39 protein-coding genes, 2 tRNA genes and 1 pseudogene are annotated in these 41,516 nt (G+C 42.2%); 29 read left to right on the top strand and 13 right to left on the bottom strand.

Annotated elements, in window-relative coordinates:
- Positions 1 to 152: 152 nt before the first annotated feature.
- From TH606_RS05950 to brxL, 5 genes are read left to right on the top strand one after another with little or no spacing between them, the layout of a single operon-like run.
- Entirely contained in the window at positions 153 to 2,456 is a 2,304-nt protein-coding gene (locus TH606_RS05950) for a phosphoadenosine phosphosulfate reductase domain-containing protein (RefSeq protein WP_068542006.1), read from the top strand.
- A complete protein-coding gene (locus TH606_RS05945) occupies positions 2,434 to 3,129 on the top strand; it encodes a hypothetical protein (RefSeq protein ID WP_068542005.1) in 696 nt (231 codons plus the stop codon). Before TH606_RS05950 ends, TH606_RS05945 begins: the two co-directional genes overlap by 23 nt.
- 1 nt (position 3,130) lies before the next feature.
- Positions 3,131 to 7,318 (top strand): hypothetical protein, encoded by a 4,188-nt coding sequence (locus tag TH606_RS05940; protein ID WP_068542004.1) that lies wholly within the window; start codon positions 3,131 to 3,133, stop codon positions 7,316 to 7,318.
- Positions 7,319 to 9,559 (top strand): BREX-4 system phosphatase PglZ, encoded by a 2,241-nt coding sequence (gene pglZ, locus TH606_RS05935; RefSeq protein WP_068542003.1) that lies wholly within the window; start codon positions 7,319 to 7,321, stop codon positions 9,557 to 9,559.
- Positions 9,559 to 11,010: a BREX system Lon protease-like protein BrxL gene (brxL, locus tag TH606_RS05930; RefSeq protein ID WP_082863544.1), complete on the top strand. Its 1,452-nt coding sequence runs from the start codon at positions 9,559 to 9,561 to the stop codon at positions 11,008 to 11,010. Before pglZ ends, brxL begins: the two co-directional genes overlap by 1 nt.
- Before the next feature lie 329 nt (positions 11,011 to 11,339).
- Here brxL and TH606_RS05925 read toward each other — a convergent pair.
- Positions 11,340 to 11,412, bottom strand: a tRNA-Thr gene (locus tag TH606_RS05925).
- A gap of 252 nt (positions 11,413 to 11,664) precedes the next feature.
- Between TH606_RS05925 and amrS the strand changes: the two genes are divergently transcribed.
- From amrS to TH606_RS05895, 6 genes are all read left to right on the top strand, one after another.
- Positions 11,665 to 12,681 (top strand): AmmeMemoRadiSam system radical SAM enzyme, encoded by a 1,017-nt coding sequence (amrS, locus tag TH606_RS05920; protein WP_068542001.1) that lies wholly within the window; start codon positions 11,665 to 11,667, stop codon positions 12,679 to 12,681.
- A complete protein-coding gene (gene hypE, locus TH606_RS05915) occupies positions 12,672 to 13,673 on the top strand; it encodes a hydrogenase expression/formation protein HypE (RefSeq protein WP_068542000.1) in 1,002 nt (333 codons plus the stop codon). Before amrS ends, hypE begins: the two co-directional genes overlap by 10 nt.
- Positions 13,674 to 13,744: 71 nt before the next feature.
- A complete protein-coding gene (gene tyrS, locus TH606_RS05910; RefSeq protein ID WP_068541999.1) occupies positions 13,745 to 14,953 on the top strand; it encodes a tyrosine--tRNA ligase in 1,209 nt (402 codons plus the stop codon).
- A gap of 285 nt (positions 14,954 to 15,238) precedes the next feature.
- Entirely contained in the window at positions 15,239 to 15,634 is a 396-nt protein-coding gene (locus tag TH606_RS05905; RefSeq protein WP_068541998.1) for a secondary thiamine-phosphate synthase enzyme YjbQ, read from the top strand.
- Positions 15,635 to 15,649: 15 nt separating this feature from the next.
- Entirely contained in the window at positions 15,650 to 16,066 is a 417-nt protein-coding gene (locus TH606_RS05900; protein ID WP_068541997.1) for a single-stranded DNA-binding protein, read from the top strand.
- Between the two features lie 561 nt (positions 16,067 to 16,627).
- On the top strand, positions 16,628 to 20,020 hold the full coding sequence (locus TH606_RS05895; RefSeq protein ID WP_068541996.1) for an AAA family ATPase: 3,393 nt from the start codon (positions 16,628 to 16,630) through the stop codon (positions 20,018 to 20,020).
- A 41-nt stretch (positions 20,021 to 20,061) separates the two neighbouring features.
- On the opposite strand, the gene rplI is transcribed toward TH606_RS05895, so the two are convergent.
- The 10 genes from rplI to TH606_RS11685 all read right to left on the bottom strand — a co-directional run bounded on the left by rplI (position 20,062) and on the right by TH606_RS11685 (position 23,986).
- The gene (rplI, locus tag TH606_RS05890; protein ID WP_068541995.1) at positions 20,062 to 20,508 is read right to left on the bottom strand and encodes a 50S ribosomal protein L9; all 447 of its coding nucleotides are present in this window, start codon (positions 20,506 to 20,508) and stop codon (positions 20,062 to 20,064) included.
- 9 nt (positions 20,509 to 20,517) lie between these two features.
- Positions 20,518 to 20,793: a 30S ribosomal protein S18 gene (gene rpsR, locus TH606_RS05885; protein ID WP_068541994.1), complete on the bottom strand. Its 276-nt coding sequence runs from the start codon at positions 20,791 to 20,793 to the stop codon at positions 20,518 to 20,520.
- 11 nt (positions 20,794 to 20,804) lie between these two features.
- Complete coding sequence (gene rpsF / locus TH606_RS05880) at positions 20,805 to 21,128, bottom strand: 30S ribosomal protein S6 (RefSeq protein ID WP_068541993.1); 324 nt, start codon at positions 21,126 to 21,128, stop codon at positions 20,805 to 20,807.
- Positions 21,129 to 21,216: 88 nt separating this feature from the next.
- A tRNA-Val gene (locus tag TH606_RS05875) sits at positions 21,217 to 21,291 on the bottom strand.
- Positions 21,292 to 21,351: 60 nt separating this feature from the next.
- Positions 21,352 to 21,963 (bottom strand): XTP/dITP diphosphatase, encoded by a 612-nt coding sequence (locus TH606_RS05870; protein ID WP_068541992.1) that lies wholly within the window; start codon positions 21,961 to 21,963, stop codon positions 21,352 to 21,354.
- Positions 21,956 to 22,672, bottom strand: a complete 717-nt coding sequence (gene rph, locus TH606_RS05865; RefSeq protein ID WP_068541991.1) for a ribonuclease PH — start codon at positions 22,670 to 22,672, stop codon at positions 21,956 to 21,958. Before rph ends, TH606_RS05870 begins: the two co-directional genes overlap by 8 nt.
- Positions 22,639 to 23,562 (bottom strand): 4Fe-4S binding protein, encoded by a 924-nt coding sequence (locus TH606_RS05860; RefSeq protein WP_068541990.1) that lies wholly within the window; start codon positions 23,560 to 23,562, stop codon positions 22,639 to 22,641. The genes rph and TH606_RS05860 overlap by 34 nt, the downstream gene beginning before the upstream one ends.
- Positions 23,559 to 23,690, bottom strand: coding sequence for a thioredoxin (locus tag TH606_RS11995; protein WP_157627877.1), 132 nt, complete (start codon positions 23,688 to 23,690; stop codon positions 23,559 to 23,561). The genes TH606_RS05860 and TH606_RS11995 overlap by 4 nt, the downstream gene beginning before the upstream one ends.
- The gene (locus TH606_RS11690; protein ID WP_197460516.1) at positions 23,674 to 23,865 is read right to left on the bottom strand and encodes an MTH1187 family thiamine-binding protein; all 192 of its coding nucleotides are present in this window, start codon (positions 23,863 to 23,865) and stop codon (positions 23,674 to 23,676) included. Before TH606_RS11690 ends, TH606_RS11995 begins: the two co-directional genes overlap by 17 nt.
- Positions 23,849 to 23,986, bottom strand: coding sequence for a thiamine-binding protein (locus TH606_RS11685; RefSeq protein ID WP_197460515.1), 138 nt, complete (start codon positions 23,984 to 23,986; stop codon positions 23,849 to 23,851). The genes TH606_RS11690 and TH606_RS11685 overlap by 17 nt, the downstream gene beginning before the upstream one ends.
- Before the next feature lie 211 nt (positions 23,987 to 24,197).
- On the opposite strand from TH606_RS11685, the gene TH606_RS05850 reads away from it, so the two are divergent.
- The 14 genes from TH606_RS05850 (at position 24,198) to TH606_RS05780 (ending at position 37,307) form a co-directional block, all read left to right on the top strand.
- Entirely contained in the window at positions 24,198 to 25,628 is a 1,431-nt protein-coding gene (locus tag TH606_RS05850; protein WP_068541989.1) for an RtcB family protein, read from the top strand.
- A 112-nt stretch (positions 25,629 to 25,740) separates the two neighbouring features.
- Positions 25,741 to 26,070 (top strand): histidine triad nucleotide-binding protein, encoded by a 330-nt coding sequence (locus TH606_RS05845; RefSeq protein ID WP_068541988.1) that lies wholly within the window; start codon positions 25,741 to 25,743, stop codon positions 26,068 to 26,070.
- Between the two features lie 10 nt (positions 26,071 to 26,080).
- Positions 26,081 to 26,452, top strand: coding sequence for a hypothetical protein (locus TH606_RS05840; protein ID WP_068541987.1), 372 nt, complete (start codon positions 26,081 to 26,083; stop codon positions 26,450 to 26,452).
- Positions 26,433 to 26,639 (top strand): nucleotidyltransferase family protein, encoded by a 207-nt coding sequence (locus TH606_RS11680; RefSeq protein ID WP_068541986.1) that lies wholly within the window; start codon positions 26,433 to 26,435, stop codon positions 26,637 to 26,639. Before TH606_RS05840 ends, TH606_RS11680 begins: the two co-directional genes overlap by 20 nt.
- A gap of 120 nt (positions 26,640 to 26,759) precedes the next feature.
- Positions 26,760 to 27,173 carry a HEPN domain-containing protein gene (locus TH606_RS05830; protein ID WP_068541985.1) on the top strand — a complete coding sequence of 138 codons (414 nt, stop codon included), beginning with the start codon at positions 26,760 to 26,762 and terminating at the stop codon, positions 27,171 to 27,173.
- Between the two features lie 22 nt (positions 27,174 to 27,195).
- Entirely contained in the window at positions 27,196 to 29,343 is a 2,148-nt protein-coding gene (rnr, locus tag TH606_RS05825) for a ribonuclease R (protein ID WP_082863543.1), read from the top strand.
- A 56-nt stretch (positions 29,344 to 29,399) separates the two neighbouring features.
- A complete protein-coding gene (locus TH606_RS05820) occupies positions 29,400 to 30,200 on the top strand; it encodes a DUF4388 domain-containing protein (protein ID WP_068541984.1) in 801 nt (266 codons plus the stop codon).
- Complete coding sequence (locus tag TH606_RS05815) at positions 30,197 to 30,796, top strand: hypothetical protein (RefSeq protein WP_068541983.1); 600 nt, start codon at positions 30,197 to 30,199, stop codon at positions 30,794 to 30,796. Before TH606_RS05820 ends, TH606_RS05815 begins: the two co-directional genes overlap by 4 nt.
- Positions 30,793 to 31,623 carry a HAMP domain-containing protein gene (locus TH606_RS05810; RefSeq protein ID WP_068541982.1) on the top strand — a complete coding sequence of 277 codons (831 nt, stop codon included), beginning with the start codon at positions 30,793 to 30,795 and terminating at the stop codon, positions 31,621 to 31,623. Before TH606_RS05815 ends, TH606_RS05810 begins: the two co-directional genes overlap by 4 nt.
- Before the next feature lie 113 nt (positions 31,624 to 31,736).
- A complete protein-coding gene (extKL, locus tag TH606_RS05805; RefSeq protein WP_248595806.1) occupies positions 31,737 to 33,074 on the top strand; it encodes a multiheme c-type cytochrome (seleno)protein ExtKL in 1,338 nt (445 codons plus the stop codon).
- Between the two features lie 314 nt (positions 33,075 to 33,388).
- Positions 33,389 to 33,691 (top strand): DnaJ domain-containing protein, encoded by a 303-nt coding sequence (locus TH606_RS05795; protein ID WP_068541981.1) that lies wholly within the window; start codon positions 33,389 to 33,391, stop codon positions 33,689 to 33,691.
- Positions 33,692 to 33,694: 3 nt separating this feature from the next.
- Positions 33,695 to 34,927 (top strand): aspartate kinase, encoded by a 1,233-nt coding sequence (locus tag TH606_RS05790; RefSeq protein WP_068541980.1) that lies wholly within the window; start codon positions 33,695 to 33,697, stop codon positions 34,925 to 34,927.
- A 10-nt stretch (positions 34,928 to 34,937) separates the two neighbouring features.
- Positions 34,938 to 36,533 carry a citramalate synthase gene (gene cimA, locus TH606_RS05785; RefSeq protein WP_068541979.1) on the top strand — a complete coding sequence of 532 codons (1,596 nt, stop codon included), beginning with the start codon at positions 34,938 to 34,940 and terminating at the stop codon, positions 36,531 to 36,533.
- A 9-nt stretch (positions 36,534 to 36,542) separates the two neighbouring features.
- Positions 36,543 to 37,307 (top strand): ATP-binding protein, encoded by a 765-nt coding sequence (locus tag TH606_RS05780; RefSeq protein ID WP_068541978.1) that lies wholly within the window; start codon positions 36,543 to 36,545, stop codon positions 37,305 to 37,307.
- Between the two features lie 14 nt (positions 37,308 to 37,321).
- On the opposite strand, the gene extJ is transcribed toward TH606_RS05780, so the two are convergent.
- Positions 37,322 to 37,531, bottom strand: a complete 210-nt coding sequence (gene extJ, locus TH606_RS05775) for a selenite/tellurite reduction operon protein ExtJ (RefSeq protein WP_068541977.1) — start codon at positions 37,529 to 37,531, stop codon at positions 37,322 to 37,324.
- A gap of 94 nt (positions 37,532 to 37,625) precedes the next feature.
- Here extJ and TH606_RS05770 point away from each other — a divergent pair, with 94 nt between their 5' ends.
- From TH606_RS05770 to rimO, 4 genes are read left to right on the top strand one after another with little or no spacing between them, the layout of a single operon-like run.
- Positions 37,626 to 38,531, top strand: a complete 906-nt coding sequence (locus tag TH606_RS05770) for a L,D-transpeptidase family protein (protein ID WP_068541976.1) — start codon at positions 37,626 to 37,628, stop codon at positions 38,529 to 38,531.
- A 2-nt stretch (positions 38,532 to 38,533) separates the two neighbouring features.
- Positions 38,534 to 39,379, top strand: a complete 846-nt coding sequence (gene panC, locus TH606_RS05765; RefSeq protein ID WP_068542007.1) for a pantoate--beta-alanine ligase — start codon at positions 38,534 to 38,536, stop codon at positions 39,377 to 39,379.
- Between the two features lie 4 nt (positions 39,380 to 39,383).
- The gene (panD, locus tag TH606_RS05760) at positions 39,384 to 39,758 is read left to right on the top strand and encodes an aspartate 1-decarboxylase (protein WP_068541975.1); all 375 of its coding nucleotides are present in this window, start codon (positions 39,384 to 39,386) and stop codon (positions 39,756 to 39,758) included.
- Between the two features lie 5 nt (positions 39,759 to 39,763).
- Complete coding sequence (rimO, locus tag TH606_RS05755; protein ID WP_068541974.1) at positions 39,764 to 41,047, top strand: 30S ribosomal protein S12 methylthiotransferase RimO; 1,284 nt, start codon at positions 39,764 to 39,766, stop codon at positions 41,045 to 41,047.
- Positions 41,048 to 41,061: 14 nt separating this feature from the next.
- Here rimO and TH606_RS11865 read toward each other — a convergent pair.
- Positions 41,062 to 41,516 (bottom strand): annotated as a pseudogene (locus tag TH606_RS11865) (IS3 family transposase); the annotation flags it as partial.

Below are 41,516 nucleotides of genomic sequence, written 5' to 3'. Positions count from 1 at the left end.
GCGGACACAGTTGACGAAACACTATGTTTATTTGTGGTATAACAGAATACGAAGGAGATCTCCAAGAATACGGTGATTTCCATTTTTGTGAAAGCTGTAAAAGCTCACCGTAGCGGTTGTAAATAAAAGAATATTTTTTAAAAAAAGAACACATGTATAACCTTATCTGGGATGAAGAAACAGGAGGGATTCTTTTAACAGAAAAAGAAGGAGAAGGCCCTTCTCCTGAAATACGGCCGGTTTTTCGTGAAGAACTAGAATTATTGGGCCTTAACAAGGTATGGACTATCCCTGAGACAGAGGCCCCTCTTCTCTGGGCCTCTCCTGGCAAGGCCTACTTTTACCGTGGGCGTAAAGTGGCTGAAGTTCGTGGGGGTGGTTTTTATCAGAAACCACAAGTTACTGTCTTTGAAGAAGGCCTAGCTCTTTACCCTGTAGATGTGGCTAAAATGCTCAGACGAAATCGGGATTTTCTTCTTGACCTTACCCATAAAACCCTTGATTTTATTGCTGAAACTTATAGGAACTTTAGACCTCGCGTTCATATTACCTGTGTTTCTTTTAGCGGAGGTAAGGATTCCTGGGTTCTTCTTGATCTCGTCCAGCGTGTGCTGACTCCTAAAGATTATGTGGTTGTTTTTAACGACACAGACATGGAACTTTCCGCCACCTATGAATCTGTTAAAATGGCTCAGAAATATTATGAACACCTGAACTTTTTTACGGCGCGCTCCTCTCTTAAGGCCAGGGATTCCTGGAAGATTTTCGGGCCGCCGAGTCGCATTCAGCGCTGGTGCTGCGCAGTACACAAAAGTGTGCCCACCCTTATTTTACTACGCGAACTCTGTGGACAACCTGACTTTAAGGTCCTCCTTTTTGAAGGAGTGCGAGCTTTAGAAAGTGAGCGGCGTGCCAATTATCCACAGGTCTCGCCAGGAGCCAAGCATGAAAGGCAGATAAACGCAAGACCTGTTATTGCCTGGAGTGCGGTAGAAGTCTTCCTTTATCTCTTCTGGCGCAAGCTCCCTCTACACAAGGGCTATCGCTTTGGGCTTTCACGGGTAGGCTGTGTGGTCTGTCCCCTGGCTTCTACCTGGTCAACCTTTGTACAAGGGCAGGCTTTTCTCAAAGATTGTAAGCCTTTTCTGGATATTTTAAAAGATTACGCTTTAGCCTGTGGTAAAAAGGCCGAAAAAGAAATAAAAGAATTTATTAACTCACAGGCCTGGGGGGCACGAGCTGGAGGATGGTATTTAAAACAGGCCCATTTAATAAACATTAAAAATACTGCAGGTCTCGAAATTCTTTTCCCAGAAAAGGCTTATGGAAGGCTTAAAAGGTGGCTCAAGATTGCTGGCCACTTTGAAGAGCTAGGCCATGATAGATTCAGTCTAAAAACTAAAAAGGGTGAAGTTTACGGCACCTTAAAGAAAAAGGGACAAGATTTTTCACTTAAAATTGAAGAAGATAAAAATCTGGCTGGGCTAAAAGGGCTTTTAAAGGCGGCGGTTCAAAAAGCTGTTTTCTGTACAGGATGTCAGGCCTGTGAGGTGGAGTGCCCTTTCGGGGCTTTATTTTTTGATAATGGCCAGCTTTTTTGGAATAAGGATAGTTGCCGCCATTGTCTTAAGTGCTTCAGCTTTGCGGAAGGAGGCTGTTTTGTGGCTAAATCTTTAAATACTGCCTTAGAAAAACCAAAGCGTACACATGGCCTGGATAAATATTGGACTTTTGGTTTTCGTAAAGAATGGCTAAAAGAGTATCAAGAAAAAAGAGAAAAATTTTGGGATAACCATTCTCTGGGGCCAAGGCAAATTAAAGCTTTTCGCGCCTGGCTGCGAGATGCCGGCCTTATTGAGCGCCGAGCCCTGAAGCTTACCCCTCTAGGTGAACGCCTTATAGCTTTAGGGGCCGATGAGCCCCTTACCTGGGAGGTTATCTGGGTAAAGCTCTCCTATGGTTCGCCGCTTATACGCTGGTTTTTGGAAAAGGTTTCCTGGGGAGAAACCATTTCCAAGAAAGAGCTTGAAGAGCGCCTGGGAGAAGACATAGCCAAACGTACGCGTGAAAACGCCATTTCAGCCCTTTTGGGCCTCTTTGAAAATACTCCTTTGACAAAAATTTCCCAGGTAGAGAAGATCAAGAGAAAGCGCATTCTTTACAAACAGGGATTAAAAGAACTTACCCTTCCAGGGCTACTTTTTGCCCTTTTTAGCCTGGCGGAATTTCGTGGCCGCTACGAGTTTAGCTTTTCTGAGCTAATGGCCTTCAGCCCAGAGACTCCTTACGGGCTTTTTGGTCTTTCGCGTGAGAAGCTTTCAGCCCTTTTGCGGGCGGCTGCCACCAACTTTCCAGACTGGCTCAAGGTGGATCTGGTCTATGACCTTGAGGCCATTTATCTAGCTGAAGAGAAAAGCGCTGAGGCAGTACTGGATGACTTGGCAGGGATTTTATAAGCATCAAACTTTTGGCTTACGGAAGGAATGGTTAGCTCTCTGGCTTACACATCCTAAAGACTGGGAAGAAGTAGGGGGTCTTGGTCCACGGCAGGTAGATTCTCTGCGAGTTTGGCTTAAAACCACAGGTCTGTTGGATAAAGAGGGAAAGCCCACTCCCCTGGCGCAGGCGTTTAAAGAACAGGGCCTTGAAGAGCTAGCCCTTTGGGAAAAGCTCTGGGTAAATGTGGTTTTTAATTTTGCTACGGCGCGCTGGTATGTGTTGCGTTTAGGTAAAGGCTCGTGGAGTATAAGTGAGCTTTTAGAGAAACTCGCGGCAGACTTTCCACATTATAAGCGTCGCACCTTGAAAAACGGCCTTCAGGAACTGGTAGGTCTTTTAGAAAGAACACCAGTGGGGAAAGAGCTTCAGCAAGGTAAAGTAGAAAGAAAAGGCAGACAGAGGGAAATTTCTCGAGAAGGCTACCCTTACCTTTCAGAAGAAGCTGTAAAGCTTGCTCTCCAACGCTTAAATAAGGAAACAGGAAGAGACAGATTCCGTTTGGACGAAGAGCTTCCTTTCCCCTGGATTATATTTGGCGGAAAGCCCAAAGACCTTTTCCGTCAGCTAATGGCCAACGGCAGGCCGCTTTTTTCTTTGGATGGAGAAACTTTTTCGTTGAAGGAGCTTTAACATGTGGCGTTATCGTGATTTTCTACGAATAAGAAAAGACTTTACAGATGTTTATACCCAAGAAGAAGACACCAAGAGCCCCAAGGCCTGGCAGGCCTTTATCCCACATAAGACCTTTAGAGATCTCTTTCAAGCCGTGTTGGCGGCCGGACGCCGAGAAAAGAATGCTAAACCAGTCTGGATATACGGCCCGTACGGCACGGGAAAGACTTACGCCTGTTTCGTGATCAAGCATCTTTTAGAAGACAGCCTTGAAGAATCTTTGGATTATCTCAGAAGACATCCTATTCTGCGAGATCTGGCTGAAGATTTCCAGGCCCTTCGCCAGCAAGGACACTGGCTGGTAGCTTATAAATCTTCTGCTTCGTTTGTTACCTCCTCGGGTATATTTTTGCAAACTATTCAGGAAGGAGTGAAACAAGCTCTTATAGATAGAGGATTTAAAGTTCCCAGAACACATAGGGAGCAGATATATTCGTATTTTGAAGAACGCCCTGCCTATTTTTCAGACTTTTTTGAGCGCTACCAGGACGAAATGTTCGCAAGCTTTGAATCTAAAGAGTCTTTGTTAAATTACCTTAAGTCTTATTCAGGTGAAGACAGCTTTGTCTTGCTGGAAAAAATTCAAGAACTCCTTGAAAATGACCATATTTTGCTCCACGCCTCACCTGAAGATATTAAATCCTGGCTTAAGGAATGTATTGAGGAAAATAGTCTGGCGGGTATCTGGTTTATCTGGGACGAATTTACTGACTTTTTCCGTCCTAATGCACCCTTTGGAGACTTTCAAGAACTGGCTCACGCGGCCAAAGAAATTCCTTTTTACCTACTGCCCGTCACTCATGTTACCCCGCAAACAATAAGACAACGGGCGGCCCTTGACGAAAAAACAGCCGAAAAACTTTTTGATCGTTTTAAGAGAATCCATTTCACTCTTGAGCCTGTTACTGCCTACGAACTGGCTGGACCAAGCATTGAAGTTCTTCCTGGAAAAGAAGAAGAGGCAACTAGCAAGTGCGAGTCATTTTGGACCACCTTAACGGAAACAGTAGCCAGGCTGGTGGCTGAAGAAGAAGGGGTAAGAGAAGAACATCTTAAAAGACTATGGCCTCTTCATCCTTATACAGCTTATCTTCTGGCTTCTATTGCCAGACAACACAGTTCAAGTCAAAGGAGTCTTTTTAAGTTTTTAAAAGACGAAGAACACGGTCTTGCCTGGTTTATTGAACATTGTCCTGAGACAGAAGAAGGTCCTTTTTGGCTCCTTGCAGACAAACTCTGGGATTATTTCTTTGCTGAAGGAGCCCTTGAGGAATTGCCAGAAGACATAAGAAGCCTTGTTTCCTTTGTAGAGTCTTCTTTGCCCAAAATTGATAATATAGAAGCCCAAAACACCTTTAAAATTGTTATGCTTCAAAACGTTCTCCATCGTCTAAACCCTGTTGATCTTCTGCGCCCAGATAAAACAAATTTAAGGTTGGCCTTGCTCTCGGATTTATACGAAAAGGCTCTAGAGCATTTAAGAAAACTCCAGGAGCAGAGGCTGGTAAATATTTCACAACGCAGTGGTGGCCAGGAAGAATATCTGGTGCCTCTTTTTGGTTATGACCCAGGTGTAATTGGTAAACTAAAAAAGGAAATTAAACGCTCCTGGCCTTACGAACGAGTGGTGCGAGAGCGGCTGGCTAGTGTCATTGAAGAACGCATTTATTTTGAAGAACACTTAAAGCCTCGTTTTAAACTCAATGTCCTTTCGTGGACAGAATTTATAACCAAGGCTTCTTCTTTAGAGTCAAAAGCTGAGCCCTACCAGGTGCTTGTAATGGGAGTGGTTGCAGTATCAGAAGAAGAACGACTCAAAGTCCTGGAAAAGGTCCGTCAGATAGCCCCAAATTTTGAACGAACAATCTTTTTGGTTTTAAGGCCACCCTTTAGCGAGAAAGAATATGAAAATTGGTTAGAACACCGGGCCAAGGAAACCTATGCTAAAGAGAAGGGAGATAGTCGAAATACCCAATATCACCAGCGAGAAGCAGAAAATATTGAAAAAGACTGGGCTGAAAAGACGAGTTATCACGATTTTGAAATGATCTGGAAGAACAGAGAAGAACCTGGCAGATGGCTCCCAACGTTTAAAGAATTTTTGGCTGAAGTGGTGCAAAAGCTATTTCCTTACGGGCCAGAAAAAATCTGTACCCAGCCAGCTACACTTTATACAAGATTCCAGGACCTTAAAAAACCTTTAGACATAGGGTTAGGTCTCAGAAAAATCGATAATCAGTATAGACAATTTCTGGAAAGACTTGAAATATTGAGCCCTCAAGAAGATAGTGTCATCGGTAAAATAAAATCCCAAATTGAAAAAAAGATTAAAAAAGAAGGCCGCCTAAATCTGACAGACTTGTATTATGAGGAACTTCAACACCCTCCTTTTGGACTCCATCCTTCTTCAGCGGGAAAACTGGTATTGGCTTATGCCTTAAGAGATTTCGCTAAACCCCCTTATTATCTCTGGGATGAAACTCGTAGTTCAACAGCTAGTCCTGAAGCACTAAGGGAAGGCCTAATCAAAATTTTTAAGAACAAAACTTCTTATTATCTCTGTGCTTCATCTCCAGAGGCAGAAAAATTGGCTAAAAGCCTTAAGAAGGCCTTTCATCTTGAAGGGCCAAACTATCTGGAAAGTTTGCGTAATCGTATTAGAGACAAAGTGAAAGACCTAAATTACCCACTATTTTCCTTTAAATATGTAAACTTTTATACCAATCTTAAGGATCTTATTGATGCTGGAGAGGAAAATAAGGCCTGGTATAAATTTCTTGATTTAATCCATCTCTGGATAATTAGTGAAGAGCAGGTATCTGACTTCAGAGTTCCTTCGGATTTAACTCTTTCGCGAATAATTGAAATTGAAACTGATGACTTGCCGTTAGAAAAGGTTCTGGCTGGTATATATATTATTGAAAGAGAGTATAACTTTTCGGAAAGAATAGCTCAAATTTTCAAAGAAAAAGTAGCTGAAGGATCCTTTAAACGATTTATTAAACAAAAGTTTCCACCACTTGCAGAATATATAGAAAAACATAACTTACCAATTTCTCTCGTTAAAGAACATTTACGCAGACTCATGCCTGAAGAACTGTTTTACTGGAAAGAAAAAGATGTAGAAAATCTTCTAACAGAAGTTTTGGCAGAACTAAAAATAGCTCAATCATTAAGAAAGATAACTTCTTATTACGAAGGTGAAATTTTTACTGACATGATTGATTATTTTAGAGAAAAGTTCTTACCAGAAAGGATAAAAGTTAATCTTTTCTTTCTAGCCAGAGAAATAGGGACAGATTTAAGGCAAACCTTAGAAAGGCTAGCAAAGCTAGCAAAAGATAGAAACTTATCTGCTGAAGAAAAGATTAGGTTAGCTGACGAACTGGAAAATAAAGAAACGGAAATTACAAATACACTAAAGAACACTATTAACTTCCTTGAAAAATGGATAAAACGAGAGCTTCATCAAAAGATATCTTCTAGAGAACTAAATGAATTGCTTGAAGAACTGAAAGGTTTACTTTTTGAAACAGATGTGAACACTTTTGAAAATAAACTTAAAGAGAAATGTACTCGCTTAGAATGTGTAAAAATTTTCAGACAACTAAAAAAATATTGGGAGGAGCTTACCAATTCTTCTTCACCAAGAGACTGGAGTGAAAAGCATAATCTACCAGTTCACTGGTTACTTGAGGGAAAAAATTTTGAAAGGCTTATAGTAATTCTTAATAGTCCTTCGGTAAGTGATTATTCTGAAAAAGAATTAAACAGCTTTCTTAGTTTTATAGAAAAACATAAAGAAAAATTACAAGAATTGACTAATCTTCAAAAAATAGAGAAAACTCTCTTACAAAGACTTTTAAATGTAGATGAGGAAACTTTAACAGTACTTCCAAAGGACTTCGCTAAAAACTTAGCCAAAGAACTTAAAAAAGAAATAAAAATGCCAGTTGTTGACTGGATATATCATGAAAATCATTTACGAGAGATAGCTCGCAAATTCTTTTACAAAGAATATGTCAAGGTAAAGCAAGAATTAGCTAATAAATTAAAAAATATCTCTCCTGAAAAGAGCCAAAAAATTTTACTTTCTTTGGTAGAAGATCCGGAAGCTGGACTAAAAATATTGGCCAGGCTAAATTAAATGTTAACTTTTTACAAACTTGAAGACCTTAAAGAAGAACTGGAAAAGGAATTAAAAGCTAAACATCGCTTTCCTGCTATTTTTTTGATTTTTAAAAACCAACTATCCTTTAAGAAAATTTTGGATTTTTTACAAATAAAAACAGAAGTCTTAACTTTAAATCAATTTTGCCAGGGAGAAGATCTAGCTCCACATTTAACGCTTGAGGGAATAAAAAGCTTTATATCTTCTAAAGGTCCTTTAACTATTATTCCTTTTTGTGCCTGGCTTCGTTTAGGTTTAGGAGCCCCAGAAGTTTTATTGAAAAGATTAGCCGACCTCCAATCAAAAAATCTTCCACGCCTAGTAGTACCTCTGCTTGATTATGAAGAAACGATTTCTTCTCTTTTACAGGAGCTTTCTCGTCTGTCTAGAAATGAAGGAGCAAAAGTTTTTAAGCTTGAAGAAAAAACTGATGAATTTAAACTGTTTGTTTCGCCGCCTATTGAAGGCTTTAAACCTCTAAATAAAAAAATTGTTAATGGTTTAAAGAATTACTTTAAATACTGGACAACAAAAGAAGTTTCCAACAATATTTGGCTATTTACTAAAAAATTCAAAGGAATAAAACCAAACAATACGATAAAGGTTTTTGCTTCTCCGAAGGAAATAATAGCCTACTTTAATAAAAATATTGAAGTGCTTCCTGAATGGCCTGATGAATTTTGGCTAAAACTACTAAAGTTAATAAATAAGTGCCAGACTTATTACTTAGATGAAATTATTAAAAAATTTTTCAAAGTAGAAAACTTAATTCCTCAAAAACTCATTGAGAAAATAGAAGCTGAAGAAGACTTTGGAAAATATTTACTTATTTTCTGGGCTAAAAACAAGAATCAAGATCAAGACGATATTTGGCTTGGGATACTAGCTTCTTGCCATCAGCCTGATGAAATTGGAGAAAGATTATATTGTGCACCTCTGGAACTCTCTTTTGACCTAGATTTTCTTAAAAAACGTAAAACTATATTAAAAAAACTAAAGTTTTCTCCTTCTAATCCAGAAAAGCGTCTATCTGAAGATTATTATAGAAATTTGGCGGTACTTACTGATCTTACGCATCAGGAAAAACTCCTGACCATAAACTTTTTGGAGAAGATCATAACTAAAGAGGAATTTTTTCAAAAAATAAAAGAAGTTTTAAAAATAAACTATCCTTTACTAGCTTATTACTTTGAAGATATAGAGATTGAAGGAAAGAAATATTTTTCTACTTATCGTAAGGCCAAAGTAAACAATAAATATCCTCATGAATGGCCAGAAATTAAGGTAGAAAGCTTTCCTAGCCGGGAAAACGTTTTAGAAAAGCTAAAAGTTCCACCCGAACGGCAAGTCTGGATTGATGGCCTGGGAGGAGAGTGGCTGGGTGTTTTTTATCGTCTTATAAGTCTTACTGGTAAGAAGTTTCACATTAAGCTTGCCAGAGCCAACCTTCCTACTATTACAGAAACTAATAAACCGCCTCAAGGAGCTCTTTTCTTGCGAGATCTGGATAATACAGGACATGATTATCTGAACAACTCTCAAGAATACCTTTTAAAAGAATTGGATGTCCTACAAAAATTATGGCAAGAGATAATTGTTCCTCTTTTGAGTGAAAATAAAAGTCTGGTGATTACCGCTGACCACGGTTTAACCTGGAAGGGTTTTCACTCTCAACTTATTGATTTACCAAAGGGGGCTAAAGACCCGCATCGCGGAGGGCGCGTGGCCCATATTGAATATCTTTCCGAAGAAATTACTACCAGCGATTTCTGGAAAACCGACAAAGAAGACAAATATGTGTGCCTTAAAAGGCATGGTTTGTTTAAAGGGGCGAAGAGAACTTCTTACGGTGAAGGACATGGTGGAGCTTTACCTGAAGAGGTTTTGGTGCCCATCATAGAAATTCTACCTGAAACAATAGAGGACTTTGTTTTTGAACTCATAACCAGGCAATGTCAGAAAAATACCAAAGGCGAAATTACTCTAGAGGTAAAAATAACCCCTGAGCCCAGACAGAAAATAAAAGCTCTCCTAAGGAAAAAGGAGCTAATTAAAGAAATAGAACTAAAAAGGGTAGGAAATAGTTATAAAGCCCTAATAACAAATATTCCAGAAGGAAAATACGAGATTGAACTTTTAATAGGACAACAGAAAGCAAAAAAAGATTTTCTGGAAGTTTTACCAGCACCATTTACTGAAGAAGACCTGGGGTTATAATGATGGAAGAAAAATTAAAGGATATTTTTGCTGATACAGTAGTTTTCAAAGATCCTCGCCGTAACAAAGATATAGCCAACCAGGGAATCCCGAGCTTTTTAAGAGATTGGTTAATAAAAAAATTTTCCGACGATAAAGGTGAAGTAAATTGGGAGACCCTACAAAGTTTTATTCAAAAGCACCTTCCACCAAAAACCGCCTGGGAAAGCCTTAAACAGGCTATGGCTCAAGAATATCAGCGTGTAAAAATACTGGCCAAAGTTCGGCTGGAATTAGATGTCCCTACAGGAGAAATGTTATTTTCTTTACCAGACTTTGGTTTCCCTTCGCGAAAGTATGAAGCCATTGTAGATCCCTTTTTGGCTAAAGAAAAACGAGATCTGCTTTTAGAGAATCCAGAAGTATGGGGAGTGATAGAGCTTGAGTGGCGTCTTTACGCACCTCAAGGTAAAAAAGAGCAGGGCACCATTTTTATGACCGACTTCAAGCCTTTTCGGCCTTATCGCGTAGAACTCAGATATTTTCAGGAAGCTTCAGCTAAATTTTCTTTTGAAGAGTGGATTGATGTTCTACTAGGAGCCATTGATTATAACCCCCAGGGTTTTGCAAGCCTTCCTCAAAAATTTCTTTTTCTGGCTCGTCTTATACCTTTTGTAGAAAAAAGGGCAAATCTAATAGAACTGGCCCCTAAAGGTACAGGAAAATCTTATTTATTTTCTCAAATAAGTAAATATGGCTGGCTTATTAGCGGAGGAAGTATTACCAGAGCCCGTCTTTTTTACGATATTCAGAAAAGACAGCCTGGATTAATTGCTCGCTATGATTACATAGCTTTAGACGAAATACAAAGCATAAGTTTTCCTGACAAAGAAGAAATAAGGGGTGCCCTTAAGGGTTACCTTGAAAGTGGTGAATTCCGGGTGGGAACTTATCACGGAACTGCACAAGCAGGCTTTATTCTCTTGGGAAATATAAGACAAGAATTGATGGATGTTTATCAAAATATGTTTCAAGAGTTGCCTCAGGTATTTCACGAGTCAGCTCTTCTTGACCGTTTTCACGGGTTTATTAAAGGATGGGAGCTTCCCCGGATGAAAGAGAATCTTAAAGCTTTTGGCTGGGCTCTTAACACCGAATATTTCTCTGAAATCATGCATCTTTTACGGAGTGATGTTAGATACTTAGCCCTTGTAGATGAGTTACTAGACTATTCTCCCACAGCTGATACTCGCGATATCACCGCTATTAAAAAAATTACTACGGGCTTTTTAAAGCTTTTGATGCCTTACGCACCTCTTAAACCAGAAAGTATAAACCGTGATTTATTCCGTAAATATTGCTTGGAGCCAGCTATTAAAATGCGCGGTATTATAAGGCGGCAATTGAATATTATAGATGGTAAGGAATACAAACCGGATCTTCCTGAAATTTCTGTTATTCGTACTTCTTGAACCAATTAAGACATATTTGTCAATGCAAGTAGTGATTACATGATAAAAATGAACCACCTCGGGTTATTCAGGCCTGACCTAACTCCGGAGTTTGACAGTTAATAGGCACACAAAATACCGCTATCCTTTGATACACAAGCATTATAGAAGATTACTAGAATCCTGGCGTGAGTACTTCCTCAGCGGCAAAGGGTTTCAGGAGTTCCACAGATTTTTATATTCGGCAAACTCGGGGTGGTTCACCTCAATCGTTTTTTTCGTTTTCGCTGCCGGGAGGGAAAGCTGGATCATAGAGAAAAGCGCTTTTCTAAAACTCTTGATTTTATTTAAGCCGGCGAGGGGACTTGAACCCCTGACCTGCGGATTACGAATCCGCTGCTCTACCAGCTGAGCTACGCCGGCTAAGATCTATAGCTTTCAACAAAATAACACTTATGTTTCTCTATTTCAATAAATGAAGTGAAGGGAGAGCCATGCTTAAGAGATTGCTTCGCTTGCCATTGGCTCGCTTGCAATGACAACCCAAATTATCATCTGTTTTACGCTCTCATTAATAACTTTATTGAGTTTTTTAAGCTTCAAAGTCTATTTTTTCCGGTTTACAAAAGCTGTTTAATGTCTAACTTGAAAATAAAGGAGCGAGGAGGGGGATATATGCGTGAAGCCATTCTTTACGAAAAACTTCCTGATAAAAGCGTAAAATGTAATCTCTGTAATCATCACTGTCATATTCAGCCCGGTAAATACGGAATATGCCACGTGCGCTTGAATGAAAACGGCGTTCTTTACACCTTAGTTTATGGGAAAATAATTGCTAAACACGTGGACCCTATAGAAAAGAAACCCCTTTTTCACTTTTTGCCAGGCTCAAGGAGTTTTTCTATTGGCACCGTAGGCTGTAATTTCCAGTGTGACTTCTGCCAGAATTATGAAATTTCACAATACCCACGCCTGGAAGGCAAGGTTGTTGGTGAAACAGCCACCCCTGAAGGGGTGGTAGAAGCGGCTCTGGCAACAGCCTGTCAGACGATTTCATACACCTACAATGAACCCACCATCTTTTTTGAGTTTGCTCTTGATTGTGCCAGATTGGCCTCTCAAAAAGGACTCAAAAACGTTTTTGTTTCAAATGGTTACATGACTAAAGAAGCCCTTGATTTGATTTATCCAGACTTACACGCGGCCAATATTGATCTTAAGGCCTTTCGAGACGAATTTTATCGCAAGCATTGTAAAGCCCGCCTGGCTCCAGTACTTGAAACTTTAAAGCACTTGAAAAGCCAGGGTGTATGGCTGGAAGTTACTACGCTGATTATCCCTGGAGAAAATGATGATCCTGCTGAACTAAAAGACATTGCCTGTTTTATAAGAGATGAGCTTGGGTCAGAGACTCCCTGGCATGTAACCCGTTTTTATCCTACTTATAAGCTTCTTACCAGGCCACCTACTCCAGTTGAAACCTTAAAGACGGCCTATGAGATTGGCAAAAAGGAAGGATTGAAGTATGTATATACGGGAAATGTGCCAGGTCTTGAGGCTGAAAATACTTATTGCTGGCACTGTGGAGAACTTCTCATTGAGCGCTACGGCTTTATGATACACGGCTTTAAAATAACTCCTGAAGGAACCTGCCCTTCCTGCGGAGCAAAAATAGACGGCGTATGGGAATAGACGAAATTATCCTTTTAGAACATGGAAGCGGGGGCAAGGCCTCACAAAGGCTTCTTGAAGAGGTCTTCTGGCCTCATTTTAGGGAAGTACCCATGCTTGACGCTGCTATGCTTACCCTTTCCAGGGAAAGGCTTGCTTTTACTACGGATAGCTTCGTAGTTGACCCAATCTTTTTCCCTGGAGGGGATATAGGGTCCCTTGCGGTGCACGGCACAGTTAATGACCTTGCTATGGTGGGGGCCAGACCCCTTTATCTTTCAGCCGCTTTTATCCTGGAAGAAGGGCTACCACTGGCTGATTTGAAACAGGTAGTAGCTTCTATGGCCCGGGCTGCTCTGAAGGCCGGGGTAAAAATCATTTGTGGTGATACCAAAGTTGTTCCCCGGGGCAAGGGAGATAAAATTTTTATAAACACCAGTGGTTTGGGGCTAATCCCCGAAGGGATAAAACTTTTGCCTGAAAACATCAGCCCAGGAGATAGAATTCTGGTCTCAGGTCCCATTGCTGATCACGGCCTTACCATTTTGGCTTCACGAGAAAATTTAGGCCTTGAAGGCCTTGAAAGCGATTCTCAGGCCTTAAACCACGTGGTTTTTGAGTTGTTGTCTCAATTTCCTGCTGAGATAAAGGCCCTGCGTGACCCCACCAGAGGGGGCCTGGCTTCAGTGCTTCATGAATTTTGTGAGGCGGCTCAAGTGGGGATTTTTCTTGAAGAAGAAGCTATCCCCATAAGGCCGCAGGTAAAAGCTGGTTCTGAGATTCTTGGCCTTGACCCACTTTACCTTGCCTGTGAAGGGCGCTTTGTTCTGGCATGTGAACCAGGAGCTGCTGAAGAAATTAAGGCTTTTTTGCAAGGATTTCCTGAAACCCGGGAAACAGCCGTAATTGGAGAAGTTCTTTCTGAGCCCAAAGGCCTTTATCTTAAAACAATTTATGGCGGAACACGCCCGGTGCCGCCTTTAAGCGGTGAACCTTTGCCGCGGATTTGTTAAATCCTTGCAAGTCATCTAGCTTGCGCTATGTTTTTAACCTAATTTTTTAGCAGGAGGAAACTGTGCCCAGGATGACACCTGAAGAGCAACTTGCTTATCTGAAACGTGGTACCGTAGATATTATAGATGAAAAAGAATTGCTTGAAAAACTCAAGCGTGCGGAAAAAACAGGTAAACCTCTCAAAATAAAGGCCGGGTTTGACCCTACTGCCCCTGACCTGCATTTAGGGCACACTGTGCTTTTGCGCAAGATGCGCCATTTTCAGGACCTTGGCCATGAAGTTTATTTTCTCATCGGTGATTTTACCGCTATGATTGGTGACCCTTCAGGCCGTTCAGAAACAAGGCCTCCGCTTTCTAGGGAACAGGTTTTAGAAAATGCCAAAACCTATGAGGCCCAGGTATTTAAAATTCTTGATCCAGAAAAGACCAGAGTGGTCTTCAATAGTCAGTGGATGTCTAAATTCACCGCGGAAGACTTCATTCGGCTTTGTGCTAAATATACCGTGGCTCGTATGCTTGAGCGGGAAGATTTTAAAAAACGTTTTGAGTCTCATCGCCCCATTGCTATTCACGAACTGATTTACCCTTTGATTCAGGCTTATGATTCGGTAGCCCTGGAAGCTGATGTTGAGCTTGGCGGCACAGACCAGCTCTTTAATCTTCTGGTTGGGCGGGATATTCAGCGGGAGTATGGCCAGGAGCCCCAGGTAGTGATGACTGTACCAATTCTTGAGGGGCTTGATGGCGTTCAGAAAATGAGTAAATCCCTTGGTAATTATATTGGCATTACTGAACCTCCTCAGGAAATGTTCGGCAAAGTCATGTCTATAAGTGATGAACTCATGTGGCGTTACTACGAATTATTGACCGATATCCCCCTGGAACAAATTGCCAAATGGAAGGAAGAAGCTTCTTCAGGCAGGGTTAATCCTAAAGACTTGAAAGTTAAACTTGCCAAAATAATTGTAGCCCAATTTCACTCAGAAGAAGCGGCGGAAAAAGCCGCCCAGGAGTTTGAAAAGGTCTTTGCCAAAGGCGGGCTCCCTGAAGATATCCCTCAGGTAGAAGTAGAGTCTGGAAATATCTGGCTTCCTCGGTTTTTAAAAGAACACGGCCTTGCTAAAAGCACTTCTGAGGCGAGACGGCTTATTTCCCAGGGGGGGGTGCACCTTGACGGTCAAAAGGTGCAAGAAGAAGATATTACTTTAAAAAACGGCCAGGATTATGTTTTACGCGTGGGGAAGAAGCGGTTCTTAAAAATAGTGGTAAAACCTTAAAAGACTAAAATCCGTCGTAAATTTTAGACATAGATTGAGATCGCCACGGCGACGGTGTCGCCTCGGAGAGGGATTGCTTCGCCACTTCGTGGTTCACAATGACGGAAGCAGGGGCTTGCGAAGACGAGGTAGAGAGAGTTGTTTTCAATGTACCCGTTGGTCATGCGAGGAGCATATTCCCCTGTTGTCACTGCGAGGAGATCACTCACTTCGCTCGGGACAGGCGAAGCAGTTTCAGAAAATATTTTGCAAAGATCTCTTGCAATCCTCAGAAGGGGGTTCACCATGATAAAAACCATTACCATTAAAACCAACCGACAAACAGAACTAGTTGATATTACTGATAAAGTAGCCCCTCTGGTTACCGGGGTAGAAAGTGGCATTTGTTTTCTTTATTGTCCGCACACCACCGGTGGCATTGTAATCAACGAAGGGGCAGATCCTGCGGTAGCTGATGATGTAATCTCGGTTTTGAATCATTTCGTGCCCTGGAAGTTTTCCTATAAACATCTAGAAGGTAATTCTCCAGCTCACGTAAAGGCTGTTTTAACTGGCCCGGGGACTTTTGTTTTTGTGGAAAATGGTAAACTCGCCCTTGGTACCTGGCAGCGCATATTTTTTGCCGAATACGACGGGCCGCGTACCCGCAAAATTTATGTTAAAGTTATGGAGGACAAATAATTTAGGGAGAGTTCTATGAGTGTAAACAAGGTAATTCTTATTGGCCGCCTCGGGGCAGACCCTGAAATTCGCTATACCGCTGATGGCCAGCCGGTGGCCACTTTCAGGTTGGCTACCTCAGAACGCTGGACGGATAAAAATGGCCAGCGCCAGGAAAGAACTGAATGGCATCGTATTGTGGCCTTTGGCAAGCTGGCTGAAATTTGTGGTGAGTACCTTTCTAAAGGTCGCCAGGTTTATATAGAAGGGAGACTTCAGACTCGCTCTTATGAAGACCGAGATGGCATTAAGCGCTACGTTACAGAGATTGTCGCGCAGAATATGCAAATGCTTGGCCGCCGTGATGAAGTCTCTTCGGAGCCATCAGCTCCTGGAACTGGAACAACAGACTTTATCGACGAACCACCACCTGAAGAAGATTTACCTTTCTAGAAAAGGCTAAACTTTTATATTTTCACGCTGGCAAGCAGGCTTTTGGATACAGTTTATTAATCCCGGACATAATAGAACTTTGGCTATGTCATGGCGAGCGGAGCGAAGCAATCTTTGTTGCAAGGCACTATCGGTGCCGCGGCGATCTGGTAGGTCACTTCGTCGCGCTTTGCGCTCCTCGTAATGACCCGGTAGGTCACTTCGTCGCGCTTTGCGCTCCTCGCAATGACCCGGTAGAGCTCGTCGGCTCTACGGCCTTCTCGCAGTAACACGGCTCAGACATTGAAAGGCCGTCAGAGGCCGAAGCGATCTCAACCCGGCAATCTCTGAGACTGCTTCGTCGGTCTTACGGCCTCCTTGCAGTGACAAATAGGGGGAGTCATTGCGAGCCACACCGTGGCGAAGCAATCTCGGGCAAAACAATCCCTCCTGAGTGCCAGTTAAGGGATATAAGATTCGCCACGGCGACTATTGCTTTGCGATGGAACTCTGTATTCAAGAACAGATAAAAGTGGCCAGAAATCTTGCCGACTAATAGTTTTTCGTTAAATTTTCCAGGAGATGAGAATAAAGCGCTTAGAAATTTTTGGCTTTAAATCTTTCCCCAAAAAGATAAACATAGTTTTTCCCGCCGGGATCTCTGCCATTGTAGGCCCTAATGGCTGTGGCAAAAGTAATCTGGTGGACGCCCTACGCTGGATTCTGGGAGAACAAAACCCGAGGTTTTTACGTGTAAGAGAGATGACAGACCTTATTTATGCCGGCGAAAATGGCCATCGTCCAGATTTTGCTGAAGTTAAGCTCGTCCTTGAGAGTGACCAGAACGAAGGCCCTAGGGACTTAGCTAAACTTAGCGAAATTTCTGTAGCCAGGCGTCTTTACCGGGATGGAGAGAGTGAGTTTTATCTCAACAACCGGCCGTGCCGTTTAAAAGATATTGTTTATCTTTTCCTTGATACCGGGGTCCACGCCAGGGGCTACGGTATTATTGACCAGGGAAGAGTTTCTCAGTTTCTAGAACTTAGCCCTAAGGAAAGACGCCGTTTTTTAGAAGAGCTGGCAGGCATTGCCCGTTTTAAACTCAAAAAAGAAGAAACAGAAAAACAGCTTTCTAAGACCAAAGAAAACCTCAATCGTGTAAAAGATATTTTATTAGAGGTAGAAAATCGCCTGGAAGAACTAAAAGTTCAGGCTGAAAAAGCCCAGAAATATCTAACCCTCCAAGAAGAGATAAGAAATTTAAGTCTTAAAAAATTCAATATTCAATTTAGAGAACAAGAAGTTAAACACCAGAAAGTTTTAGCAAAAGTTAAAAATATTAACGAAGAAGTTAACGCTATTTTAGAAGAAATAAATCATCTTGAATCTAAAAAACAAGAAAAAGAAGCCTTAGTTTTCTTGCTAAAGGAAAAAATAAAAACCCTTAAAACTGAAGTAAACGCCCTTGAAAAAGAGATAAGGGAGACTGAAAAAAGATATTATGAACTACTTAAAGAAGAAAGTAGTCTGGGTCAAAAACTTATTAAAATCGAAGAAAAAATAGCAGGTAAAAAGGAGAGGTTAGACTTTATTAAAAAAAGATTGGTAGAAATAAAAAGTGAAAAGAAATATATTTGTCAATTCTTAGAGGAAAAGAGAAAAGAACTTAACAAGGTAAAAGAAAACAAGCAGACTTTTGTAGAAGAAAAAATAAAAATAGAAAACAATATAAAGGAGATTAAAGAAAAGGTTTTTAAAATAAAATATCAATTAGAAGAGAAGAAAAAAACGAAAAAAGATCTAGAAAAAAGGTTAGAAAAATTTTTATGCGAAGTTAAAAACATAGAAAAAGAACTAGAAAATCTTAAAAAAGATTATCAAAAAAAATTAGAAAAGAAGTCATTTTTAGAGGAGAAAAAAAGAAAATTATTGAAGCAACAAGAAAGCTTGGCTTTAACTCTAAAAGAACTTGAAGAAAAAATAGAAAACAATAAAAATTTTCTGGAAAAAGAGCAGGAAGAAGCTTCAAAACTTCGTTTGAAAGTAAAAGAAACTAATTCAGAGATAGAATGGTTAGAAAATACTATAAAAGCTAGAAAATCAAAGGCGGCAAAAGTTTTAAATGCTAGAGGTTTAAAGATAGAAAGTATCTTTGAAATAATAAAATTGACTCCTGAAGAAGAAAAAATTGCTGAGTTAGCCTTTCCTGAAATCTTAGAAGCCCTTTATTTTCAAGACAAAGATATTTGTAAAAAAGCTATAAATTTCTTAAAGGAGGAAAATCTTCCTTGTTTAATTGTCCATACTAAAAATCCAGCCCTTCTTTTAAAAGAAAAGATTAAAAATATAAGTCTTAAAGAGGATATTAATTTAGAGGAAGAACAAACTATTGTTACTCCTCAAGGAGATTTGTGGGAGCCTGAAGGTATTTTTCGCCTTAGGGGAAAGGTATTGCCAAGTTTGTTAAAATACAAAAGAGAATTAGATGAAAAATTAAAAATTTTACCTGTTCTTAAAAGCGAATTAAAAGAAAGCGAAGAAAGGTTAAAAAATTTAGAAAAAAATATTATTGAGTTAAAGTCAAAGCTACAAAAAAATCTTAATCTAACAAAACAGAATGAAGAAGAAATAAAAAAAGACGACAGCTTTATTAGAAAAATAAGTCTTGATATCGAAAAGATAATTCAAAATAAAGACTTTTTAGAAAAGAGAAGAGAAGAAAATAAACAAAAAATAACCCAAATTTATAAGGAACTTGAAAAGATAAACTTAGAACTTTTAGAACAAGAGAAAGAAAGATTAGATGAAGAATTAAGAAAAAAAGAGGAAATTTTAAAGATAAAAAGTCAAAAATTTAAACATATTTTGTCAACAATTAGAGAAATTGAATTAAGGCTTTCTGCTGAACAGGAAAAACTAAAGCAATTAATGAATGAAGAAAAAAGACTTCTTCAGGAAGAAGTTAATCTAAAAAGAGATCTAGAAAAACTAAAAGAAGAAAGAAAAATTCATGAAGAAAAATTAAAAAGTATTAAGAAAAAAATATCTGCTTTAAAAGAAGAAATTGACCGTTTAAAAGAAAAACAGGAAAAGTTGTTAAGCGAGCTCAATGAAAATGAAGAAGTTTATCTTAAAACAGATGATAGTCTGAAAGAACTTCTTAAAAATCTGGAGGAACTTGAGAGAAAAAGAGACCAAAAAGAAAAGAAACTACATCGCCTGGAAATAGATCTGGCGGAAATAGAGTTAATTCTTAGCCACTTAAAACAGCAGGCCCAGGAACAATTTGATGTTTATTTACCTTTAAATGAAGATACTGACAAAGTCTCTTTGGTAGAGCTGGAAAAAGCGCTAAAAAGAAAAAAAGAGGAGTTAAATTCTTTTGGTCCGGTAAATCTTCAGGCCGTAGAAGAGCTTGCCAAAACTGAAGAAAGAAAAAATTTTCTCGTAGAGCAAAAGGCTGACTTAGAGAAGGCTATAAGTGATTTAATTTCGGCTCTCAAGCAAATAGATCGCACCTGTCGCGAAAAGCTAAAAGAGGCCCTTTTAGCAGCCAATAAAAAACTTGGTGAAATTTTCCCCTTACTTTTTGAGGGGGGGCAGGCAGAACTTAAGTTTACAGAAAGTGATGACCCTCTTGAGGCGGGACTTGACCTGGCCGTGAAACTACCAGGCAAACCCATAAGGCATCTTTCCATGCTTTCAGGAGGGGAAAAGGCGCTTACCGCTTTAGCTGTACTTTGTGCCTTTTATCTGGTCAAACCAGGGCCTTTTTGTATTCTTGACGAAGTTGACGCTCCCCTTGATGAAGCCAATACCGAAAAATTCATACGTTTACTAAGGGAGCTAGCCCGATATTCCCAGATAATTCTGGTAACTCATAATAAACGGGTAATGGAGCACGCTGACCTTCTCATCGGGGTGACCATGGAAGAAAAAGGCGTGTCAAAAATAGTGAGTGTTTCGCTTTCTTAAATGGAAAAAGAGGGGCAATTAGCCCCTCTTTGACTGGCAAATTAGCTTAAAGGCACAACTTTAACTTTGATGTGAGCGGTAACATCAGCTGAAAGTTTAATAGGAACGATATATTCTCCCAGTTTTTTGATAGGCTCTTCAAGAAGGACCTGTTTTTTAGTGATTTCAAAACCCTTTTCTTTTAAAGCGTTGACTATCTCTGTGGCTGAAACAGAACCGTAAAGGCGGTCTTCTTCTACCACGCGCTGTGGAATTTCAAGTTCTACTTCGTTTAAGCGTTCAGCCTCAGACATGAGCTTGCGGCGAATTCTTTCGGCTTTGGCAAGGATTATCTGGCGTTCTCTTTCTATAGCCTTAAGACTCTTTTTGCTGGCCGGAATAGCCAGGCCTTTGGGAATTAAATAATTGCGGGCATACCCTGGTTTAACGGTGACTACGTCTCCAGGGGCACCTAAGTTGGGGACATATTCTTTAAGGATAACCTGCATGTTAACCTCCTATCTCACAAACTCTTCGTCTTCAATGTCAGCAATAAAGGGTAAAAGGGCCATAATACGAGCCCGTTTAATAGCGGTAGTTAACTGGCGCTGATGTTTAGCGCAGGTGCCAGTTTGCCGACGGGGGATAATTTTACCCCTTTCGGTGATGAAAGCCTTGAGTATTTCAGGTTCTTTATAGTCAATCTTAAGATTGGGGTCAGCACAAAAGCGGCATATTTTCTTACGCGGATAAAACCGACGGCGTCTTACCGTGCTCTGAGTTTCGTTAGCCATGTCTTCCTCCTTTAAGCGGCTAAATTTTCGGGTTCGTATTTTTCATCAAGTTTGACCACAATAAACCGTATGATCCTTTCGTCTATGCGGAAATTCTGCTCAAGCTTGGGCGGGGTTTGGGCAGGTGCGGCAAATTCCATGAGGTAATAATAACCTTGGCGCTTTTTCTCAATGGGATAGGCGAGCTTTCTGAGTCCCCAGTCGTCCTGTTTTAGGACTTCACCGCCGTCCTGCTGGATAATTTGGGAAACCTTTTCTACGATTTCATCTTTAGCGTCAAGGTGATCAGGGTGGATGACAAAAAGAGTTTCATACTTGCGTAACTTTTCTGCCATACTTTCCTCCTTCTGGACTTAGTTTTAGGCCCCTTGCGGAGCAAGGAGGTGCCTTGTCTATATTACTTTTTAAAAATTTAAAAAAATTTGGTGGGCGGTGCTGGATTCGAACCAGCGACTTCCACCGTGTGAGGATGACGCTCTACCACTGAGCTAACCGCCCACCGGGTTTCAATATAAATTAGTTACAGGTATTTGCAAGGGCCTGAGAGGCTTTAAAAAACTATTCTATTTCCTTAAGAAAAGAAGGAAGTTTTGCCTTCACTTCGGCCAGGGCCTTGCCCCGATGACTAAGTTTGTTTTTTTCTTCAATGGGGAGTTCAGCAGCGGTTTTACCAAGTTCTGGAATCAAAAATATCGGGTCATAACCAAAGCCTTTTTCTCCCCTGGGTTCAAGGGAAATTAGCCCTTCCCACACGCCTTCAGCTGAAAACCACTTGCCGCTCGGGTGATATACCACCATAACGCACTTAAACCTGGCTGTGCGCTTGTCTAGAGGTACGCCTTCAAGTTCTTGGAGTAATTTTTCTATGTTTTTCTGGTCATCTCCGTGGGTGCCGGCGTATCTAGCTGAATATACCCCTGGAGCACCACCCAGGGCATCTACCTCAAGGCCTGAGTCATCAGCCAAGGCCAGATGGCCAGTGGCTTCGGCTATTTCTTTGGCCTTTTTGAAGGCGTTTTCAAAAAAAGTTTTCCCTGTTTCTTCTACCTCTGGAGTCCCGGGAAAGTCAGCAAGGCTTTTAACTTCTACCGGAAGGTCTTCAAGATAGGCTTTAATCTCTTTAACTTTACCTGGATTTCTTGTGGCCAGCACCAGTATCTTTTTAGGCATTTTCAAGCACCTTTTGCTGAATTTGGGTAAGTTCTTTTATGCCTTTTAAGGCCAAATTTTTCATTTTTTCAAATGTTTCCCAGGGAAAGGGCTCTTTTTCCGCGGTGGTTTGAATCTCAACTATGTGTCCTTCGGCTGTCATAACAAAGTTGGCGTCAATTTCAGCTAAAGAGTCTTCGTCGTAGTTTAAGTCAAGCAGCACTTCGCCTCCCACCTGCCCGCAGCTTATGGCGGCAAGCTGATATTTCATTGGGTTCTGGGCAAGGAGGCCTTCTTTTAAGAGTTTTCTGAAGGCAAGGGCCAGGGCCACCCAGGCACCAGTAATAGAAGCTGTGCGCGTGCCGCCATCTGCCTGCATAACGTCGCAGTCAATCCAGAAAGTCCTCTCACCGAGAAGTGCAAGGTCCACCACGGCCCGAAGCGAGCGGCCGATGAGGCGCTGGATTTCATAAGAGCGCCCCTTTTTGCCGGTAGCACTTTCACGCGGGGTGCGCTGGTGTGTTGAGCGGGGAAGCATGGCGTACTCAGCGGTTATCCAGCCCATGCCAGTGTCCTTAAGAAAGGGAGGAACTTTATCTTCTACCGAGACGCTGCAAATAACTTTGGTTTCGCCAAGCTCCATGAGCACCGAGCCTTCTGCGTACTTTAAGTAATGAGGCGTTATTTTTACCGGCCTTATTTGGTCAGGCCTTCGTCCGTCTTTGCGCATAATTTTCTTTTACCAATACTTTTACGAGAGTCAAATCTTTCGGTGAGAATTAGAGAAAATTCAAGTTCTATTACTTTGGCTGGGCAGCCCTTTAAGCAGTTAAGGCACCGAATACATTCAACGCTATTCAATTCTTCGGGAATTTTTAGGCCCATGGGACAGACCTTTTCACAAATATCACAATCAAGGCAGGCTCTGTTTTGCCACTTGAGTTTGAAAAAACCAACTTTGTTGAAAAGTCCGTAAATAAGGCCAAGGGGGCATAAGACCTTGCAAAAAAAACGAAAATAAAATACGCAAAGTGTGAGAACGGTGATTAACAGGGCTATTTTCCAGTAAAAAAGGCTCTTTACCAGGGCGGAAAGCTCAGGCCTTAGAGCCAGGTTAAAGAGACCGGCCTCAAGAGTGCCAGCCGGGCAGACCAGGCGGCAGAACCAGACTTTACCGTAGCCGATTTCGCTTACCAGGGTTATGGGTAAAACAATCACAAAAAAAACGAGCAGGATGTATTTTACGTAGTAAAGAATACGGGGACAGGCAAATTTTTGCGTTCTTATTTTGTAAAGTAGTTCCTGAAGAAGGCCAAAGGGGCACACCCAGCCGCATACGATTCTTCCCATAAAAAGCCCAAAAAGTACAATACTTCCAACTACATAAGTAATGGCTGAGACGGCCTGGGTGCCAAGTAGCCTCAGGCTTGCCAAAGATTGCTGTAAAGCGCCTAAGGGACAGGCAAAAAGAGCTGCCGGGCAGGAATAGCAGTTAAGCCCTGGGAAACAAACGCCTTTAAACGGCCCGCGGTAAAGGGCCTTTTGCCACAAAAAGCTGACATTGGTATTGGCTAAAAGGGCAAAAAATAACTGTACGAACTTTCGTTTGGGAAGTTTCATTCAAGCCCCATACAGGAAAGACAAAGCGAAACAGCCCTTGACCACACAAAACCAAAACCACCTGTGAGGAGGCCGTAAGCCAGAAGGCCTCCTCCTACTGCTAAAAGAATTTTAGGCAGATGTTTCATTTAGGTGCTTTTTAACGTGTTCTACTTTGTCACCAAGGTGGACTTCTTTGTCCCGACGGTCATCTATTTTAAGAGCGGTATATACCCTTTTAGCGCCGGCCTTGAAAGGTATTTCATGGACTTCCCGAACAATTTTTAAAAGTTCCTCTATATCTCCTTCAATAATGGTGCCCATATCTGTAAGTTTGTGGGGTATTTTTTTTTTCAGTGAGATACTTTTCAATGTCAGCTACGTAACGTCCAAGGCTTGTTGAGCCGGTGCCAAGAGGAATAACGCTTATTTCCATAATGGCCATAGTTTCCTCCTTAAATATTTTGGGCAAAGGACTTTTCTCTAAAAAGAAATTTAATCTTTGGTTTCCTTTCTGAAAAGGATAAATGTAGTTGTTTTTAAGTCTGCTAGCCCTTATCATCTAATTATTAGGAGAGCATTTTCACATGACAAAGGGGCATAATGATAGCCCTATTCATTAATAGTAGGGCAAAATTTTGGGAGGGAGGGATAATATGGAACTCAAATCTTTGGTAAAGATTAGCGAATATGAATGGGAAATTCCCAGAAAAGGCTCCATGAGAGTCCCAGGGCGTATTTTTGCCAGTAAAAAGCTTATAGAAGAGATGGACGAAAAAGTACGCGAGCAGGTAACCAATGTGGCCTGTTTGCCAGGGATAGTGCGTGCTTCCATTGCCATGCCAGATGCTCACTGGGGCTATGGGTTTCCTATTGGTGGGGTAGCAGCTTTTGATCCAGATGACGACGGCATAATTTCTGTAGGCGGGGTAGGGTATGACATTTCCTGCGGAGTGCGCTCTTTGCGTACCGGACTTAAGCGCGAAGAGGTAGAACCCGTCCTTGAAGAGCTAATTGATGCGCTTTTTCACACTATCCCTGCTGGTGTAGGCTCAGAAGGGAAAATCAAGCTTTCTATAAGTCAGCTAGATGAAGTTCTGGTAGGCGGGGCTCGCTGGGCGGTGGCTAACGGTTATGGGGAGCCAGAAGACCTTGAATACATAGAAGAAAAGGGCTGTCTTCCAGGGGCTGACCCAAAATGTGTTTCCATTGAGGCCAAAAAAAGGCAGCATCGCCAGGTGGGAACTTTAGGTTCTGGTAATCACTACCTTGAAGTTCAATATGTGGCTGAAATATATCACCGAGAAGCGGCTGAAGCCTTTGGCCTTGAAGTGGGAGACGTAGTTATTTCCATTCACTGTGGCTCACGGGCCCTTGGACATCAGATTGCCACAGACTATCTCAAAGTGTTGGCCAAGGCCTCTAAAAAATATGGCATCCCTATCAAAGAAAAGGAACTCGTATGTGCGCCCATAAGGTCTCCTGAAGGCGAACAATATTACCGGGCTATGGCCTGTGGTGTAAATTGTGCCCTGGCTAATCGGCAGGTCATCACTCACCTTGTGCGCGAAGTCTTTGCTGAGATTATTCCTGAGGCAAGGATTACAGTTATTTATGACGTGAGCCATAACACCTGCAAGGTAGAAAAACATAAGGTTAATGGCAGAGTTAAAGAACTTTACGTGCATCGCAAAGGAGCTACCCGTGCCTGGGGGCCTGGGAGACCAGAGCTTCCTGCGCGTTATCGTCACGTAGGGCAGCCGGTAATAATTGGCGGGAGCATGGGGACGGCTTCTTATATCCTGGTGGGCACGGAAGAAGGTGAAGAAAAGGCCTTTGGTTCAGCCTGCCACGGGGCCGGGCGCACTATGAGCCGTCACCAGGCCCTAAAGCGCTGGCGGGCAGACCAAATCGTAGCTGAACTTCGTAAAAAAGGCATAATTGTGCGGGCTAAGTCCAAAAGAGGGCTGGTGGAAGAAGCACCTGAGGCTTATAAAGACGTTATTGAAGTAGTAGAAGTGGCCCATCGGGCAGGCCTTGCTCATAAAGTAGCCAAACTTTTACCCATGGGGTGCATCAAAGGCTAGGCTAGAAATGTCACAAAAAATTTGCCCCGAAATATTGCAAAATTTAATTAATAAAGGTTGAGTTTAGTAAAAGAAATATCGTAATCTTAATTTTCAATAGAGGAGGTGGCTTATGGCTGAGGAATGTATTTTTTGTAAGATCATAAATAATGAAATTCCAGCTGATTTTGTTTATAAAGGTGAGCGTATTGTGGCTTTTAAAGATATAAACCCCCAGGCTCCCATTCATATTCTTATTGTACCTAAAAAACACATTCGGAGCATTAATGACCTTACCGAAGAAGATGCCCCTCTGGTGGCAGAAATGATAATGGTGGCCAAACAACTGGCTAAAGAACTTGGCACAGCCGAAAGAGGTTATAAGCTTTTTTTCAATGTGGAAAAGGGTGGAGGGCAGCTTATTTTCCATATTCACCTTCACCTGGTTGGTGGCTGGAAGTAAGGAGGGTAAAATGCGTTGGCTAATGTTTTTAATTTTTTTGTTATGGGCCAGTGTTTGCCAGGCCATGGTCCTTTCTCAGCAGGAAAAAAACCTTTACGCCGCTTATTTTTTTGCTCCAGAAAGACCACCCACTACCCTGGGCTATGTTTTTACTAACTTTGGCCCTGGAAATATAAACTTTCTTGAAAGGGTTGATATTGTGCTTGACCGTGATGGAAAAGTAGCTGGAGTGTTGCTTGTCTATACGCCTACAGATGGATTTAAACGCCATGTATTCCTTCGAGATATAACAGGCTGGATGTTTCAAGAGGTTCGCCCTAATGCCAGGGGGAAAAGGGTACTCATAAGAATAATAACTTCAGATGAACTTAACAGGCTATAAAGAACATTATAACCGGTTTATTCAACAATTATTAGCCAGGATAAAAGATTTTTATCAAGAACGGCTGGTTTCAGTAGCTATTTTTGGTTCGGTGGTAAGAGGTATTTTTCGGCCAGACTCAGACATTGATCTTCTGGTAGTAGCAGAAGGCCTCCCTAGAGGAAGAAGACCGGGAAGACTTTTTTAAGAACTATCTTGAGGAACTACGGAAAAAACTTAAACGTTTGGGAGCAAAACGCGTAAGACGTGGAGGAGGCTGGTACTGGATACTTAAGCCAGACTATCGTCTAGGAGAAATCATAGAGCTATGACTAATCTGACTCTTGCTCAAAGCTATCTTTTCAAGGCTACCAAGAGATTAAAAATTTTACCTGTCCTTCTTGAAGAAGATTATTCAGACGTAGTCCGTGAAACCCAGGAGATAGTTGAACTGGCCCAAAAAGCTATGTTGAGACAGGTGGGTATTGACCCGCCTAAATGGCACGATGTGGGGAAAATACTCCTTGAAAACGCGGAGCTTTTTCTGGAAGAAATTTCTACAACTTTACCTGAACTTGCCCGGATTTCCAAAAGGCTAAGAAAGGAAAGAGAACTAGCTTTTCATGGAGACGTGGACTTTATTCCCACGGAGGAATATACCCGCGAAGACGCTCTTCAAACTATGGAAGAAGCGTCTTTGGTGGTAGAGGTTGCCAGAAAACTTATCAAGCCGGAATTTTAATATAACTTAGTAGATTAGATAAATGGCTAAGAAAAAGAAGAAAAAGCCCCGTGTGGGCCTTCCTACGGAAAAAGAGATAGTGGCGGCCATGAAAAAGGCTGGCCGCCCGGTTCTTTTACGTGAGCTTTACCATATTTTGAATATTCCCACCTCTGACCGTAAAGAATTCCGCACCCTGGTTAAGAGGCTAACCAAAGAGGGGAAGCTTGTTCATATTAAAGGCAAGCGTTATGGCCTTCCTGAGCAGATGCAGCTTATTACTGGAAAGCTGAAAGTCCACCCTGATGGTTACGGTTTACTTGAACCTGAAGAACTTAAAAAACCCGTAGTTTACATTCCTCCTGGCCGTCTTAAGGGGGCCATTAACGGTGACAAAGTAGTAGTAAGAGTTGAAACCCCTACACGCAAACGCCCAGAAGGCACGGTTATTAGAATTCTTGAACGTGCCAAAAAATATATTGTAGGCTTCTTTTACCGTGGCCGTCGTGTCTCTACTGTTATACCTGAAGATGACCGTTTCCCCTTTGAAATTCTCATCCCACCTGATGCTACCAAGGGTGCTGAAGACGGCGACATGGTAGTAGCGGAAATTGTTGACTTTAGCCCTGGGCGAAAGATTCCTGAAGGGCGTATTATCGCAGTTTTAGGAGACCCAGAAGATCTTTCCACCCAGATCAAAGCCGTTATTTATAAATACGAGCTTCCTTTCCGTTTCAGCCGGGCGGTTAAGAAAGAGCTTAAAGAAATTCCTGACGAAGTGCGCGAAGAAGATAAAGCTGGTCGCAAGGATTTTCGTAAACTTCTCTTTGTAACCATTGACGGTGAAACTGCCAAAGACTTTGACGATGCTATTTATGTACGCAAATTACCAAAAGGCTGGCGCCTTTATGTGGCCATTGCTGATGTAGCCCACTACGTAAGGCCAAATACCGCCCTTGATAAAGAGGCTTACGAACGTGGTACAAGTGTCTATTTCCCAGGCACAGTGGTGCCAATGTTTCCTGAAAAGCTTTCCAACAATTTATGTAGTTTGAACCCAGAGGTGGACCGCCTGGCCATGGTGGCAGTCATTGATTTTGACAGAGAGGGCAACCGCCGCCAGATGAAGTTTTACGAAGGGGTTATAAAGAGTCACCAGCGTTTTACTTATAACATTGTGCGAGATGTAATTGAAAAGAAAGATCCTCAGGCCAGGCGTAAATATAAGCGCTTTTTAGGGATGTTAGAGAATGCCGCTGAACTTTGCCGTTTATTAAGGCAAAAGCGCCTTGCGCGGGGAAGTATTGACTTTGACCTGCCCGAGCCCGAGGTAATACTTGATGCTCAAGGTCAGCCTGAAGACATTGTGCGGCGTGAACGTCATTTTGCCCATTTTATTATTGAGGAATTTATGATTGCGGCCAACGAAGCGGTGGCCGAGTATTTAACCGAAAAAGGCTATCCTATTCTTTACCGGGTGCATGAGCCACCTGACCTTGAAAAGTTGAAAGAATTTGTGGACTTTGTTGCCACCCTGGGCTTGGAATTAAAGCTTCCTCGCGAACCAGAGCCATCCTGGCTCCAGATGGTAATTGAAATGGCAGAGGGAAAGCCATACGCCTATTTAGTTAATACCCTTCTTTTGCGTTCTCTTAAACAGGCCAAGTATTCCCCTGAAAATATAGGCCATTTTGGCCTGGCCCCAGAGTGCTACTGCCATTTTACCTCTCCCATCAGGCGATATCCTGACCTGGTAGTCCACCGGGCTTTAAAGGCTGCCCTTAAAAAGAAAAAGCCTCCCTATAAACTCCAAAAGCTTGAGGAAATGGGTAAACACCTTTCTGAAAGGGAGCGCATAGCTATGGAGGCTGAACGCGAGGCCCTTGACCGGGTGAAAGTAATGCTTATGAAGCACCGCATTGGTGAAGTTTTTGATGGTGTAATTTCGGCGGTTACGGCCTTTGGCTTTTTTGTGGACCTTTTTGAAATTTATGTCTCTGGTGTGGTGCGCCTGGTTGATCTTGCTGATGATTACTATGTACTTGATGAAAAGAACCATCGTTTGGTGGGGCGACGTACAGGAAAAGTCTTTCAGCTTGGTGATTTAGTGCGCGTTAAGGTAAAAGATGTAAACGTTTCCCGCCGTCATATCAATTTTGAACTCATTGAAAAAATAAAATCTCCAAATTAAACCTTCCCTGCTTTTTAGCCGAAAATTCTAATAAAGAGACTTTTTAGGAGGTCCATATGGGCCAACCTCAGCGTAAAAAAGAAAAAGTCGTAGAATTAAGCGGCCCTCCCATTATGCAGGGCCAGTTGAAGACTATATCCCTAGGAGACGTCTTACAACTTTTGGTGAATAGGGGAGAGCGCCTATTAGTTTTAGTTCATTTGCCAGATGGGGTGGGGCGGGTTTTTCTTGAAGGAGAAAATCTATTTCACGTAGAAATAGCTGGCAGTCAGGTAGAAGAAGGCCTTCAAGCTTTGCGTAAACTTATTTCCCTTAAAGAAGGCCGTTTTGAAGTAAGGCCCCCTGTGAGATGGCCTGAAGAGGGGAATTTAATCGGCCCTGTTCAGGCCCTTTTACTTGAAGCTCTGCGCCAGGAAGATGAAGCGGCTTTTCAGGAAACCTTTATAAACGATGATTTATTTGAAAAGGCTTTAAATTTTGAACCCCCTGAAGTTAAAGAAGAAACCAAAGTGCAGAAAACTCCTCAGTATTCTTTGCTTGAACAGGTAAGTAAAAAAATTTCTGGAACAGATAGCCTTATCTTGCTCAACAGGCAAGGCGAAATACTTGAAGGATCGGGTGAGGGAAAAGGTGAAGAGCTAGCGGGAACAATTTCTTATTCCGTTTTTCATCTTCAGGAAATCGGCAACCTCCTTAGTCTGGGAGAGTTATCCGGGTTTGCGGTGGCCCAGAAAAATAAACTAATAGCTGCTATGGTCCTGGAAGAGGAAATTGTTGGCTTTCAAACCAAATTTAAAAAAGGCCTCCTCTGGTGGAGCAAAAAACTCCTGGAACTTAGAAAGGAGCTTGCCAAGTGAAAAACCTGCTAACTAGTTTGGTAAAATTAGATGAAGTCAACGCCGTTTTGGTTAGCCGTGAAGGCCAGCCTGTATTCAGTTATTTGCCAGAATTTTTTTCTTCTGAAATACAGGATGTTCTTTTTCAATCCTTTGACGAGATTTTTGCTGCTTTAGACCAAAAAAGAGAAACTCCTACCCAGGAATTAGTGGCCCTTTTTGAATCCGGTTCAGTGGTGGTTAAAAATGTAAAGGACTACCAGGTACTTTTAGTTCTTAAGTCTTCGGTGCCAGGTCCACTGGTAAGTGTGGCCCTAAACGCTTTAACCCTTAAGCTTGAAAAGCTTGCCAATAGTAAATCTCCCAAAACACAGGAACTTATCCCTCTTGTCCTCTTTAATGAAATAGTAAAACTTCTGGCTAAACACTATGGTCCGGCAGCCAAACTAATAGTTAAGAAATCTCTGTTAAAAGCCGAAGCCACAGATAAAGGGTTACCGCTGGTAAATGTCTCTATGTTTTTAAAGGCTTTACAGGAGCAAATAGATGAAAATCACTTGGCCCAGCAGGCTATTAATAAAACCAAAGATATTATTCGTAGCTGGAGGATGCAATGATAATGCGCAAAGATAGGCGCTTCAGCCTAGCTGATAAAGTGGCTCTCTTTTTCATAATGGTTTTTGCTTTCGGTGCAGTAGGTCTTTATTATAACTTGCGAAATTTGCAAAAAACAGAACTTCTCATGAGTTCACGCTTGGTGGCCAAGGTAGTTGATAGCCTGATTTCTTCTTCCGCTGAGCTAGGCGGTATCTGGGCTACTGATAACAAGGGGCTCAAAACAGTGGCTACGGTTTCTGGTCTTTTAGAATCTACTGGAGACCAGATAGACTTATATCGTGTTCACGATCCAGAATTTATATCATTTGTAACCAGCTTGTTTAAAGACCCTAAAGCTAAAATCAGTCTTGATTTTAAATCTATTCCTCCCTCTGGAGAGGCTTGGTCATTAAAAAATAGTGTTTTTTCTTATGAAAAGCCAATAATAGTTTCAAAAGCCTGTGTTTCCTGCCACGAAGCCAGCAACGGTGCTCCCCGTTTACGTTTAGGTGAGGCAGCAGGGGTCATTAAAGTTAATTTTTATGATCAGAATCTTTTGAGTTTGCTGGGAGAGTCTATTTCTCTTTACGCTCCTCTGGCCTTTCTTTTAGTAACTCTTATTCTTTATGTATTAGTTCGTTTTGAATTAATTAAGCCCCTTTCTGAACTAACCCAAAAAGTTCATGAAATGAGCCTTGGTAATCTTGATGTAGATTTAGGGGTAAAGGGTATATCCGAAGAACGTTCACGAGACGAAATTGTAAAGTTGGCCATTTCAATTGAACGCTTGAGAAAAAGTCAAAAAACAATGGAAAAAATGCTAGATGATGATTCCTTGATGCTATAAAAGTCAAAAAAGCTACAAAATTCACGAATTTAGCCCTTCTTTCTCTTGCTCTTTTTTTCTGATTTATGTTAATTTCAGTGAACAAAATAATTAATTTACTTGAAGGGGGCGTTATGCGGTTATTTAAATTAGTTATTTTAGTTTTAATTTTCCTTTCCTTAGGTGTTGTTACCGGTCATGTTTTAGCCGCCCAAAAGAAAAAGGCTAAGACTATGGCTGAACTGGCGGCAAGATATGATTCGTCTTCATGTCAGGAATGTCATGAAGAAATTTACGAGCAGTGGGAAAACTCCTTGCATGCCCGCCCTCTTTATGGGACCGGGCGAACTGCTCCTACCATTATCACCTCTATTGAAAAGGGGCTTAAAAGATTTCCTTATTCAGGGGTTAAAGACATAAAAGATATTAAGGTCAAGCACCTTATGATTTGTGCTAAATGTCACCTGCCTCAGCTTGATGAAGCCACCGACGATGTAGCTCGCGAGATAGTGGAAACCCTTTATACCTGGAAAAAGGCCCTTCAAGAAGGAGACGATGACCTGGCAGACGAGATGGAAGAAAAGCTAAATTCGTTAAACATTGGCTGTTTGGTCTGCCATCAGAAAAAGGCCATTATCCATCCTTGGGTTGATGGGCCGGTTGACCCCAAAGCTGTTTACGGAAAAGACGAATATGAACACGAATCTGAAGATTATCCTATGGTTAAAAAGGCTCCAGCTTTAGGTGAATCTATTTTCTGTGGTCAATGCCACGGTTTGGGGCCAAATTTTGAATTAGAACATCCCTCTCAGTGTGCCACGCTTTATGGAAGTTACTTGTATTCTTACATTCATGCCGGTGGCCACAAAACCTGTCAGGAGTGTCACATGAAAGAAAGTGGCCTGGGCCACGATATGCAGGCTTATCGCGATGAGACTATGATTAAAATGGCCCTTGATGTTGATGTAGATGCCATGTCTTACTTTTGGCGTAAAAATAAAGAAGAAGGGGTTATCCCCTTAGCTGTAGTTAAAGTAGGAATATTTAATAAAGCTGGTCACGTAATACCTGATGGCTGACCTACTCCCAACAGAGTGGTCCTGGAAGTGACCGCTAAAACTGTAGGCAAAAAACCCAAAGAGATTTACAAAAAACAGGTTATTTATATGCCTCATCCTGGGCGTTTAGGGCGCGGCAAAGAAATGGGGCGAGGCCCCTATGAAAAGAGTGGCTTGTTAAGAGATACAAGTCTTCCGCCTTTGAAAAAGGTAAAAGAGACTTTTGAAATCCCCTTCCCATATAAAGATGTCGTCAAAAATGGTAAAAAAACCCGGGAACTTTTAGCCGATGAATTAGAAATAGATGTCAAGGTGTGGTATCTCCCCTTTGGCGAATTTGACGGCTATGAAGTTCTCTTTTTCAAAGATACCAAAAAAGTAGATTTAAAGACCGAGTGGGTCTGGCGTAATTAAGCTTATTTTTGATATTACAACAGGGTAAAACGGGGCACACCAGGTGCCCCGTTTTGTTTAGTTCTCCTTTTAAAGCTAACAAAAGTTATCTGAGATATTTTCGCCACTTCGCGGTTCTCAATGATATTTTAAAAAATGTTGCAACATAAAGTCACTGCGAAAAGTGCGTTTTTTCTTACTTGCGAGGTATTTTCTTTATCATTACTAGTAGATCCCTTGCTTTCTCGGGGCAAACGATACAATCTCAGGAGTTATCTAAGATTAGTCAATTTTTCCAAAATAGGGTAAATTCAACGAATTGGTGAGAGAGGAAAATGGCCAGGAATAAATGGCAAAAAATAGAAGAGGCACGTAAGTTGCTAAAACTTCCTTTGCAGACTACACGTGCAGAGATAAGGGCCAGGTATCGGAAGCTTGCGGCTGAATTCCATCCAGACAAAAAAGGCGATACTCAGTCCATGCAGCGTTTGAATGAGGCCTATCACTTACTGATGGATTATTGTGAGCACTACTTAATTGATTTGCGCCCCAACGATCAGGGGGCAGATGCAGAAGACTGGTGGTTTTTACATTTTGGTGAAGACCCTGTCTGGCGAGGTAAAAAAGAGGAGGATTAGCACATGCTGGTAGTCCAGAAATACGGTGGCACTTCTGTTGGTGACCTTGAGCGTATAAAAAACGTGGCCAGGCGTATTGCCAAATATAGAGATGAAGGCCACGATGTAGTGGTGGTGGTTTCAGCCATGGCTGGAGAAACAGACCGCTTGCTCAAACTTGCCTATGATTTGGTAGAGGAACCAAGTCCACGCGAGCTTGATATGCTGGTGGCTACTGGGGAACAGGTTTCTTCAGCCCTTCTAGCCATGGCTTTAAACGCCATGGGTTATCCGGCTAAGGCCCTTCTTGCTTTCCAGATTCCAATTAAGACAGACGAACTTTTTGGTAAGGCTCGCATTAGAGATATTGCTACCAAAAGATTGAAAGAAGAGCTGGCCAAAGGGCAAGTGCTAATAGTAGCTGGTTTTCAAGGAATTACCGATGAAGGAGATATTACCACCCTTGGGCGAGGAGGCTCTGATACCACGGCGGTGGCCATAGCTGCGGCTCTCGGGGCCGACGTCTGTGAGATTTTTACCGATGTTGATGGGGTCTATACAGCCGATCCCCGTATCGTCCCTAAGGCCAGAAAAATAGCCAAAATTTCTTACGAAGAAATGCTTGAGCTTGCCAGCATGGGAGCCAAAGTACTTGAGATTCGCTCTGTTGAGTTTGCCAAAATTTACAGAGTGCCGGTTCACGTACGTTCAAGCTTTTCTTATGAACCTGGCACAATGGTAGTGGAGGAGGATGAGTCCATGGAAAAAGTCCTTGTTTCAGGTATTGCTTATAATCGCAATGAAGCCCGCATTTCCCTTTATGGTGTGCCTGATAAGCCGGGTATTGCCTCCCGTATATTTGGTCCTATTGCCGAGGCTGGTATAGTGGTGGATATGATAATTCAAACGGGGCGCCCTGACGGTAAAGCGGACATGACTTTTACTGTCCCTAAAACCGATTACAAAGCTACTTTGAAGTTAGTTAACGAGCTAGCACCTGAAATTGGGATTGAAAAGATTGAAGGAGATGAGGATATTGCCAAGGTTTCCATTGTGGGAGCAGGGATGCGAGCTCATCCGGGAGTGGCGGCCAAGATGTTTCAGGTATTGGCAGACCATGGTATCAATATCCACATGATTTCAACTTCTGAAATAAAAATCTCCTGTGTTATTGATGAAAAATATACCGAACTGGCGGTGAGAGCTTTGCACGAAGCCTTTGGCCTGGATAGGGCCCCTGAGGAAGAAACTTCTTAGCGAGGTTTTTATGGCTAAAAAAATAGAATTTTATGATACTACTTTAAGAGATGGCACCCAGGCAGAAGATTTTACGCTTTCGGTAGAGGATAAGCTTCGGGTAGCCCAGAAGCTTGACGAGCTGGGTATAGACTATATTGAAGGCGGCTGGCCAGGATCTAATCCCAAAGATGCCCGCTTTTTTAAAGAGGCAAGGGACTTAAGTCTTAAACACGCCAAAATAGCTGCTTTTGGGAGCACTCATCATCCGCGTAAAAAGCCCGAAGAAGATCCTAATCTTGAGGCCCTTATTGAAGCCCGCACACCGGTTATAACTATATTTGGTAAAAGCTGGGATATACATGTAAAAGAAGCCCTTAAAACCACCCTTGAGCGAAATCTTGAAATTATTGAAGCTTCGGTAGCTTATTTAAAACCTCATTGCGAAAAGCTTTTCTACGATGCAGAGCACTTTTTTGATGGTTTTAAGGCCGATAGGGATTACGCCTGTGAGACGCTTAAACGGGCGCAAGCTGCAGGCGCCGATGTGCTAGTTCTTTGTGATACTAACGGTGGCACTCTTCCGCATGAAATCGTAGAAATCATGAAAGAAGTTAAAAAGCGTCTTGGTAAAGGGGTATCTTTAGGTATCCATGCCCATAACGACTCTGAGTGTGCCGTAGCCAATTCCCTTATGGCGGTCTTAGAGGGAGCCATTCAGGTTCAGGGCACCATAAACGGGTTTGGAGAACGCTGTGGAAACGCCAATCTATGTTCTATTATTCCCAACCTGCTTTTAAAGATGGGCTATGAGGCCCAGGCCAAGAAATACTTACATAAGCTTACTGAAGTCTCACGCTATGTTTGCGAAATAGCCAACATCCCTCACCCGCGTTACTTGCCTTATGTAGGCCGCAGTGCTTTTGCGCACAAGGGAGGAGTCCATGTTTCGGCGGTAATGCGCCATCCACGCACTTACGAGCATATAGAACCTGAGCTGGTGGGTAACGAACGTCGTGTGCTGGTTTCTGACCTTTCAGGCCGCAGTAACATCGTCTATAAGGCTCAGCAATTTGGCATCAAACTTGAAGCCAATGACCCTATGGTGGTTAAAATCGTAGAAGAGGTCAAAAAGCGTGAGGCTGAAGGATACCAGTTTGAAGCGGCAGAGGCCTCTTTAGAGCTTCTCATGTATCGTTTAATTGGCGAGCCAAAACAATACTTTGAACTCCTGGGATATAGGGTTTTTGATATGCAAAATCCCGAAGAAGGTTATCCTCTGGTAGAAGCCACGGTGATGGTAAGGGTGCCACCAGGGGTAGGCGAGGTGGAGCATACTGCGGCTTCAGGAAATGGCCCGGTAAATGCCCTTGATAACGCCATTCGCAAGGCCTTAGAAAGATTTTACCCTCAGTTAAAAGAAATGGTCCTTGAGGACTATAAAGTCCGCGTTCTTCCTGGAAGCCCTGGCACAGGGGCTATGGTGAGGGTTTTGATTTTTTCCCGTGATAGTCAAGACCGCTGGGGAACAGTAGGTGTTTCTCATGATATTTTAGAGGCCAGCTGTAAGGCTCTGGTAGATAGTCTGACTTATAAATTATTTAAAGATAGACACAAGAGAAAATAGGAGGAGCACGTGTCTCAAGTTATAGCTTTAGCAGGAAAGGGGGGCACTGGTAAAACAACTACGGCTGCCCTTATAATAAGACATTTAGCTAAAACAGGGCGAACACCAATCCTTGCGGTAGATGCGGACCCTAATGCCAATTTAAACGAACTGCTGGGGCTTGAGGTAGAGACTACTCTTGGTGAGATAAAAAATGAATTGCGTTCAGCCGTGCCTGATAGTATGGCTCGGGGTGATTTCATCGAAATGCGCCTTAACGAAGCCATTATTGAAACAGATGACTTTGATTTGATTGTCATGGGGCAACCGGAAGGTCCAGGCTGTTATTGTGCAGCCCACGCCTTTCTTTCCCAGGCCCTGGAAAAGCTTCTTAAAAACTACGCTTACGTGGTGACTGACAATGAAGCAGGCATGGAGCACCTTTCCCGTATGAATTTACGAAAAATAGATAAGCTTCTAATTGTTTCTGATGCATCTTCTCGGGGGGTTATGACGGCGGGCCGCATTGCTGAATTGATTAAACCCCTTCAACTTGAAGTTGGAGAAATTTGGCTCCTGGTGAACCGGGCTCCACAGAAGATTCCCGAAGTCCTTGATGAATATGTAAAACAGGTGTGTGAAGAAAAGGGCATGAAGTTTCTGGGGTATTTGAATGAAAGCCCAGAGATTTTTGAGGCCGAAATAAATCGTCGTTCTATCCTTGAGTTGCCTGATGACACACAGGTGGTTAAAGAGGCGGGAGAACTTTTTGAAAGGCTTTTAAAGGGGGCCTAAGCCCCCTTGTTGTATTAGCAACCTTCAATGGCTTTTTTCTTCATGGGTTTGATTTTTACTTTATCGCCAACTTTGCACTTGCATTTGCCTTTAATCTCAATAACCATGGTTTTACCGTCAACTTCTTTTACCGTGCCTTTGCAATATTTTGCCGCTAAGGCTGAACCACTGGAAACTCCCATAAAAGATACCGCCATAATTAGGGCCATTAATTTTTTCCTCATAAACTACCTCCTTTTGTTTTATGTATTTGCAAATTTAAATGTAATATATTTTTGAATAAAATGCTAAATTTTTTTTAGTTGAGGAGAAAGGACTTTGCGGAAAATAAGCTTCAAATCGATAGTTTATTCCTTAATTTTGTTGTTTTTTGTTTTTTCTGAGGCTAAGGCTTCTTTTTTAATAGTGGTAGAAAAATATTCCCGCACTCTTTATGTGTACGAAAATAACCATATTCTTAAGGCCTATCCCATTTCTTTGGGCTGGAATCCAGATGAACCCAAAATTCGCCGTGGAGACGGGGCAACTCCTGAGGGACTTTATTTTATTACAGCAAAAAGACCTTCTCGTAAATACGGCCTTTTTTTAGCTATTTCATATCCAAACTTGAAGGATATAAATCTGGCTTATTGGCAAGGACGCTTAAACCTCAAGGATTACGAGCTTTGTCTTAAGGCCTATTTCGAAAATTCGCCGGATCCAAAATGTCCCTTGGGTTTTGGGCTGGGGATTCACGGCGGAGGAGTTTGGCGACTCAAAGAAAACAAGCTTATTCGGGACTGGACTTTCGGCTGCATTGCTATGGAAGATGAAGATATTAAAGAACTTTATGATCTAGTAAAAAAGGGGACACCGGTTTTAATTATTGATGCTCACAAATCTCTGTTTGAGATTATGAAAAATTTTGTTTATATCAACCAGCCCCATTTGTTGTATCCCTGGTGGGGAGAGTGGACTTTTAGCCTGCCAGGTATATTGGTGCGGATTTCCCTCTGGGAGGACCTTTCAGGATTTAAAAAACTTACCATCTGGGGAGAGAGCACTCAAGGCCAAAAGCTTTTATTTTTGTATGAAGATACCAACGGAGACGGTAGGCTTGCCTGGTGGGAAAAAATTCACTCTTTTGAAAATAAGGAGTGGAAATTTGAAGAGCTTCAAAATATTATAATAGATTTGTTACCTTTGTGGATAGAAGAAAAGATCTTGGTAGATCAAGGAGGGTAGCTATTCGCCTGATAAAAGAAATTTCTCAGATGAAGACCTGGCGGGAAAATGCTCGCAAAAATGGGATAAGAATAGCCCTGGTCCCCACTATGGGTTATTTCCATGAAGGGCATCTGGCCCTTATGAAAAAAGCCAAAACCCTGGCAGATAAAGTCGTAGTAAGTATTTTTGTTAATCCTATCCAGTTTGGCCCTCGTGAAGACTTTAGTTCCTATCCCAGAGACCTTGAACGAGATGCTGCTATGGCTCAGGAAATTGGCGTAGATGTGATTTTTACTCCAGAAGCCCGGGACATGTATCCCGAAGGTTACCAGACATATGTTGAGGTAACAGAACTTAGTAAACCTTTATGTGGGGCCAGGCGCCCTGGCCATTTCAAAGGCGTGGCTACGGTTTGTCTTAAGCTTTTTAATATCGTGAGGCCTCACGTGGCAATCTTTGGCCTTAAAGATTACCAGCAATTTCTGGTGATAAAGCGCCTGGTGAAAGACCTTAACCTGGATGTAGAAATAGTCGGCCATCCCATTGTGCGCGAAAAAGACGGCCTGGCTATGAGCTCGCGCAATGTTTATCTTTCTGAAGAAGAAAGAAAATCAGCGGTTTGTTTATACAAGGCCCTTTGTTTAGCGAAAGAAAAAGTAAAAGCAGGCCAGAGAAATCCAGAAGCCCTTCAAAAAGAGCTTGAAGAATTTGTTTTATCCCATCCTTATACTAAAATAGATTACATAGAGTTCAGAGACCCAGAAACTCTGGAAGAGGTAAAAGAAATTTCTAAACCTACCCTTTTGGCCCTGGCGGTTTTTGTGGGTAAAGCCAGGTTAATAGATAACATGATTATTGAACCTTAGGCTTATGTGGCGCAAATTTTTACGTTCAAAATTACATACGGTGCGGGTTACAGCGAAAAACCTGGAATATGAAGGTAGCCTCACCCTTGACCCACGCTTTATGATTGCGGCGGGTCTTGAGCCCTTTGAGAGCGTTTGGGTTTATAACTTAGAAAACGGCGAGCGCTTTGAGACTTACGTCATCAAAGGCGAGTGGGGAAGTAAAGAGGTTTGTTTAAACGGGGCAGCAGCCCGCAAAGGAGAGGTGGGCGACCGCCTGATTGTAGTTTCTTATCACTGGCTTACCCCCGAAGATATTGAGTCTGCCACCGTAAGACTTGTTTACGTGGATGATGAAAACAACATTATCCAGGAAAAAGACCTGCCGGTTAAAGAATAGCTTTCATGAAGATTTATCCTGTCCTCCTGGGTTGTCCCAAAAATCGCGTTGACGCCGAAAAATTTTTGGCTGAACTCAGAGAGAGAGGGATTACCGTATCCCTTGACCCTAAAGAAGCTGATATCCTCTATGTAAATACCTGTGCTTTTATCCGCGAGGCGGTAGAAGAATCCCTTGATGTAATTTTTGAATTAGCAGAGTTAAAAAGAGAAGGCCAGCGCCTGGTGGTAGGTGGCTGTCTCGTGACCCGCTATCGGGAAGAACTTTTAGCTGAACTTCCAGAGGTGGACCAGTTTATAGGAATTGAGGCTTACCGTTTGCCTGAAGTTATTTTCTCGCAAGAGAGATATTGCTTGCGTCTTGAGGGGAAGGAGACTCCAAGGCGTCTTCTTACGGAAAATCCCTTTTACGCTTACCTGAAAATTACTGAGGGCTGTAGCCACGCCTGTTCTTTTTGTACTATTCCCCGGATAAGGGGCCCTCTTCGTAGTGTGCCAGAAGAGATAATCCTTAAAGAGGCTAAAAGCCTAGTATCCCAAGGTGTTCAGGAGATAATTTTAGTGGGCCAGGATGTCACTGCCTACGGGAAAGACCAGGGTCTTCCCCGGCTTTCCTATCTTTTAAAACACCTCGCTAGAGAAGTGTCGCCATCCTGGATAAGGCTTCTTTATCTCTATCCCGAGGGTTTAAGTGAAGAGATACTTAAAACTATTTTTACGGAAAAAACTATCTGTCCATACTTTGATATACCTATTCAGCACGCGAGTCCTGAAATTTTGAAAAAAATGAAACGTTTAACTGAGCCTGAAAAAGTTTTATCCCTTATAGAACAAATTCGTAAGGCTTCTAAAGAGGCTGCCATTAGAACCAGTATTATTGTTGGCTTTCCCGGGGAGACGGAAAAGGATTTTGATAACCTGCTTGCGTTCCTCAAAGAGGCCCAGTTTGACCATCTGGGAGCCTTTATCTACTCACCTGAAGAAGGCACTCTTGCCGCCAAAATGCCTGGCCAAATTTCTGAAAAAGAGAAAGAGGCTCGCTTCCATGAGGTAATGAAACTTCAGCAGGAGATTTCTAAGAGGCGGCTGGCTGAACGTTTAGGGGATACCACCGAAGTTTTAATTGAAGGCGTTGATGAGGAAGGGCGTCTGGTTGGTCACGCTCGCTTTCAGGCCCCTGAGATAGACGGTGTAACCTTTATTGAGGGTGAAGCTACCGTGGGAGATATTGTGCCGGTAAAAATTATTCGAACTGATGTTTACGATTGTTTTGCCAGTCCCCTTTCATAAATCCGGGCGGTTCAAACCGTCTCTGCCAAAGCATTGTCATATGAGTTCCCCACTCTGCCTACCGAGGGCTCTATACCTGCTTCTGCTAAACGATCTGTATACCTAATCGACAAATATTGTACCCCTCTATCACTGTGATGAATAAGCCCCTCCTCCAATCTCTGACTTTGAAGAGCCTCCTCCAGGGCTTCCAGGGCCAATTATGCTCCTGGCGACTCCGAAACCTGCTACCCTACTATCATCTTTGAAAATACATCTATCACAAAAGCCACGTAAACAAATCCCTGGCCACAGGGCACATACGTCAAATCTGCCACTCACAGCCTGTTCGGCCTCTCTGCCTTGAAATTACGCTCCACAAGATCTTTTACCTGATGCTTTTCTTCTGAAACCGTTGTCCGTGGTTTGCGTTTTCCCCGAACTACCCCTGCCAATCCCTTCTGTCTCATCAGCCTCTCTACTGTGCACC

The sequence above is a fragment of the Thermodesulfatator autotrophicus genome, from assembly GCF_001642325.1.
Classification (GTDB): Bacteria; Desulfobacterota; Thermodesulfobacteria; order Thermodesulfobacteriales; family Thermodesulfatatoraceae; genus Thermodesulfatator; species Thermodesulfatator autotrophicus.
This window is presented reverse-complemented; position numbering and strand designations above follow the sequence as displayed.

What these genes read in the sequence shown, in the direction of transcription:
- TH606_RS05950 (WP_068542006.1), top strand. Translation starts at nt 153, where the DNA reads ATGTATAACCTTATCTGGGATGAAGAAACAGGAGGGATTCTTTTAACA.
- TH606_RS05945 (WP_068542005.1), top strand. Translation starts at nt 2,434, where the DNA reads ATGACTTGGCAGGGATTTTATAAGCATCAAACTTTTGGCTTACGGAAG.
- TH606_RS05940 (WP_068542004.1), top strand. Translation starts at nt 3,131, where the DNA reads ATGTGGCGTTATCGTGATTTTCTACGAATAAGAAAAGACTTTACAGAT.
- pglZ (WP_068542003.1), top strand. Translation starts at nt 7,319, where the DNA reads ATGTTAACTTTTTACAAACTTGAAGACCTTAAAGAAGAACTGGAAAAG.
- brxL (WP_082863544.1), top strand. Translation starts at nt 9,559, where the DNA reads ATGATGGAAGAAAAATTAAAGGATATTTTTGCTGATACAGTAGTTTTC.
- amrS (WP_068542001.1), top strand. Translation starts at nt 11,665, where the DNA reads ATGCGTGAAGCCATTCTTTACGAAAAACTTCCTGATAAAAGCGTAAAA.
- hypE (WP_068542000.1), top strand. Translation starts at nt 12,672, where the DNA reads ATGGGAATAGACGAAATTATCCTTTTAGAACATGGAAGCGGGGGCAAG.
- tyrS (WP_068541999.1), top strand. Translation starts at nt 13,745, where the DNA reads ATGACACCTGAAGAGCAACTTGCTTATCTGAAACGTGGTACCGTAGAT.
- TH606_RS05905 (WP_068541998.1), top strand. Translation starts at nt 15,239, where the DNA reads ATGATAAAAACCATTACCATTAAAACCAACCGACAAACAGAACTAGTT.
- TH606_RS05900 (WP_068541997.1), top strand. Translation starts at nt 15,650, where the DNA reads ATGAGTGTAAACAAGGTAATTCTTATTGGCCGCCTCGGGGCAGACCCT.
- TH606_RS05895 (WP_068541996.1), top strand. Translation starts at nt 16,628, where the DNA reads ATGAGAATAAAGCGCTTAGAAATTTTTGGCTTTAAATCTTTCCCCAAA.
- rplI (WP_068541995.1), bottom strand. Translation starts at nt 20,508, where the DNA reads ATGCAGGTTATCCTTAAAGAATATGTCCCCAACTTAGGTGCCCCTGGA.
- rpsR (WP_068541994.1), bottom strand. Translation starts at nt 20,793, where the DNA reads ATGGCTAACGAAACTCAGAGCACGGTAAGACGCCGTCGGTTTTATCCG.
- rpsF (WP_068541993.1), bottom strand. Translation starts at nt 21,128, where the DNA reads ATGGCAGAAAAGTTACGCAAGTATGAAACTCTTTTTGTCATCCACCCT.
- TH606_RS05870 (WP_068541992.1), bottom strand. Translation starts at nt 21,963, where the DNA reads ATGCCTAAAAAGATACTGGTGCTGGCCACAAGAAATCCAGGTAAAGTT.
- rph (WP_068541991.1), bottom strand. Translation starts at nt 22,672, where the DNA reads ATGCGCAAAGACGGACGAAGGCCTGACCAAATAAGGCCGGTAAAAATA.
- TH606_RS05860 (WP_068541990.1), bottom strand. Translation starts at nt 23,562, where the DNA reads ATGAAACTTCCCAAACGAAAGTTCGTACAGTTATTTTTTGCCCTTTTA.
- TH606_RS11995 (WP_157627877.1), bottom strand. Translation starts at nt 23,690, where the DNA reads ATGAAACATCTGCCTAAAATTCTTTTAGCAGTAGGAGGAGGCCTTCTG.
- TH606_RS11690 (WP_197460516.1), bottom strand. Translation starts at nt 23,865, where the DNA reads ATGGGCACCATTATTGAAGGAGATATAGAGGAACTTTTAAAAATTGTT.
- TH606_RS11685 (WP_197460515.1), bottom strand. Translation starts at nt 23,986, where the DNA reads ATGGCCATTATGGAAATAAGCGTTATTCCTCTTGGCACCGGCTCAACA.
- TH606_RS05850 (WP_068541989.1), top strand. Translation starts at nt 24,198, where the DNA reads ATGGAACTCAAATCTTTGGTAAAGATTAGCGAATATGAATGGGAAATT.
- TH606_RS05845 (WP_068541988.1), top strand. Translation starts at nt 25,741, where the DNA reads ATGGCTGAGGAATGTATTTTTTGTAAGATCATAAATAATGAAATTCCA.
- TH606_RS05840 (WP_068541987.1), top strand. Translation starts at nt 26,081, where the DNA reads ATGCGTTGGCTAATGTTTTTAATTTTTTTGTTATGGGCCAGTGTTTGC.
- TH606_RS11680 (WP_068541986.1), top strand. Translation starts at nt 26,433, where the DNA reads ATGAACTTAACAGGCTATAAAGAACATTATAACCGGTTTATTCAACAA.
- TH606_RS05830 (WP_068541985.1), top strand. Translation starts at nt 26,760, where the DNA reads ATGACTAATCTGACTCTTGCTCAAAGCTATCTTTTCAAGGCTACCAAG.
- rnr (WP_082863543.1), top strand. Translation starts at nt 27,196, where the DNA reads ATGGCTAAGAAAAAGAAGAAAAAGCCCCGTGTGGGCCTTCCTACGGAA.
- TH606_RS05820 (WP_068541984.1), top strand. Translation starts at nt 29,400, where the DNA reads ATGGGCCAACCTCAGCGTAAAAAAGAAAAAGTCGTAGAATTAAGCGGC.
- TH606_RS05810 (WP_068541982.1), top strand. Translation starts at nt 30,793, where the DNA reads ATGATAATGCGCAAAGATAGGCGCTTCAGCCTAGCTGATAAAGTGGCT.
- TH606_RS05795 (WP_068541981.1), top strand. Translation starts at nt 33,389, where the DNA reads ATGGCCAGGAATAAATGGCAAAAAATAGAAGAGGCACGTAAGTTGCTA.
- TH606_RS05790 (WP_068541980.1), top strand. Translation starts at nt 33,695, where the DNA reads ATGCTGGTAGTCCAGAAATACGGTGGCACTTCTGTTGGTGACCTTGAG.
- cimA (WP_068541979.1), top strand. Translation starts at nt 34,938, where the DNA reads ATGGCTAAAAAAATAGAATTTTATGATACTACTTTAAGAGATGGCACC.
- extJ (WP_068541977.1), bottom strand. Translation starts at nt 37,531, where the DNA reads ATGAGGAAAAAATTAATGGCCCTAATTATGGCGGTATCTTTTATGGGA.
- panD (WP_068541975.1), top strand. Translation starts at nt 39,384, where the DNA reads ATGTGGCGCAAATTTTTACGTTCAAAATTACATACGGTGCGGGTTACA.
- rimO (WP_068541974.1), top strand. Translation starts at nt 39,764, where the DNA reads ATGAAGATTTATCCTGTCCTCCTGGGTTGTCCCAAAAATCGCGTTGAC.